The sequence below is a fragment of the Caballeronia mineralivorans PML1(12) genome (genome assembly GCF_001028175.1).
GTDB classification, from domain to species: domain Bacteria; phylum Pseudomonadota; class Gammaproteobacteria; order Burkholderiales; family Burkholderiaceae; genus Caballeronia; species Caballeronia mineralivorans.
Window position 1 is genome coordinate 57,672 of record NZ_AEJF01000085.1, and the last position, 57,138, is coordinate 114,809.

A 57,138-nucleotide genomic window follows, 5' to 3' on the forward strand; every position below is an offset into this window, starting at 1 on the left:
TGACGAAATAAATGCGCAACCGTATAAAACCAACAACGACGCGCTCCTTACCCAGTCTTTCTGTCTATATCCCAGGCCGCGTTTTCGTTGTTTAGCCCAAATGCGCCCGATCGATCCAACCCTTCAGCCCACGGTGAGAACATGATGCGACAGACGAAGATCTCCATTTGCCTGCCAACGTGCAACAGACCCGAGCTGCTCATGGAATCGCTTGCATCGTGCCTGGCCCAAACGCACACGAACATTGAAATAGTCATTGGCGACGATTCCAGCGATACCCGCACGCGCAACCTGATCGATACAACGTATCTCCACGAAACGCGGATTTCCTACGTCAAGAATGAACCGCCGCTCGGGCAGGCAGACAATGTCGCCAGCCTCTTCAAGCGTGCCACCGGCGATAAAATTCTCCTGATTCACGACGACGATGCGCTCAAGACCGATTGCATCGAACGCCTGCTGTCCGCGTGGAATCTGCACCCGGACCTCGACATTGCATTCGGCGACCAGTATCAAATGGATAACGCCGGACGCGTCGACATTGAAGGCAGCTGCCAGCTCAATTCAGCTTACTACCGCACGGAAGCCGCAGCCGGCCTGCAACCCAATCCGGGACGCACTGGCCTGATCCAGATGATGCCGAACAACGGCTGGCTCGCCAACGCGGATCTGGTCAAGAAAATCGGCTATAAAAAACAATACGGCATCGGTTGCGACTTCGTGTTTGGCGCGCAAATCTGTCTTGCCGCCAGGAAGGTTTATTACCTCAAGGAATACGTGTCGTTTTGCCGGAAGACGGACGTATCGATCACCCTGACTAGCGCGCGCTCGACCACGGCCGCGGCGGTACTGGCCTACGACTTTCTCAAGTCGCTCAAGCTCGACAGCAGCCTTGAGTCAGCGCGCGAACTGGCGCTCAAGCGGATCGTGCCGATTGTTGTGTCGGTGTACGCCCGCAATCATCAACCCATGCAGGGTCTCAGCATCGCACTCGCCCATCTGTATGCGTACAACTACGGGCTCAGCAAACGTCTCTACTTCCATTTGATGCTGATCCTCAAGGGATTCGCCGGCGGCGGAAGCTACAAGAGCAGCACGCAGAACGGCTGAAACACGACGAGCGGTTTTGCAAGGTTCAAGCTCCGGCTCTCGCAGCAAGCCGGGGCTTGAACGACCACTACGCACCGTGAAGCCCTGAAAGCGTGTCGCGTTTGATCTTCTTCGCGATCGACCACTTGTGTACTTCAGTCGGGCCATCGTAGATACGGAACGCACGAATCTCGCGGAACACTTGCTCAACGACCGTATCGCGCGATACGCCCGTGCCGCCCATGACCTGCACGCAGCGGTCGGCTACCCGAAACAGCGCGTCGGCCACCGCGACCTTCGCCATCGAGCTTTCAGAGGTGCCAAGCGAACCGCCATCGAGTACGGCTGCGCACCAGTCGATCATCAATTCCGCCTGCTGCAAATCAATCGCGTTCTCCGCGAGCATGAACCCCACCCCTTCATGATCGATCAGCAACTTGCCGAATGCGCGGCGCGTGCAGGCGTATTGCGTGGCGATCTCATGCGCGCGCGTGGTCGCACCATGCCAGCGCATGCAATGCGACAGTCGCGCGGGCGACAGCCTGATCTGCGCGTATTTGAAGCCTTCGTGCGCGGCTCCCAACACTTGGTCGTCCAGCACACGCAAGCCTTCGATGCGCACCACCGCGTGACCACCGGGCATGGAACTGTCTATGGTGTCGAGAATTCGTTCAAGGCGGATGGAGGGATGCGGCAAGTCGACGAGGAACATGGTGGCGCTGACCTTCTCGTCCCCGTCCTCGCCCGTGTTGCTGCGTGCCATCACAATGCCGACCGACGCCCCTTCAGCACCCGTGATAAAGGCCTTCGTGCCATCGATAACCCAATGATCGCCATCGCGTCTGGCCGTGGTCTGAAGCATGGAAGGATCGGAGCCCGCGCCGCCATCGGCGGCGGGTTCGGTCATGAAGAACGCAGAGCGTGCATCGCCCGCTATGAGCGGCGCGAGGAAACGTTTCTTCTGCGCCGCGGTGCCTATCTTGCCGATCAGAAGCATGTTGCCTTCGTCCGGTGCGGCGGTATTCACGGCAACCGGGCCAAGCGGCGATAAGCCCGATCGTTTCAGGACGGTTGCGGTTTCAAGCTGCGTGAGATGGTCGCCTCCGGGAAGAATATGCGGCGTAAGCACGCCCGCAGCCCGCGCCTTGCTTCGCAGTTCGCGCACCAGTTCTTCACTCGGGCCATGACTGCCGCAACGCGGATCGCGCTCGTAAGGGACCACGACCGTGCGCACGAATTCCTCAACGCGCTTTGCGATTTCGCTCGCGCGCTCTGTCTGTACAACGTCCATGCTACCCATGAAGGGTCTCCTTTTTTAGCGCCAGCGAACGCGTGGCTCGGTCCTGGGTTGATCGATCAAACGGCGGCGTCGCCAAGACGTTGCCTGTCGCCGTAATGATAGCGATACGCCAGCGCGGCTAGTAGCGCGGCCTGAATCGTCTGAAGAACGATTGTAGGATCATTTCAATGCTTGTTGACCAGGCGCCGCGATCGCGTTGAAAGCCGCCAAACTAAAGTCGCAGTCCGCCAATTGCGCCGTGCAAGCGCTCCAGGTAATTGATTCCGCGCACGCGGTGATACCCTGCGAAAACGGTGAAACGGGAGGAAACAGTGCATGCGCCAATAAATCAATCTGGCGGGTCGCTACCTGCGTTGACCAGCATCCGCTTCCTCGCGGCGATCACCGTCGTTGTTTCGCATTACTCAGAACTTGGCTTACTCAAGCTGCCCTCTCAGATCTTTGATTTCGTCGATGGCGGCCGTCCCGCGGTTTCGTTGTTCTTCGTGTTGTCCGGCTTTATCCTCACCTTCACTTACCGCGATCAACTGGCCGCCAAGGGCGCAAGATCGTTTTACCAGGCGCGGTTTGCACGCATCTATCCAGTCGTATTGCTCGGCCTCGCGCTGTGTGTGCCAACCACACTGTACTTGTTGAACTCCGATGACCGGTCGTTGTTAATGCAGTGGTACGCGCTTAAGAATCCGGCGTATTTATCGCTCGCCGCCAGTCTGGTCTGCCAATTGCTGTTGCTGAATGCATGGTTCCCGTTTGCCGCCGTGAACCAGCCGTGGAACGGCCCGTCAGACAGCGTTTCGTGCGAAGCTTTTTTCTACACGATGTTCCCGCTCATGCTGCGCAAGATGATGTCCATGCAATTGGCATGGCTGAGCTTCGCTTGCATCGGCTTCTTCCTGATGCAGGGACTATGGATTGTGTTCCTGCAAACTTTCCTGCCGCTATCGCGCAGCGGATTTCTCGTCGTCGGCCTTCCACTCACGCGCCTGTTCGAATTCGTCGTTGGTGTCTATGCCGCGATCCTGTTTCATCGATTGCGCGAACAAGGCGTGAACCGACACGCTCTGGGTATCAAGCTCGTCGGCAGTTCGTTGATCGCCTTGACGGTTCTCGCGCTCTGGCGTCCGGTTTCTCCCGCGTTCTATCTCGACTCGCCGTGGTTCGCTGCATTGATTCTGGGGCTGGCGCTGCTCGACCGCCCTGTGATCAACTTCCTGAATCAGCGGTCACTTGTGAGGCTGGGCGAAGCAAGTTATTCGCTTTACCTCATTCACGTGCCCATTGCCTATCTCGCGTATATCGCGGGATTCAGACAATCGAATGGCTGGATCGCGATGCTGTTCGCCGTCGTCGCAAGCCTGCTGATCTTCAGGTTCTACGAAGAACCCATGCGCAAGCGCATCCGCACGCGATTCTCGGCCGTTTCAATACCCGCCGATAACAAGCTGACCGCATAAGCGCTGCGTTAGCCGCTCGCCGCTCGCCCCCGGATCATGGCGGCAAGCCATCCCTCATTAATGACGCACTAGCGTGCTCGCCTGAGCGCGGCGTATAGTTTGCTGCTCGTGCAGTCAAGCAAGCTGGCGCGTCCATCCCTGCAGTCCACGCGGCCAGATTCAACCTTCTCAGGAGAGTCGCGATGACGTCGGTGTTGTTTCGCAACGGCGCGCTGCTGGACCCGTTGCAGCCCGAACTACTGCCCGGTCACGAGGTGCTGGTCGAGGATGGGCGAATCAAGGAAGTCTCAGATCGGCCGATCAAGACCGCCAGCGCTCGTGTGATCGATTTGAAAGGCAAGACGCTGATGCCCGGCCTGATCGATCTCCACGTACATGTGATCGCGGTCGAGTTCAACCTGCCGCGCGTGGCGACCTTGCCCAACGTACTGGTCACGCTGCGCGCCGTACCCTTGATGCGCGCCATGCTGCGGCGAGGGTTCACCAGCATCCGCGATGCCGGCGGCGCGGGTTATCCGTTCAAGCAAGCGGTGGAGGCCGGGCTGGCAGAAGGCCCACGCATGTTCGTCTCAGGCCGCGCGCTGAGCCAGACGGGCGGTCACGGCGACATGCGCACCCGCGGCGACTTCATGCCACCCGACGCACCTTGCGGCTGCTGCGTACGCGTCGGTGCGCTGACGCGGGTAGCGGACGGTGTGGACGAAGTGCGCCGCGCCGTTCGTGAGGAACTACAGATGGGCGCCGACCAGATCAAGATCATGGCGTCAGGAGGGGTTGCCTCGCCGACCGATCCCGTCGGCGCGTGGGGATATTCCGAGGACGAGATCCGCGCGATCGTCGCCGAGGCCCGCGGCCGTCAGACCTACGTGCTGGCCCACGCTTATACGCCCGATGCCATCGCACGCGCGGTGCGCTGCGGCGTGCGCACGATCGAGCATGGCAATCTCATCGACGACGCCACTGCGCGCCTGATCGCGGAACACAATGCCTTCGTGGTCCCCACGCTCATCACTTATGAGGCGCTCGCCAGCGAAGGCGGGAAATACGGCCTGCCCGAAGCAAGCCTGGCGAAGGTGGCCGACGTGCATGAAGCCGGCCTCCGGTCCCTGGAGATCATGAAACGCGCGGGCGTGCGCATGGGCTTCGGCACCGATCTGCTCGGCGAATCGCAGCGTCTGCAGAGCGATGAATTCCGGCTGCGGGCCGAGGTGTTGTCACCCGCGGAAGCAATAGCAAGCGCGACGCTGATCGGCGCCGAAGTGCTCGGCATGACCGACAAACTCGGCCGCATCATGCCGGGCGCCTTCGCCGATGTGCTCGTAGTGGACGGCAATCCGCTGCGCTCCATCGACTGCCTGCTCGGTCAGGGCGAGCACATTCCGTTCGTGATGAAAGGTGGCCACATCCACTTCGACGAACTCGAGCACGCTTAAACCCAGAGCCTCGGCCGTTCAACATTCACCGTCCCTTTCTGCCAGCGAGGTGCGTTACCCATGTCGACGATTTCCGCCCGTATAGAACGCATGCCGTTCTCGTCATTTCATCGACGCTTGCTGCTGATGGGCGGTCTCGGCTACACCTTCGACGCCATGGACGCCGCCGTGCTCGCGTTCCTGCTGCCGGTGCTGCGCACGCAGTGGTCGCTCAGCAGCGTGCAGACGGGCGTGCTTGGCAGCGGCACGTTCATCGGCTATTTCCTCGGTGCGATGCTCGCCGGAATTCTCGGCGACCTGATCGGGCGGCGGCGCGTGATGATGCTCGCGCTGGTGATCTACTGCGTCGCGTCGCTCGCCAGCGCAACGGCCCACGACTGGCCGTTTTTTCTGGCGACACGGATTGTCGCCGGACTCGGTACGGGCGCGGAGAGCGCGATCGTTGCGCCGTTCTTGTCTGAGTTCGTCGCGCGGCGGTATCGCGGTGCATTCACGGGCAGTCTCGCCGGCTTCTTCTCATTCGGCTTCGTCGCGGCTGCGCTGCTCGGTTATTTCGTGATCCCGCTTGCACCGAATGCGTGGCGTGTGGTCATGGTGATCACCGCGCTGCCGATCGTAATGTTGCTGTGGTGGCGGCGTGCGTTGCCCGAATCGCCGCGCTGGCTCGTGGCGCGCGGGCGGCACGCCGAAGCCGAGGCAATCGTCGCAAAGGCGGAGGCCGAGTTGATGGCGGCTGGCGTGAAACTGGAACCCCTGCCGGAAACCGATGCCGCCGCCGCAGCAGAGGTTCCCGTTGCTGCTGAGCGTGCTTCGGCGTTCGCGAACGTGAAGGCGTTGTGGTCGCGCAAGCTTGCGCGCATCACCACCATGACGTGGCTCATGTGGCTGTCGATCACGTTCAGTTATTACGCGTTCTTCACCTGGATTCCCAGTCTGCTCGTGCAGAACGGCATGACGATCACGCGCAGCTTTTCGTATTCGCTCGTGATCTATATCGCGCAGATACCGGGCTATTTCTCGGGCGCATGGCTCAACGAAAAGATCGGCCGGCAGGCGACCATTGCGTCGTACATGGTGCTGGGAGGAATCTCCGCGCTTGGCCTTGCGCTCACCCGCAGCGACGGCGGCATCATGGCGTCCGGCGTGCTGCTGTCGTTCTTCATGAACGGTACGTATGCGGGCGTTTATGCCTACACGCCCGAAGTTTTTCCTACCGATGTCCGCACGACCGGCGTGGGCCTGGCTTCATCAGTAGGCAGGCTCGGCGCAATCGCCGCCCCTATCCTCGTCGGGTATGTGTATCCGCTGCTGGGCTTTCCCGGTGTGTTCGGGGCGACCACGTTCGTGCTGTTGATCGGTGCGGCGGCGGTCGTGCTGATGGGCGTGCAGACGCGCGGGAGATCGCTCGAGGACATCGCGGCGCAACAGTTGCGCGGCTAGCCGGGTTGCCTCTGTCCTCACGCGCGGCGGACCGTGCGGGACTTAATAAACGTCCCGCACATAACGCTTGTCCCTGACCAGCGCACTGACGTATTCCTGGGCTTCTTCGTCGCTCATGCCACCCTGTCGGGCAACGACAGACTTGAGCGCGGCGTCGACATCTCTCGCCATGCGGCTCGCGTCGCCGCAAACATAGAAATGCGCACCCGCTTCCAGCCACGACCATAGCTCAGCGCCATGCTCACGCATGCGATCCTGCACATAGATCTTGTCGGTCTGGTCGCGTGAGAAGGCAAGATCGAGACGGCTTAGCAAACCCTTGCGACGCATCTCGTCAAGTTCATCGCCATAGTAATAGTCCGTGGCGGCATGCTGTTCGCCAAAGAACAACCAGTTGCGGCCGGTGTCGCCTCGCGCAAGACGTTCATGCAGGAAACCGCGAAACGGGGCGACGCCGGTGCCGGGGCCAACCATGATCATCGGTGCATCGCCATGATGGGGAAGACGGAAATGCGCGGACTTCTGGACGAACACCGGCACGCTGACATCGTCCGCACGATCCGCGAGAAAGGTCGAGGACACGCCCTTGCGCTGACGCCGTCCATTGTTATACCGGACCGCCGAAACGGTCAGATGTATCTCGTCGGGATGCGCTCTCGGGCTCGATGCGATCGAGTACAACCGCGGCTGCATGCGCTTTAGCATGCCGACGAGTTCCGTGGCTGACAGCGCAACCGGGAATTCATGCAGCACGTCGGCCAGTTGCTGACCCCACAGCCACTTCTTCAGGTCCGCTTTGCGATCCTCGCTGAGCAGTTTGCTCAACGCGCTGTTGCGCGTCCGGGCCGCGATGAATGCCAGCGTATCGTGATTCGGCCGCGCAATTTCATAGTGCTTGCCGAGCGCATCGGCTAGACGCATCTCGCCGGCGCCGGTCACGTTCACAGCCGTGTCGGCGGATAGGCCGCTCAGGCCGATGAGTTCATCGACCAGTTCGGGACAGTTGCTCGGCCATACGCCGAGCGCATCGCCAACCTCGTATTCAAGACCCGAGTCCGCCGTTGCCAGCGAGAAATAACGCGTGTCCTTCGTCGCACCATGCTTGTTGAGCCGCAGATTTTTCACCAGCCGCGACGCCGCCGGATGAGTCTTCGAGGGTGAGATGGCCGGAATCATTCCGTCTGCCGGGACCGCATGCAGCGCCGCATCTTCTTCCTTGATCCGCGCGACGATCCGCTCGAGCCACGCGTCTGCAGCGGGCTGGAACTCGGCATCGCAATCGACACGCTCCAGCAAACGTATCGCTCCGCGCTCGAGCAAACGCGCATCGAGTTTGCGGCCATGACCGCAGAACGCATCATAGTTGCGATCGCCAAAAGCCAGCACGGCATAGCGCACGCCATCCAGACGCGGTGCATTATCGGCGCTGATTCCCGTCCAGAAACTCTGGCCATTGTCGGGAGCATCGCCGTCGCCGAATGTGCTTGTCATCAGCAGCACGTATTGCGCTTTCTCCAGACCCGATACCGCATAGTCGGCCATGCACGAGGTCCGTATTTCAAAGCCGGACTCCATCAACTGGGTCGCGTAACGCTCGGTCAACGATTCGATGTTCCCCGTCTGCGATGCCCATAACAAAACGACTTTCGGCCGCGCCCGCGCGATCCGTACGGAGGACTCCGCGGTAGTCGCTACGGCTGGCGTCGGCACAGCCGTTTCCGCACGGCTGAAGAGACCAGCGAGGACGCCATCAAGCCAGAGCCTTGTCGTCGGGACCACGGGCGCACTGAGCGGCAACGTCGGCACACCACCAGCTGCGCGGCCCTCGGTCGAGCGCAGGCCACTTATAAAACCTGCGACGTAGGTACGTTCCGTCTCGCTGAGTTCGGGCGCCGGCGTTTCCGCAATACCGAGCAGCGTGGCAAGGGCATCAAGACGGGACATGTCCAGTTCCTGTGTCGGACGGGCGTGAACAGCGGTAATGGGTTCGGATCGTTCCGGATCAGCGGCGTCATCACGCGTTTCAGGATTCTCTGCGCCTATTTTTGGCGCCACGCGACTGAGCGCAACGGCGCAGAACTTGAATTCGGGCTGCTGCGAAATCGGATCGATTGCGTCATTCGTGACGCTGTTGATGCAAAGCTCTTCGCCGAAGACATCGTTCCAATGCATCGGGGCAAAGCAGTTGCCGGCGCGAACCCGGTCCGTCACGACCGCGGGCAGCACGGCACGGCCGCGGCGCGAGCGAATCTCGACCGCGTCCTTAGTCTCAATGCCAAGCGCCGTCGCATCTTCGGGATGAATCTCCACGAACGGAGCAGGATTCAGCTTGTTCAGCATCGGCACCTTGCCGGTCTTGGTCATGGTGTGCCACTGGTGCTGCAAGCGCCCCGTGTTCAGCACGATGGGCCGTTCCATGTCCGGCATTTCGGCCGGCGCCACATGCGGGCGACCGAAGAAAACAGCCTTGCCGCCGGGCGTGGGAAATGCGAGGCGCGGGCGGCTGCCGTCGGGCATTTGCGTGAGCGTCTGGCTCACACCGTCGTTGATATAACGAACCGGATTGCGATCAGCCGCAACGTCCGGTGCGCAAGGCCATTGCAACGGCGTTTCTCGCAGGCGCTCATGGCTCGCACCGCGCAAGTCGTAGCCCGTCTTGAGATTCGACGCCCGGGTGATCTCGGCGAAAACCTCATCCGCCGATGCATAGCTGAACGCATCGGTGAAACCCATTTCACAGGCCACGCGCGCGATGATCTGCCAGTCGGGCAACGCAGCGCCCGGCGGCTCGATGGCTTTCCGCATGAGCGTCATGTTGCGCTCGGAGTTGATCATCACGCCTTCGGCCTCGGCCCAAAGCGCGCCGGGCAGAAGGACATCGGCGTAACGATTGGTCTCTGTGTCGAGGAAAGCATCCTGTGTAATGACCAGCTCCGCGGCCTGCAAACCCGCAATCACGGTCTGCCGGTTCGCCACGCTCGCGACCGGATTGGTGCAGATGATCCAGCAGGCCTTGATCTCGCCCGTGGTCATCCGGGAGAACATGTCAACGGTGCCTTGCCCGAGCGAAGTCTTGAGCGTGCCCTTCGGAATGCCCCACAGGTCTTCGATAAAAGCCCGGTCCTCTTCCACCAGCACCGAACGCTGGCCGGGAAGCCCAGGTCCCATGTAACCCATCTCGCGCCCGCCCATCGCATTGGGCTGCCCGGTGAGCGAGAACGGCCCGCTACCGGGACGGCATATCTTGCCGGTGGCAAGATGCAGGTTGCAGATGGCGTTGGTATTCCAGGTGCCGTGTGTGCTCTGGTTGAGACCCATGGTCCAGCAGCTCATCCACTCGGGCGCCTCGCCCATCCATTGCGCCGCGCGACGAATATCGGCTTCGGGAATGCCGCTGATGTCAGCGACCTTGTCCGGTGAATAATCGTCGAGAAAGGCGGGCATCGTGTCCCAGCCTTCAGTCGATTCGGCGATGAAACCAGCGTCCGTATGTCCGTTCCGATGGAGCAGATACAGCAGGCCGTTGAGCAACGCGAGATCGGTCCCCGGCTTGATCTGCATGAAGAGGCTGGCTTTATCGGCGGTCGCGTTGCGGCGCGGGTCCACCACGATCAGCTTCGCGCCGGCCTTCACGCGGTCCATCATGCGAAGGAACAGGATCGGATGGCAGTCGGCCATGTTCGCGCCGATCACGAAAAACAGGTTAGCTTTATCGATGTCCTCGTACGAGCCCGGCGGTCCGTCGGCGCCCAGCGAAAGTTTGTAGCCGCTACCGGCACTCGCCATGCAGAGTCGCGAATTGGACTCGATATTGTTGGTGCCCACAAACCCTTTCGCGAGCTTGTTGACAAGGTATTGCGCCTCGATCGACATCTGGCCCGACACATAGAACGAGAGCGCGTCCGGGCCGTGTTTGTCCAGCAGATCGCGCAGGCGCCGGGCTGTGTCCGTGAGCGCTTGCCCCATGGACAGCGGGACCGGGTCCTGGTCGCGTTCATGCCGAATGAAGGCATGCTCCAGACGGCCGGATTTGCGCAGGACCACATGCGCCGACGACCCTTTGGTGCACAGGCGCCCGAAGTTGGCCGGATGCTCCTTGTCGCCGGACACCTTGACCACCTGTCCTTTCTCGACGTGCAAGACCATGCCGCAACCAACGCCGCAGTACGGACACACGGTTTTTACGTCGCCGGAAATCATGCCGAAATCATGCCCAATACGGCAGATGCGCTTACCGTGCTCATACCGCGACCCATACCTGACCGTCCTCCACGCGCGCGGCAAAGGCGTTGACCGAATTCCCCGGTATCTCGAGGCATTCGCCGGTGCGCAGATCGTAGTGATGCTTGTAGATCGGCGATGCCACCACAATACGATCGCCCAGATTGCCGATCAATCCACGCGACAGTACCGACGCCTTCGAGCCCGGATCGAAGTTGTCGATGGCGAACACGCTGGGGTTGCCGTCGGCGAGATGAAACACGGCGACCTGCTCGCCCTTGATGAGTGCGCAGACGCCGGTGTTCGGCACGATATCGTCGAGTGGGCACACGGACACCCAGGATATCGGGGTTCGATCGTAGTTCATGATGATGTCCTTGGTATGAGTCGCGTGCGCTTCAAACCGTCTCGACAACGACGGGAATATCGATCAGCTTGAATTTCCGTTCCGCCGGCGTCGCGGGGCGAATCTGGCCACGCTCTTCGAAAAAACTCACGTTTGTATCGGCTTCATCGCTGTTGACGAAATGCCGGAAGCGCTTGCGGGTGTCGGGATCGTTCACGGCCTTCTTCCACTCGCATTCGTAGCTGTCGACTACCTGCTGCATCTCCGTTTCGAGTTCTGCGGCAAGCTGAAGCTTGTCGTGCACCACGACATCGATCAGGTACTCGAGCCCGCCTTCGAGGTTGTCGCGCCACACGCTGGTGCGTTGCAGCCGGTCCGCGGTACGGATATAAAACATCAGGAAGCGGTCGATGTATTGAATCAGCGTTGCACTATCTAGATCCGATGCAAGCAGCTCGGCATGGCGCGGTTTCATCCCGCCGTTGCCGCATACATAGAGGTTCCAGCCCTTCTCCGTTGCGATCACGCCGATGTCCTTGCCCTGCGCTTCCGCGCATTCGCGCGTACATCCCGAGACACCGAACTTGATCTTGTGCGGCGTGCGCAAACCCTTGTAGCGGTTTTCTATATCGATTGCGAGACCGACCGAATCGCCCACGCCGTAGCGGCACCAGGTCGAGCCGACGCACGACTTCACGGTACGCACCGACTTACCGTACGCGTGACCGGATTCAAAGCCGGCCGCGATCAGATCTTCCCAGATCAGCGGCAACTGTTCAACACGCGCGCCAAACAAATCGACGCGTGCGCCGCCCGTAACCTTGGTGTACAAGCCGTACTTTTTTGCGACCTGACCGACCGCGATCAGACCATCGGGCGTGACCTCGCCGCCGGGCATCCGCGGGACGACAGAATAGGTGCCGTCGCGCTGAATGTTTGCGAGGAAGTAGTCGTTCGAGTCCTGCAAGCTCGCATGCTCTTTCTTCAGCACGAACTCGTTCCAGCACGATGCAAGAATCCCGGCGGCTGCCGGTTTGCATATATCGCAGCCGAGACCGCGACCGTGCTTCGCGAGCAACTCGCCAAACGTTTCGATGCGCTCAACACGCACCATGTGATAAAGCTCCTGCCGCGAGTACGGAAAGTGCTCGCACACATGGTTGTTGACCGCGAGGCCCAGCTTCTTCATCTCGGCCTTCATCACCTGCGTGACAAGCGCCACGCAACCACCGCACGAACTGCCGGCCTTGGTCGCGGACTTCAACGCGCCAATGCCGGTCGCACCCGCGCAGACCGCTTCGCAAATCTGCCCTTTCGACACGTTGTTGCACGAGCAGATCTGCGCGGCGTCCGGTAGTGCATCGACGCCAAGGCCAGGCTTTTGCTTGCCGTCGGAGGAAGGGAGAATCAGGAATTCCGGTGCTTCAGGCAGCTCGATGCGGTTCAGCATCATCTGCAACAGCGTGCCGTATTCGTCCGCGTCGCCGACCATCACACCGCCGAGCAGATACTTGCCGCACTCGGACACGACCAGCTTCTTGTAAACCTGCTTGCGTTCATCGCTGAACTGGTACGCGCGGCTGCCCGGCGTCTTGCCGTGTGCATCGCCGATACTCGCCACGTCCACACCCATCAGCTTCAGCTTGGTGCTCATGTCCGCGCCGGTGAACCCGGCCTGCTCGCCCAGCAACTGCTTCGCAACCACACGCGCCATGTCATAACCCGGCGCTACCAGCCCAAAGACCTGCCCGTTCCAGAGCGCGCATTCACCGATCGCGTAGATATCGGCGTCGCTGGTGCGGCAGTTGTCGTCGATCACAATGCCGCCGCGTGCACCGACCTCGAGGCCGCTGACGCGCGCGATCTCGTCGCGTGGACGGATGCCGGCGGAGAACACGATCATGTCGGTGTCGAGATGGGTGGCGTCGGCGAACTGCATCCGGTGCGTACCGTCCTCGCCGTCGACTATCGCAACAGTATTCTTCTGCGTATGAACCGTCACGCCCAGCTCTTCGATCTTGCTGCGCAGCACGCGCGCGCCACTGTCGTCGACCTGCACGGCCATCAGGCGCGGCGCGAACTCGACCACGTGCGTCTCCAGCCCCATGTCGCGCAACGCCTTCGCACATTCAAGCCCGAGCAATCCGCCGCCCACGACCGTACCGGTCTTCGAGCGCGTACCGCATTCCTTCATCGCTTCAAGGTCTTCGATGGTGCGGTACACGAAGCAGTCGCGGCGCTCGTTGCCCGCAACCGGCGGCACGAACGGATAAGAGCCGGTGGCGAGCACGAGTTTGTCGTAGGCCAGTACCTCGCCGGTCGACACCGTCACGGTATGCGCCAGGCGATCGATCGATACCGCCTTCGCATTAAGTTCGAGCCGCACGTTCTCGCGTTCGAAGAATCCCGGCTCGACGAGCGAGAGGTCCTGCGCCGATTTTCCGGAGAAGAATTCGGACAGATGCACGCGGTCGTAAGCCGGCCGCGGCTCTTCGCACAGCACCGTGATATCGAACCCGTGCGATGCATTTTCAGCGAGGCATTCGAGAAGTTTGTGGCCGACCATGCCATGGCCGATGACGATGATTTTCATGATCAGGACACTCTCAATTGGCAATGCTGTTGTTGACACCCAATGCATCTGCACGCAACGCGGCTTCGCGTGCCTTGTGCTCGGAGCTAAAGCGCACCGCGAGCGCGCACAGTGCGGACGCCGTGACCAGCACGCCGAGCATGGCCAGCGTCTGTTGAACGCTGCCGAAGCCCTTCATCAGGAAACCCGCGGCCACTGCACCCACATTGCCGCCGGCTCCGATGATCCCCGCCACGCCGCCAAGCGCCTTGCGGTCGATGAACGGCACCAGCGCGTAGGTCGCGCCACACGCCATGTGCGTGAACAGGCCGAAGCTCAGCATGGCGACCACGGCGAGCGCCACGCTGTCAGCGTGCGAAAACCATATCAAGCCAAGGCCCTCCCCTGCGATGAGCGCGAACAACAAAGTCGAACGAATCTCAAGGCCGCGACGTGCAGCGGCTTTATCCGATACCCAGCCGCCGAGTGCACGGGCAAACAACGCGAGCAATCCAAAGCTGCCGGCGGCGAGGCCAGCGGCTTTCAGCGACAGATGGAAGTGATCGACGTAATAGACGGCGGCGATGTTATGAATAAACACTTCGACGCCAAAACAAGCTGCATAGGTGATGAAGAGCATCCACACGCGGTAGTTCGCGCAGGCCGTGCGAAAGCTCGCCCAGCCGCCCTTCTTGCCGCCATCGATTGCGATGCCTTGCGTGCGCAGTTCCGTGAAGTTTCCTTGCGGGCAATCCTGCGTGAAGCGCCAGTAAAACAAGGCCATGACCGGCATGGCGAGCGCTGGAACCACGAGCGCAAGACGCCATCCAGACGACTCGCCTGCACCGAGCGCAAGCATGCCCGCGAGCAGCAGCGGCACGAACACTTGCGCGGCGCCTGCCCCGGCATTCCCCCAGCCGGCGCTGGTTGCGTTAGCCGTGCCGACCACGTTTGGCGCGAACATCACCGACGTGTGGTACTGCGTAATAACGAAGCTCGCACCCACCGCGCCGATACCCAGGCGGCACAACAGGAAGCTCGTGTAACCGCCGGAGAGCGCCGCGCCGAGCACGGGAAACGCGCCCAGGAGCAGCAGTCCCGTATAGACCTTGCGCGGACCGTAGCGGTCGCACATCGGGCCGATAACGAGCCTTACCAGGATCGTCGCGGCGACTGCGGCGATGTTGATATTGGCAACCTGGTCGATGGAGAGTCCGAACTCGCGCTTGATCAACGGCATCAATGGCGCGCACGCGAACCACGCGAAGAAGCAGACGAAGAACGCCATCCACGTGAGGTGGAAAGCACGCATCGGCACGGTGCGCAGGGTGAAGAGATCGATCCGGGTTGCTTTGTCTGCCATTGTCTTTCCAGAAAACAAAACGGCGCCCCGTGAACCCAGCCAATGACTGAGTTCAGGGGACGCCGTTGTCCAAAAAGCCCGTCACGGGCCGCTGCTGAAACCTTGCTATGAAACCGGACCGTCGTTGATCCAATGGATGTTCTAAAGGCAAGCGCCATGCCATGCGCGACAGGTCCATATCCGGCGGGGCTTTGCACCGACAAGCACCTTCACGGCGCATTTTCAGCCGGCTTGCCGCGATGCATTTTGATGCAACGAAGCACATTCACGGTGCGGTGCAGCACTGTTGGCGTGCGAGGGGATCGGCGCCGTGCTTGCTTAAAAGGACTCACGGAGAATGATGGCAAAGGCTGCGTTCAAACCACCTTGTATAAGGGGCACGGCTAGCGGCTCGTCATCCGCAACGTTCACCGGCGAGTGCGCTATAGCGACACTCGTCTGGCCTGGATATTGCCTATGTCTGGTTGTGCGCGGCAACGATGCCGGGCACATGAACCATAGTCTTATCGATTGAATGCCGGTAGACACCGGCAACCCAGGACAACGGCGTCCCCTCGTGCAAGAGCACGGGCGGATGCCGTTTTTGCGTTGGCGCGTCGCCAAAGGACATCACGATGACAACTGGCAAGGTCACCTTGCTTAGCGCCGGTCCCGGCGATCTGGACCTGCTCACCATCAAAGCCGCCAAAGCATTGGCAGCGGCGGATATCGTGTTGCTGGACGATCTCGCTAATCCCGGGATCGTGTCGCTCGCGCCGCAGGCTCGCGTGATTCGCGTCGGCAAGCGCGGCGGCTGCAAGTCGACACCGCAAGCGTTCATTCAGCGGCTGATGCAACGCTATGCGCTCAAGGGCCTGCATGTGGTCCGCGTAAAGGGCGGCGATGCCCTGCTGTTCGGACGCGCGGGAGAAGAACTCACGGCACTGCGGCGGGCGCAGATTCCAGTCGAGATCATCAACGGCATTTCGTCGGGCTTTGCTGCGGCCGCGAGTCTTGGCATATCGCTTACGCATCGCGAGCATTGCCAGGGCGTCACCTTCGTTACAGCGCACAAGCAGGATCATGGCGAGCCTAATTGGGCCGCGCTGGCCGCAACCGGCACAACGCTCGCAATCTATATGGGCATGACGCGCATCGAAAGCCTGTGCCAAGCGCTATTGTCGGCGCTGCCTGCTTTGACTCCTGCAGCGGTTGTTCAATGGGCAGGCACTGCAGCCGAGCGGTGCTGGCTTGGACGGCTGGATCATCTGGCTATCGACGCGGTGAAGGAAGGCTTGGGAAGCCCCGCCGTGATCCTCGTTGGCAATGCGGTCGGCGAAGCGGTAAATTGGGTGACTCACAAGGAGAGCAGCGCTTTTGCCGTGGCTGAGCAAACCTCCTTCAACGCGTGGCAAGACAATGCGGAAGCGGTAGCGCATGCAGCCTGACTGGTGCGATCCGCATCGTGCCGCGCGCGAGAAGACGTCGACAAGCGCCCCGACAACCCGCCGGTCACCGCCGGTCATCATTGCGGCCGGCCGAATCCACATGAAATCTCCCGGCGCTTAACCCATGCTTCGCGTGCTTCTCGTCACCGATACCGACAAACCGATTGGCGATCTTCGCCAGGCACTCGCACGCCTCGGCTACGACATGCTGGCCGAGGTAGCGACGCCCGCGGCATTGCCGAAGGTGGTGGAAGAGCAGCGCCCGGATGTAGTTATCATCGACACTGAATCGCCTTCACGCGATACGCTCGAACAACTCGCCGTGATGAACGAAACCGCGCCGCGGCCGGTCCTGATGTTCAGCAACGACGGCGACCAGCAACTGATTCACGCGGCGGTCAGTGCGGGCGTGAGCGCTTATCTGGTCGAAGGCCTGGAGGCGTCGCGACTTGCGCCGATCCTCGAAGTTGCTCTCGCGCGTTTCGCACGCGAGGTGCAACTGCGCCAGCGCCTCGCCGAAGCCGAGAACGAACTAGCGGACCGCAAGCTTATCGATCGGGCCAAACGCCTGTTGATGGACCGGCGCAAGATGTCCGAACCCGAGGCGTACGCCACCCTGCGCAAGCGCGCGATGGATCAGGGAGTGAAGCTTGCCGAGGTCGCGCGCCAGTTGGTATCGATGACCGATTTATTAGGGTAGCCCGTATAACATGAACACGCCCAAAGCCGCTTCACACAGCGCCGCCAACAAGCCCGAGAAGACCCACATCCGTCTTGGTTTCGTGGCGCTGAGCGATGCCGCCCCGCTGGCCGCTGCCAAGATCCTCGAGTTCGGGCATAGCCACGGACTGACGCTGGAACTGTGCCGGCAGCCTTCCTGGGCGGCCGTGCGCGACAAGCTTTTGTCCGGTGAAATCGACGCGGCGCACGCGCTTTATGGCCTCGTGTACGGCGTGCAACTGGGCATCGGCGGACCGCAGGGCGACATGGCCGTGCTGATGGTGCTGAACCGGAATGGCCAGGCGATCACGCTGTCGAACCAGCTTGCTGAAGCGTTTAACCAAAGCGGAAATCTGAAGCAGGCGCTTGCCTCGCTAGGCCGTCCTCCTGTCTTCGCACAGACCTTTCCGACCGGCACGCATGCGATGTGGTTGTATTACTGGCTCGCAGCTCTTGGCGTGCATCCCTTGCGCGACATTCGCAGCGTCGTGATTCCGCCGCCGCAAATGGTCGATGCGCTCGCCGAGGGCCAGCTCGACGGCCTGTGTGTCGGCGAGCCGTGGAACGCGGTTGCCGAAGCGCGTCAGGCGGGAAGAACCGTAGCGGTCACGAGCGAGATCTGGCCGAACCACCCGGAAAAAGTCCTTGCCAGCCGGCGCGATTTTGTCGCCCTTTATCCCAACACGGCACGCGCGCTGGTCCAGACCATGCTCGAAGCATGTCGTTGGCTCGACAGCCCCGCGCATCGTGCCGACATCTCCACTTGGCTAGCAGCGCCCGAGTTGATCGGCGTGCCGCGGGAGCTGATCGCGCCGCGACTGCTCGGCGACTATGACGTTGCGCAATTCCCGAAGCGGCCATTACCCGTCAGCTTCTTCGATGAAGGTGCCGTCAACTATCCACGCCCGTCCGATGGCCTGTGGTTCCTCACGCAATATCGCCGATGGGGTTTGCTGAGCGGCAATCACGACGACGCCGCGATTGCATCGGCGATCAGTCAGACGGCTTTGTATCGCGAGGCTGCCGCGTTAGCGGACGTTCGCGTGCCGGACGAGATCCGCGCCGACGTGTTGATCGACGGACGAATCTGGGACGGACAAGATCCGGCCGCTTATCTCGACGGGTTCGCCGTGCGCGCCTGACTGCGCCACGACCACGCTCACTCCGCCTGCTGCATGACACGCCGGCTTCCGCGTGCCGATTGAAAAACGAGGTGTACGCGACGTAGATCAAACTCGACGATTGGTAACGAAAATGCGTTCTTCTACAGGCATCCGAACGGCCTATGAGCCCGCTTTTGATTGCCAAGATGCGATGGGATGACGGATGCTTCATGGTCTTGGCACGCGATGGTTTCATCGGAAGTTTGCCGGCCGTGGAACGCATCGTGCTCGGACGGATTAAAAACCGTCAAGACCATTACCATCATCGAAGTTGAGGTTGCCATGAGCACGTTGTCCACCGAGAAAATTCAGGCTGCAGTGAAAAAGGACGCGTCCTGGGCGATGGGCGCACTCAGGAAATTCGGCGAGGACCGCTGTGCGGCAATGGCCGCGAGCATTGCGTTCTACTCAGCGTTTTCGCTCGCGCCAACGCTGGTCATGGTGATCGCGGTGGCAGGCTGGGTGTTCGGGGCCGACGCGGCGCGCGGCCAGTTGTTCCACCACGTCAACGGCCTCCTCGGCGATCAGGCTGCGGCGAGCGTGCAAAGCATTGTCGAGAATGCACACCGCAGCGGCGGCACCGGGGTGGCCGCCGTGATCTCGTTTGTGTTGCTGGCGGTGGGTGCATCGGCGACATTTTCATCGCTCAACACCGCGCTGAACCTCGTGTGGCCGCTTGCCGGCGAGCAGAAATCGAGCGTTTTCGCGTTGGTGCGGGTGCGGCTGATCTCGTTCGGCCTGGTGTTGGGCGTGGCGTTTCTACTGATCGTCTCGCTCGTCCTCGACACCGCCATCCAGGCCGTGGGCAAATGGCTTTGGGGCGATTCGTCGCTCGTGATCATCGGCGACGTCGCGCAACTGGTAGTTGGATTGGTGATTCTCTCGCTAGCGTTCGGCGCACTCCTGAAGTTCCTCCCCGACGCCCGGGTGCAATGGCGCGACGCGCTGGTGGGCGGGGTTGTCGCGGCGATCTTGTTTTCCGTCGGCAAAAAGCTGTTTGCGTTCTACCTGACACACGCCGGCACGGCGAATTCGTTCGGCGCGGCGGGTTCACTCGCGGTGTTGCTGATGTGGTTGTTCTTCTCGGCAGCGGTGCTGCTGCTTGGGGCGGAGTTTTCAGCAGCGCGGGCGCGCTTGCACGATCCACGCGGGGCGTGGGGCCAGCAAAGCGGCAGGGTCCCGCCGGGCAGCCGCGCCAAGATTGGATCGATGCTGGCAGGCTCGACGGTCGCCTCAGCCGCAGCCACAGCCGATGCAGCCAGTACAGGGGCGGCGAAAACCTTCACCGTGGTCCCGGGACGCGCGCGGGCGTCGATTGAACGACGCGCTGAGCACTCGCAGCACCTGACGACACAAGCACGCAAAAGGGTGTCGGCGTTAAGCACCGCATTGAATCTGAGCCGCAAGCTGGCCCGCGCGGAGACGGCCGCCACGCGGGTCACCGCGCGGGCCATGCTCGATTGCGGACGCAAGGCGGTGCGGGCAAATGATCTGGTGAAACGCCATCCGTGGCGCGCGGTGTTGCTGGCCGGAGGCGCGGGTTTGACGCTCGCGCTGTTATCGGGACGCGACCAGCCGCCGCCAAACGGTGAATAAGGCATGAACAGGCCGAATCCGACCAAGTTGTGCAGCACTGGTGCGGTGCGAAACACGGCAGCTTTTCGTGTCAGAAACTTGACTTTTGGAAAACCGCATTTAGCCGATCACGGCCGGAGCGCGTTGCAGGTTTGTTGCGCTGGTTGCAAGAATCAGGTCTATCCCGGAACAATCGCGTCGCTTAGGTACAACACAATCGCGTGGTCCACGACAGCCATTGCTCATCGGACCCGCTGATCCGCCTGTAGGCGCAAACCCTCGCCGCGTCACGCGTAGCGCTTCCCTCAGGCGGCAAAAGGCCTTCCTCATGGACGCTCGCGGTGTACCCGGCGTTATAACGCCGAATTAGTAAAAAACTAGTAAAAACCGGCCATTCCAGCAGAACTAAATTCATTAAAAGGAACTTTTAGCGAGTGCCTTTGTCCGCGCACTTTCACTAGATGAATCAAGAGCTAAACCCTTGATAGGCTTGCCTTACAAGACCGCATACCGCGTCGCAAAAAGTGTCTTTTTTTTGAGACATGTTTTAATTTTTCAGTTCTTAAGTTTTGTAACGCTGCGTTATTCTCTGCGCCGGCAACAACGAATTTAATCCTAGCGTGGAGAACCTGATGAAACGTTTCGCACTGACTTCCCTTTCGCTGGCACTGCTCGGCACAGCTGGCGCGGCTCACGCGCAAAACAGCGTGACCCTGTATGGCGTGATCGACGCTGGTCTCATTTATGTCCACAATGCGAGCGGCAACGAGAAGCAGGTCGGCACAAGCAGCGGCAACCTGTCCGGCGATCGCTGGGGCCTGAAAGGCCAGGAAGACCTGGGTGGCGGCTTGAAGGCAATTTTCCAATTGGAAAACGGCTTTGACGTCAACACGGGCAAGTTGAACCAAGGTGGTCGCGAATTTGGTCGCCAGGCATTCGTCGGTTTGACGGCTGACAAGTACGGTACGGTCACGCTCGGTCGCCAATACGATCCGCTCGTCGACATGGTGCAAGGCATCACGGGCGACAACTACTGGGCGTCGATCGTCGGTACGCCGGGCGACGTCGACAACTACGACAACAGCTCGCGTGTAAACAACGCCGTGAAGTACGTTTCGCCGAACTATGCCGGCCTGCAATTCGAAGGCATGTATGGTTTCAGCAACGGCGCTGGCACGACGGGTCAAGGCCAGACGTGGAGCGGTGCAGTTGCGTATAACAACGGCCCGTTGGGCTTGGCTGCCGGTTACTACTACACGAGCAACCCGAGCGCAGGCCGTACGGCTGCAGCAGGATCGAACTGGAATAGCCCGTCGTCAGATTCGATCTTCGACAGCCCGATCAACAATGGCTACTCGTCGGCTCACTCGATCGCCATCGCTCGTGCAGCAGCTCAGTACGCTATCGGCCCGGTAACGTTCGGCGCTTCGTACAGCAATGCGAAGTACCGCCCGGACGGTTTCTCGGCATTCACGTCGACGCAGACGTACAACGTCGGCAGCGCGTTCGTGAACTACCAGGTTACGCCGGCGTTCCTGGTCGGTACTGGCTACACGTACGAGAAAGCTAGTGGCGACACGGCTGCTCATTACAATCAGGTCGGCATCGGTGCGGACTACACGCTCTCCAAGCGCACGGATTTCTACGCACTCGGCGCTTACCAGAAAGCAAGCGGCACGCAAGCAACGTACGTCACGAATGGCGGCGTAACAACTCGCGTGACGCAAGACGCGCAAGCTTCGATCGGTTCGTTCGGCTTCGCCGGTACGAGCAGCCAGGAAATGGTGATCGTCGGTATCCGTCACAAGTTCTAAAGCCGGATCCGGCGCGCGGCATTTCACCGCTCAGCGCGCCGATTTCGACTACGGTTCAAAAACAGCCATCGGCTTCGTTGATGGCTGTTTTTTTATGTGCGCCGGGAAACGGTCACTGGGTTGCTGCGATGACCTTTTGAAAAGCAAAAACAGAAACGGCCCAATCGGCGTAAGCCGATTGGGCCGTTTCTGTTTTATTCAGGCCACCTATCTCATCGAGCCCACGGCATCCGGCAGCGGGCCTTCAAACGTCCACGCGGAACCCAATCAATGCTGCCCTCGCCCGCTTTCCGTCGGTTGCATCAGCGTCTGAAACGGTGGCGCCGACGTATCCGGTTCGGCGCGCAGATCGTTGTTGGTCAGGCGCGGCACGTTCGATACCGTTTCGCGCTCCCGCAGCGGCACGTTGGCGGGATCGGCCCAGGTCGGATTCGGAATCTCACCGAAAATCTGCCGCAGCCTTTCACCCCAGGTGCGATGAATCATCTGGAAATACTGGTTGTCGTTATCGATTGTGGAGAAGCGCGTGACCCGCAGCGCGTCCTTTTCATATACGAGCAGATCGAGCGGCAATCCGACTGACAAATTCGAACGCAGCGTGGAGTCCATGGACACCAGCGCGCATTTCGCGACTTCGTCCAGCGGCGTGGCAGGTGTGACAACACGATCGATGATCGGTTTGCCATATTTCGATTCGCCGATCTGGAAATACGGGCTCACCAGCGACGACTCCACGAAGTTGCCCGCGGAGTAAATCATGAACAAGCGCGTATTCGCCCCGCGGATCTGGCCGCCGAGGATAAAGCTGCAATTGAAGTCAACGCTGAATTCCGCGAGCGTAGCCGCATCTCGCCGATGTACTTCGCGCACCGCATCGCCCACCAGCCGCGCCGCTTCCGCCATGGTAGGCGCGTTGTACAGCGTGGTCTTGTCTTCGGGGGCCGGTTCCGACAGCAGTTGCATGACTGCCTGTGTCAGGGCGAGATTGCCCGCTGCGAGCAGCACGAGGACGCGGTCACCGGGCTGTTCGAAGACCGCCATCTTGCGGGCTGCGCTCACATGGTCGACCCCGGCATTCGTGCGTGTATCGGACAGGAACACCAGTCCCTCGTCAACGCGCATTGCCACGCAATAAGTCATGCGTCCAATTCCTGAAAGAAGCAAATCCGTATTGTAATCGCCTTGATCGTCATGATCTCGGCCAAGCGCCATAACCGCGCCGCATTCCGCTCGCCGTATTCCGCCATAAGGTGCTCCAACACGGCCGCCCCAGCTCACCTCCAATATATATCGGCAGATGGGGCGTGCGGCTTGAATGTCACCGCATCGGACGAGCGGGAACGACACGGGCGCGGCGGACCGCTACTGGTCGGCTGCTGCCTGCACCGAAACATCCACGCTCATGCGCTCTTCCTTGCCGCCCACGCGCGAACCGCGCACGGGCGCGGCCGCTTCATAGTCGCGCGCAACCGCGAGCCGGCAATACCGGCCGCTGGCGAACGCCGTGTGCGTGACGTCCACCGACACCCATCCGTCGTCGATCCACACATCCACCCACGCGTGGCTAGCGGCATGCGGAACATCGCCCGGATCGATGTATCCGCTCACATAACGTGCCGGCAGACCTCGCGCGCGACAGCACGCCAGCATGATATGCGCGTGATCCTGGCACACGCCGTTACCGAGCTCCAGCGCCTGGGCAGCAGTGCTCTTGACTTCGGTTACGCCCGTTTTGAATTGCACCCTGGCTTCGATATTCTCCGCCAGCGCAATCAGCGCCGACGGTGAATCGAGCTTGGGCACCGAGTTCGCGAGTTCGCGAATCATGGCGTCCGGTTCGGTCAGAGCGGTCGCACAGGTGTAATGCTGGAGCGGAATCCGGCCGGGACCGTCGTTCAGGCGGCCGTCGTCGAGCAACGTGGTTTCCACCTGGCCGGTCACGGAAAGGTGAATCTCCATGTGGGGTTTCGTCAGCACCAGCGTATGCAGCGTGTTGGCGTAGGCGTCGCGCGTGACGTCGAGCTTGCCCACGGTATCGATATTCCAGCGCCGCACCATCTGCGCCGACCCATTGGCGGGCGTCAAACGCAGTTGCTGGATGGAGTACTGCACGGGCACGGCGTAGCGGTAGCTCGTGTGATGACGAATGGTCAGAAGCATGATGGTTTCCAGGACGGATGCGTTCAGGCAAGAGGCAACATGAGGAAGGTGCGCATCACGCGAACACCTAGCTCATCGACCCGTTTCAGGAATTGCGTCAGATAGGCGTGCACACCGGTCTCCAGGATCTGGCGGATATCCATGTACAGCACGTCCGCGCGCAACTTGCCGGCGAACCGCTCACACTCGTTCGAGCCGCTGGTTCGCAGCTTGTCGAGCGTCTCGCAGACGCCATCCAGCGACGCCAGCAGCGAGCGCGGCATCTGCGAGTTGAGAATCAGCAACTCCACTACCCGCGACGGCGTCACGACATCGCGATAAACCTTCCGATAGATTTCCAGCGCCGACACCGAACTCAGGATCGAGGTCCAGTAGTAGAAGTCTTCCAGTTGACGCGCGGCTTCACGCGAGTTCGGTTCGGCATCGGCGAAACGCACGTCGAGAATGCGCGCCGTGTTGTCCGCGCGCTCCAGGTACATGCCGAGCTGGATGAACCAGAAGGCGTCGTCCTGAAGCGCCGTGCCGACCATCACGCCGCGACATAGATTCGAGCGGTACTTGACCCATTCGAACAGCATGTCCGGGCTCTTTTCGAGCTCTCCCGCGGCGAGTTTTTCGCCGAATTCGAGCCACGTGAAATTGATGGTCTCCCACGCCTCCGTGGTCAGGGTGCCACGCACGGCGCGCGCGTTTTCGCGGGCCGCATGCAGGCAGGAATTGATGCTCGACGGATTGCCGGTATCGGCGACCATGAAGTGCAGCATGTCCTCGCGCGAGTCCGAGCCCGGGAAACGCTCCTCAAACTTCGATTCGAGTTCCGAAATACGCAGTACCGAGCGTTGTGCACGCGCCTCCTGCTCGGGCGTCTGCGGCAGCAGCATGCCCTTCAGGTTGATATCGAGCATGCGTGCGGTATTTTCCGCACGCTCCATGTAGCGAGCCATCCAGAAAAGGTGATCGGCTGTGCGGCTTAGCATCATGATGGCGTTCCGTTGTAGTGTGGCGCGCGCGGGCGCAGCGCTTGGAACCGCGCCCGTGTGTACTGTCCTGATGTTGTCCCGGTGGCGGTTAGTCCACCATCCAGGTGTCTTTCGTGCCGCCGCCCTGCGACGAATTCACGACCAGCGAACCCTCCTTCAACGCCACGCGAGTCAGGCCGCCGGCGGCCATCGTCACTTCTTTGCCCGACAGCACGAACGGCCGCAAGTCGATATGGCGCGGCGCGATACCCGATTCCACGAAGGTTGGGCACGCGGAGAGCGCCAGCGTCGGCTGAGCGATATAACCGTCCGGTCGCGCGATCAGGCGTTCGCGGAACGCCTCGATTTCCGCTTTCGTCGATGCCGGCCCGACCAGCATGCCGTACCCGCCCGCGCCGTGAACCTCCTTCACGACCAGCTCGGGAAGATGCGCGAGCGTGTAGGCGAGATCGTCGGGCTTGCGGCACTGGAACGTGGGCACGTTGTTCAGGATCGGCGTTTCGCCGAGATAGAACTCGATCATGTCCGGAACGAACGGATAGATGGATTTGTCGTCGGCGATACCCGTGCCCATCGCGTTGGCCAGCGCCACGCGGCCGGCGCGATACGACGTCAGCAGCCCCGGCACGCCGAGCGCCGAGTCCGTGCGGAACGCGAGCGGGTCCATGAAGTCGTCGTCCAGCCGCCGGTAGATCACATCGACGCGCTTCGGCCCTTGCGTTGTGCGCATGAACACGTAGTTTTCATCGACGAAGAGATCCTTGCCCTCGACCAGCTCCACGCCCATTTGCTGCGCGAGGAACGAGTGCTCGAAGTACGCCGAGTTGTACATGCCGGGCGTGAGCACAACCACGTTGGGATCGTCCACGCCGGCCGGGGCGATCGAGCGCAGCGTTTCCAGCAGCAGGTCGGGATAATGCGCGACCGGCGCGATGCGGTTCTGCACGAACAACTCGGGGAAGAGCCGCATCATCATCTTGCGGTTTTCGAGCATGTACGACACGCCGGACGGCACCCGAAGGTTGTCTTCCAGCACGTAGAACTCGCCCGCGTCGCCGGCGCGCACTACGTCCACGCCTGCGACGTGCGCGTAGACATCGAGCGGAACATCTACGCCCTGCATTTCGGGCCGGTATTGCGCGTTCGTGTACACCTGTTCGGCGGGAATTTTGCCTGCCCGCACGATGTCGTGATCGTGATAGACGTCGCGGATGAACATGTTCAGCGCACGCACTCGCTGTCGGAGGCCCGCTTCGAGTTTGCGCCATTCGTCGCCAGGGATGATGCGCGGAATCATGTCGAAGGGGATCAGGCGTTCGGTGCCTGACAGATCGCCGTTCACGGCAAACGTGATGCCGACACGCCTGAACAGCAGATCGGCTTCCGCGCGCTTGCGCGCGATGGTTTCGGGGCTTTGAGTAGAAAGCCACCGGGAGAAACGTGCGTAGTGCGCCCGCACGGTTTCCTCGTGACGCATTTCGTCGTAGATCTGCATCTGTGCGTCCTTTTTTGATCGCGGCCTGAGGCCGCCTTTGCGTGGAAGTGCTGACTCGATACCGCTCATCAAGCCGGGCCACGCCTTGTCCGACGCTTAGGTAGTTTCAGTATCTACAATTAAGCAACAGACGTGCCATTTTTTTTACTACTTGTTTTTCCTCATTGTTTTGGCGGGCTTGATGGCATTTTGCTTCAAATGGGTGCGGGGTGGGGAGCGGTATTGCTGATAGGGCTGGGGGATGCTCTTTTTTGGTGCAGCGGGAGCGCTCGCGCCGGTGGACGGGGTTTTGGTTTTGGTTTGGGCTTGGCCGCGGATCGGGGCTTCTAGTCGCGGTTTTGTTGCTGCTTGCCGCAGCGGGCCACTCAGGTCCAAATCTGATTTTTAGTCTTCATTGGTCCCTGTTCGGGACGAGCCTTTCCGGTCCGTTGGTTTGGGTCGGTGCCGGGTTGCTGCTTTCGGCCTACGCGGTCTGCATGAGTTGGCTGTTCTCTTTATCACTATTGGCCACTGTGCGTGGCAGCCTCAGGTCAGTCAATGTGGTCATGGCCTGCTACGTGGTCTGACCCATGTCCATCAGCGTGTGGGTGAGGCGTTGTATCGAGTCGTAGTAGTTCGGGTTCGACGGCATCATGTGCTCGGACTTGTGCGCCATGTTCGCCTGCGTGCGCCCGACAATGGACGCTGTGGCCTGCGAGATTTCAATCGACCCCGCGACGTTGCGGAACATGGTGACGAACGCCGAAGTGTCTGTATTCCCCGATGCTTCAGCGTCAGGTAAGCCAGCGTGGTGATCGGCCGAACAGGAGCTCGATGGCGATGGCTTGCGAACTTCGCATGATCATCAAGCGCCTTGAAGTCGATGTTCGGCATCAGGTGATACGTATAAGCAACTTTCTGCTCAATCTTTTCGTCGGCATCCCCATCGATGAACTGCGAGCGCTCGCTCGCGCGAATTCCGCTCAACGCGATCAGCTTATCGCGCGCTTCGGCGCACGTTCTCCCCTCGCCTCCTTCGCGCCGTCCAGCGCTTCGATTCACGCATCGTCGACTATGAAGCGAGCTGCCAAAGCGAACCGGAACCATCGACGGTTATTCTCGAAGAGTCGGTCTGGTCAAGACCGCGCGCTACGCTTTGCATTCAGCCGCGCGAAACCCGATCCGAACCGCTGTTTACACGTCATCCAACCCGTTCGACCGCTGTTGATGTCCAGTCCCGCACACAAAAAAATGGCCGGTTTCCTCGCGGAAACCGGCCATTTTTTTCGACTACGGTTCGCCCCCACACCTGCGCTGCCATAGTCCTGCGATGCTTTTCCGTCAGCTTAGGCTGCGGCGTCCTTCAACTTCTTCAACGCACGTGCCTTGATGCGCACGCTCGCCGGCTTCGCTGCAAACCAACGGTCTTCACCCGAGAACGGATCCTTGCCAAAGCGCTTCTTCTTGGCCGGCACGACTTGCGCCGAAATCTTCAAGAGGCCCGACAGCGTGAACTCACCCGCGCCCTTCTTATGCACGGCGCCGAGGATGGTGTCCTCGAGTGCCGACAGAACAGCCTTGACCGCTTTCAGGTCGACAGTCGCACGGTCCGCCAGATGCGCGGCGAGCGATGCCTTCGTGAACGTGTCCTTGATCGGCGACAACGTTGCCGTCGTCTTCACCGCTGCTTTCTTCGCCACAGTAGCCGGCGTCGATGCAGCCTTCTTGGCAGCGACTTTCTTGACGGGTGCTGCTGCAGTCTTCGTTGCAGTTTTGGTCGCAGCTTTCTTGGCAGCGGTTTTTGCGGAAGTCGGCATGTTTCTCCTACCTGTTGAGGTCAGTGTTTTTAGAATACGGCTGCGTGAGTGCATCCGTATCAACGCCGGATTCTACAAGCGACATTGAACTTCGTGCGAGTCTTTTTGTGTTTCTAACCTGCTTTTCAAGGGGTTTTCGTTACGAGCGTCATTTTTATAGCGACACGGATAGCTCCGCGATCAACGGATAGTGATCCGATGCCACCCATGCAAGCGGACTTCGATGCACGTCGACACGCGTGGGAAAAGTCCATCGATCTCCGCGAGCATCGCCGCGATGCGTTCAGGCGCGAGCTTGCCGTCGAGACCGACCGCACCATGCACGTTGTACGTCGCGATCCGGATGCCTCGCGAAGGTGTCGACTTCGCACCGCGCATGTCTTCCATACGAACCTCGTGCATCGATGTCATAGGCTCACCTCGCATAAAAGCGGCCCCAGCCCCGGCCAACTGCAAGACGGTAGGTCGCGATCATGAGCGTGATGCTCGGCGGCATCAGGCAATACTGGTCGTGTATCGGCATCCTTGAGCAATCGATGCAGCCGTACGCTTCGGCATAACCATCGTCGGCGCCTTCACGCGTGAGTCTCAGTGGCTGTCGATATCCCAGCCGAGGATAAGCATCGTTCGCGGCGCTCGCGCGATCGCTTCACGCACCACACGAAAATGATCGGAGCCATCGATCAGCAGACTAAAACGATCAGCATGCCGAACGCTGTCGCAATTGCGGTCCGGTTGAAAAAACGCTTCGGGTTTGAACGGATTCGCCGCGCGCGAACAGAACGCGATGTTGGATGGATCGTGCCGATGAAGCCAGGGTTCATAAAACGACTTTTGCAAACGTCCTACCAACTAAACGCTGCGCAAAACCCCGCCCCCACCGTACAGGAAATGATCCACTTATCTGTACCGGTACTGTACAGATCGCATCTCATACACTGACGCTACCGAATCTATCGGTCCGCTCTTGTTCTTGGCTCTTGGGAAACACCATGCATCTCGACACTGCCGCCTTACTGACCGCACTCCCGGCCGCGGTGCTGTTCGCACTCGTCACCACGATCACGCCCGGTCCGAACAACACCATGCTGCTCGCGTCGGGTGTGAACTTCGGTTTGCGCCGCACGGTGCCGCACATACTCGGCATCAGCGTGGGCGTAGCCATCCTGATGATGCTCGTCGGTCTCGGCGTGGCGCAGGCGTTTGCGCGTTTCACGTGGGCTTACACGGTGCTTGAAACCGCAAGCGTTGCCTACCTGCTGTATCTCGCGTGGAAGATCGCAACGTCGTCGACCATGCAAGTTCGCGACGGCGAACGCCGGCCCATGCGTTTCATTGAAGCTGCCGCGTTTCAGTGGATCAATCCGAAGGCATGGATGATGGTGCTCACGGCCGCTACCACCATCCATCTACACACGAGTTTTTCGCTGAACGCCGTCTTGATGGCGATGGTGTTCATCGTAATCGGATTGCCGTGCATCACAATCTGGGCCGCGTTCGGCACATCGATGCGCCGGTTGCTCACGCAACCGCGCTGGCTGCGTGTTTTCAACTGGACAATGGCCACGCTGCTGGTGCTGTCTTTGTATCCGATCGTAGAGCGCGCAATCGCGTGATGCACGTACCTGCGTAATTGCGTAATCAGCGGCGCGAGCGTTGCATTGCCGGCGGTGTGATTTAACAATCCGTGCGTTCAGATCCAGCCTATTTTTTTGTGAGCGGCGCATACTGGTTGTTGCCTGCCGTCGCGCAAAATATGCAGCCTGATTGCAACTTTGGCCTTAAAAAAAGCGGCAAGAAATGCGCACACTCGGTTATCCGGGGGATCGACAGGCATGTATGAAGCTTGCTGCCCGATCAACTCGCGCCATGTTGGCGCGGCTTTGAAATCTCCCAAGGAGTACGCCATGTCTGGAGCAAACCGGCCGTCCGGTCCCGCAACACGCAAGTCCCTTGATCTCGCGGATCAAATCGAACGCGATGAACTCGAGAACAACCTGCCGGACGCGCTAAATCACGCCGACGAAGACGACCTCGACGACGAACCCGACACCGGCAAGCCCCGCCGATAACATTTTTCTCCCTTCTTCCCGCGCCTCCGGGCGCGTCATTCAAGGCCGCACTCGCGCAACGCAGTGCGGCTTTTTTGCAGGTGGATGTTTTGAGCCCTATTTACTGATATCGAGCGCCTTGGGCACGGCGGTTGCTCTAAATTCGGTCGCCATAGAACACGTTTTGCATAGCGGCCCAGTTCAGGCAGACAAGGCGGCGGGGCGTCAAGCCAGCACGCAAACCAAACCGATAATCGACCCCTTTGGAGGGCTTCATGCTTCGATACGCTGTCATCTTTTTCATCATCGCGATCATCGCCGCGTTTTTTGGCTTCGGCGGTATCGCGAGTGGTGCAACCGAAATCGCGAAGATCCTGTTCTTCATCTTTATCGTGATCTTCCTGGCAACGTTGCTGCTCGGCGTATTCCGGCGATGAAGCACGTGCTCCGGGGATTGAGACGATCCGCGGGCACCGCTGGATCGACTAGCGTCCCATCCACTTTTCGACAAACCCCCACAACGCGTCGTCGATGGAATACGGCACATTGAAGCGAAACCAGTCGCTCGCTGCGTCCCCGGGGCGGAAATACGAACCAGGCGCCAGCCAGATGCCGTCTTCCAGCGCCTGCGTCGCCAGTTCGTTCGCCTGCTCCGGTTCGACCGGCAGCCGCGCCCATAGAAACAACCCCGCGCGCGGCCGATGAAACACCTCCAGCCCGAGTGCATTCATGCGGTCTTCCACTTGCACGTGCGCGTCCCTGAGCTTCTCGGTCACGGCTTCCACGTGGCGCGCATACCGCCCTTCGGTCAGCACCTTTTCAACAATGCGCTCCGTCGCCGCCGATGAAGTCAGCCCCACCGCCATCTTCGTACGCGCCAGTTCGCGCAGCACGTCGCGCTCGGCGACCACATAACCGCTGCGCAACCCCGGCGTGATCGTCTTCGAAAAGCCGCCGACATACAGCACGCGGTTCAGCCCTTCCATCGCGGCCAGCAGCGGCGCGCCGGCGGGCGCGAGTTCGCGGCTCACATCGTCTTCCACGACCCACAGGCCGGAGCGTTCGGCAATCTGCAGCAGGCGAAACGCCGCCGCCATGCCGAAGGTCGCACCGGTCGGGTTTTGCAGCGTCGTGTTGAGGAAGATGGCCTTGGGCTTGTGCTCGGTAACCAGCCGCTCGAGCACGTCGTTGTCGATACCCGCCGGCGTGCGCGGCACGCCCAGCACGACCAGGCCGCCGAGTTTAAGGATCTGCAGCAAGTTGCAATAACCCGGATCTTCGACAATGACCGTATCGCCGGGACGCAGCAGCGTGCGCACGATCAGGTCGAGCGCCTGTGTGGCCCCGGCGGTCAGCAACACATTCGTGACGGGATCGGCGGGCAGTCCGTGGCGGTCCAGTTGCTCGGCAATCCGCTCGCGCAACGGCGCAAAACCGTACGGGTGCCCGTAGTCGGCCATGCGTGCCGCCGGCACGCGGCTGATCGCGCGCAACGCATGATGCAAACCGCTTTCGTTGACCCATTCGTTGGGCAGCCAGCCGCAGCCGGCCTTGATCGGCACGGACTGATCGGCGAATACGTCGGACAGGAGCCAGGTGGCGGTGAGGCTCGGCGGTTGCCACGCCACGGCGCGCTTGTGGGCTACCTGGGCTCGCGCCGCCACGCGATACCCCGAGCCGCGCCGGGCGACCACGAGCCCCATCGACACAAGACGTCCATATGCTTCCGTTACCGTGAAAGTGCTGAGCCGCTCGGCCTGCGCGAGCTGGCGCACCGAGGGCAGCAACGCGCCTGCACGTAGCGCCTGCTGCTCGATGGCGCCCGAAAACGCCCGCACGAGTTGTTCGACGAGCGTGGCTTGCGCGCGGTCACGGTCCAATTGAAGTTCGATCATGAGTCGCCGGAAGGAGGATCATCAGGTTAGTTGGCCAAGCATAAGACCAATACAGTTTGCACCATTTTGCCAGCACGGTTCTCTGCGTGACAGGACAACTGTCTATGCCGCGGGTTTTTATCGAGGACTACATTGCGTGTTCTAACAGGAGATTTCCCCATGACTTCGCGCCCCGTCATCGACGACCTCTCGTCGTTCTGGATGCCCTTCACCGCCAACCGGCAGTTCAAAGCTGCGCCGCGCCTGATCGAGGGCGCCAAGGGCATGTATTACCGCGCGACCGATGGCCGCGAGATTCTGGACGCCTGCGCCGGCCTCTGGTGTGTGAACGCAGGCCATTGCCGCGATGAAATCGTTGCCGCGATCCAGCAGCAAGCCGCCACGCTCGACTTCGCGCCGACCTTCCAGATGGGCCACCCGCTGGCGTTCGAAGCGGCGTCGAAGGTGGCCGCGATCATGCCGGACGGCCTCGATCGCATCTTCTTCACCAACTCGGGTTCCGAATCCGTCGATACAGCGCTGAAAATCGCCCTCGCCTACCACCGGGCACGCGGCGAAGGCCAGCGTACGCGGCTGATCGGGCGCGAACGCGGGTACCACGGCGTGGGTTTTGGCGGCATTTCAGTCGGCGGCATTGCGCCGAACCGCAAGACGTTCTCGGGCGCGTTGCTGCCAAGCGTCGATCATCTGCCGCACACGCACGCACCTGAACACAACGCGTTTACAAAAGGCCAGCCGGCATGGGGCGCGCATCTCGCCGACGAACTCGAACGCATCGTCGCGCTGCACGATCCGTCAACGATCGCTGCGGTGATCGTGGAGCCGCTGGCGGGGTCTACAGGTGTGCTCGTGCCGCCGCAGGGTTATCTGCAAAAGCTGCGCGAGATCTGCACGAAGCACGGCATCCTGCTGATCTTCGATGAAGTCATTACAGGCTTCGGGCGGCTGGGCAAAGCGACGGCGGCCGAATATTTCGGCGTGACGCCGGACCTGATGACGCTGGCAAAGGCCATCAACAACGCCGCCATTCCGATGGGCGCGGTGGCCGCGCATCGCAACGTGCATGACACGATCGTCAATGCGGGAGCGGCGAACGGTATCGAGTTATTCCACGGCTACACGTATTCGGCGCATCCGATGGCGGCCGCTGCCGCCATCGCCACGCTCGACCTGTATGCACGCGAGCAACTGTTTGAACGGGCGGCGTCGAAGGCATCGAAGTTCGAAGCCGCTGCCCACGCGTTGCGCGATGCGCCTTACGTGAAGGACGTGCGCAATCTCGGCATGGTGGCCGGCATCGAGCTGGAATCGCGCGATGGCGCGCCGGGCGCGCGGGCGTACGAAGCGTTCGTGAAGTGCTTCGAGGCGGGCGTTCTGGTGCGCTATACAAGCGATATTCTTGCGTTCTCGCCGCCGCTGATCATTGAAGACGACCAGATCGAGCAGATTTTCAGCACGGTCCGCAAGGTGCTCGAAACGGTTAAATAACGGGGTTTCGAAAGCAGCGTAAGGCGATTGTCGTATTAGCAAGAAGGCCGTTCTGGAATCATCTGGAACGGCCTTCTTTCGTTGAAGCTGCAAGCAAACGCACTTGCACCGACCGTTCATCGACATCAAGCTCTTCCTTCAGCCCGGCCCATCCCTTCGGCGTCACCTGCACGGCCCGTGAATTCTTCACACGCCGCACCCATCCCTTCGCGCAAAGTTGCGTCATGAACGCGACACCCAGCGGCCCCGCCAGATGATGCCGCCTCTCGGTCCAGTCGAGACATTGCCGCGCGAGGCCGCGCCGTGTGGGCTTCAGGGCGGCCATATCGAGCCCCATGCGGCTAAACCATTCGATGCCATCTGCGGTCACTTTGAACTGCTTATCCTCTGCGGCGACGATCAACGCGCGGTCCTCCAGCGCCTTGGTCACGGCTACGCCGAGGCCCCCGGCGAGATGGTCATAGCAGCATCGAGCGAATTGCAGATCGCGGGCTTCCCTGTTGCGCGGCATTCGACGCACCGTTCCACCCGGTGCAATCGATGCAAGATTTTCAAGCGCCAGCGCAACGTGCGATCCGGCAAGCCGGTAGTACCGATGCCGTCCCTCCGTTTCCACCGATAACAGCCCTCCGGCCAGAAGCTTCGCAAGATGTGAACTTGCTGTCTGCGCCGTCACGCCGGCCGCGTAGGCGAGTTCACCGGCTGGCTGCGCGCGGCCATCGGCCAAAACCATGAGCATGGTCGCGCGAGTGGGATCAGCGATCAAAAAAGCGGCCGACGAGACCGCAGGATGACGAGACATACGAACTCTCCGTTCATGACCTCGCCATGATAATCCGCCCGCCCGTCCGCATGCTTCGATACGCGTCGAAGCTTGCGGCATGAGGACGCCCCTACACTGAATTTCCTGCCTCACTGCAAACACTTCCCTGTGCCCGATACCCGAACGCTTCAGCGCCGCGTCCTCGCTGCGACCAGCATCAGCTATATCGTCGTGATCCTCGATACGTCCGTCGTCAATGTCGCGCTGGGCAGCATCGCCGATGCGCTCGCGACCGATACAGCAGGCCTGCAGTGGGTCGTCAACGCCTACACGCTCAGCTTCGCGAGCCTGCTGTTGACGGGCGGCGCACTAGGCGACCGGCTGGGCGCGAAGAACGTCTATTTCGCCGGCCTCGCTGTGTTCACGCTGGCCTCCGGGCTCTGCGGTCTCGTACCCAATCTGGCAGCGCTGACGGTCGCTCGCGTGTTGCAAGGGATCGGTGCGTCGATGCTGGTGCCGTGTTCGCTGATGCTCATCAACCGCGCCTACACCGATCGCGCTGAGCGCAGCCGCGCTATCGGCCTATGGGCGGGTTGTGGCGGCGTGGCGATGGCCGGGGGGCCCTTGGTCGGCGGTTTCCTGATCCATATGTTCGGCTGGCGCAGCATCTTCCTGGCGAATCTGCCGATCGGGTGGATCGGCTTGTGGCTGACATCGCGGGTTGCACGCGATGAACGGGCGCTGGTGACACGGCACCTCGATCTTGCCGGTCAGGCGATGGCAATCCTGGCTTTGGGCACGTTGATCGCGGTGCTGATAGAAGGGCATTCGTTTGGATGGCGGTCGCCGTGGATCTTGAGTGGGATCGCTGTGAGCGTGCTTGCCGGCGGAAGCTTTATTGCGATCGAATCGAAGCGATCGCAGCCCATGCTGCCCATGTCCCTGTTCGCGAACCGGGTTTTTTCCAGTGCCGCGTTCGTCTCCATGGTGTCGGCGCTGACCTTCTATGGCTTGATCTTCACGCTCAGCCTTTATTTCCAGCAAGTGCGGGCTTACTCGCCATTGATGACCGGTCTCGCTTTCTTGCCACTGACCGCGCTGGTGACGGCGGGCAGCATGTCGGCGGCGCGTGTCGTCAGGGTTTGGGGTCCGCGTTGGCCGATTTGCATTGCACTGAGTTTCTATACGACGGGCTTTCTCGCGATGCTGATGTCGACGGACACTTCGCCGTACTGGCTCATCGCGCTGCCCATGCCGGCGATCGGATTTTTCGCTGGCCTCATTACGCCGATGGCGACAAGCTCGCTAATGGATACCGTCGATAAAAACCGCGCGGGCATTGCGGCCGGTGTGCTGAACTCGGCGCGGCAGACGGGCGCGGCGCTGGGTGTCGCGGTTTTCGGCGCAATGATCGCGGCCTTGCATCGGTTTGAAAGCGGCATGCACACCGCGATGGCAATGGCCGCCGCCGTATCGCTGACGGCGGCGATGGTGTGGTGGTTTGCATCGAAGGGGATGACACGGGAGCGAATTCGTCGGGCAATTTAGTTCGATCGCGGCAGGGTGGGATTGCTGGCGCATGTGGGCTTCCCGCGGCCAAGACTGATTCCCGCGCGCCCGTGGACGCGCGGTCTGTGGGGCGGCAAAATCCAGCCTTGAACTTCCGGTGCGGACAAAAAAACCTGGCCGCCGGCAAAACCCGCCGAACAACCCGCTAGCGCGAACTCCCCCTTCAATGACGTTCAATCCATCCCGCACTGCAGCACCCATCGATTTCGCGGCCCCGTCCGAACACGTCGCGCGTCGCCTGATCGGCGCGATCCTCACCGTCGATGGCGTCGGCGGCAGGATAGTCGAAACTGAAGCCTACGATCCCGAAGATCCGGCGTCGCATAGCTTTTCCGGACCCACCCCTCGCAACGCAGTCATGTTCGGGCCACCCGCACACGCGTACGTGTATCGCTCATACGGAATTCACTGGTGCCTTAACTTCGTTTGCCGCGAAGAAGGCCACGGCGCCGGAGTGCTGATCCGCGCGATCGAACCGCTGACCGGTCTTGATGCAATGCGTCAACGACGCGGCCTCGAACCAGCGAAGCTGCTGTGCTCGGGGCCGGGACGCGTCGCGCAGGCATTGGGCATCACGCATGCGAACAATGGCATGTCGCTGCTTGAAGCGCCGTTTTACATCGAAGGGCCGGAGGAGGAATATGCGCTGGTGAGCGGACCGCGCATCGGCATCTCGAAGGCGATGGACGTGCCCTGGCGCTTCGGGCTCGCCGGATCGAAGTTTCTCAGCAAGCCATTTCCAAAGGGAACGTAACCGGACGTTATTTCCTGAATAGCGCTTTCATTTGCGCTCTCCCTGCTTTTTACGCAAAGCGTTGGCTTCTCCCGATGCTGCGGCATCCTTATTGCTCCACCGGAACATACTCGCCATCCCGTACCTGACCGCCGGCCCCACATGCTTTAGAAAGGGGAATGCACATGAAACACCCGCCTCTTCCAGATCGCTTCTTTGTGGTGCTGTTCGTGGTTGTACTCGCCGGATGCAGCGGCGGCGGCGATTCGGCCACCAGCGCTGCTGCTACATCAGGTGGCGCCGGTCCAGCTAGCGCATCCACTCCTGCGTCCGGCACTACGGCAGCCTCGGCTACGACCACCACGCCTTCCGGAACGACGACTCCTTCCAGCACCACCACGCCCAGTGGTACGACTACACCTGCCGGCACGAGCACAGGCTCGACGCCAGGCACAGGCACACCGGTCGTCAACGTGGTCGACGTCACGACCTATCACAACGACATCCGGCGCACGGGCCAGCATCTCAACGAGACCGCCCTGAGCCCGGCCACGGTGAACTCCACTACGTTCGGCAAGCTCGGGTTCTACTCGGTCGACGGCCCGGTCGACGCCGAGCCGCTGTATCTCGCGAGCATGACTATTGCGGGTGGCACGCACAACGTGCTCTACGTCGCGACTGAGAACGCGAGCGTTTATGCATTCGACGCCGATGCGGGCACTGTATTGTGGAAAACGACCACGCTCGCCACGGGCGAAACGCCCAGCGACAGCCTTGGTTGTTTCCAGATTTCTCCGACTATCGGCGTAACGGCGACGCCCGTCATCGACCGTTCGCATGGCCCGAATGGTGTGATGTACGTAGTCGGCATGTCAAAGGACGCAGGGGGCGCGTATCACCAGAGGATTCATGCGCTGGACGTGACGACCGGTGCGGAATTGCTCGGAGGTCCTACAGAGATTACGGCGTCGTATCCGGGCACCGGCGCGAACAGCTCGAATGGGCGCGTTATCTTCGATCCCAAACAATATGCCGAGCGGCAGTCGCTGCTATTGCTGAACGGCGTGATCTACACGGGCTGGACATCGCATTGCGACATCCAGCCTTACACAGGCTGGGTCATCGCGTACAGCGCCGACACGCTCAAACAAACCAGCGTGCTGAATCTCACGCCGAACGGGTCTGGCGGGGCGATCTGGATGAGCGGTGCGGGCATGGCCTCGGACGGGAGCTCGATCTATCTGCTCGATGCAAACGGCAGCTTCGACGCCACGGTCAACGCCGCGGGCGTGCAGATATCGGGCGACTACGGCAATGCGTTCCTGAGACTGGGCACGACGACGGGTTTGACGGTGGCCGATTATTTCGAAGCGTCGAATACGATTCAGGAATCGAGTGCCGACGAGGACCTGGGTTCAGGCGGAGCGCTCGTGCTACCCGATCTCACCGATGCCGGCGGTACCGTTCATCATCTCGCTCTTGGTGCGGGCAAGGACTCAATCATCTACATGGTCAACCGCGATTCGCTGGGCAAGTACAACCCGGTGGCGGACGCCATTTACCAGGAGCTGGCTGGACAAATCAGCGGTCCGGTATTCAGCATGCCGGCGTACTTCAACAACACCGTTTACTTCGGCGCGTGGGGCGACAAGATCAAGGCGTTTGCGATCAGCGGGGCTCGCTTGTCGACGGCGCCGGTCAACCAGACATCGAACAGTTTCGGCACGCCCGGCGCGACGCCGAGCATCTCGGCCAACGGGGCGTCGAACGGCATTGTGTGGGCAGCGGAGAATGGCAATATTGCCGTGCTGCACGCGTACGATGCGACCAACCTGGCGAAGGAGTTGTACAACAGCAGTCAGGCGGGTTCGCGGGACCAGTTCGGTCCGGGCAACAAGTTCATCACGCCGATGATCGCGAACGGGAAAGTGTATGTGGGGACGTCGACCGGCGTGGCGGTGTTCGGATTACTCGGCGCGCATTGAACACCTTGTTCGCGTTCACATGGGCACCGGGCATTCGTTGGCATTAGCCCTGCATCAATTGTGCGAGCGCTGTGAGTTGCAGGCCATCGGGTTTGGCTAGGTCATAGAGCACGGAAAAATGGTCCGCAGCCGGCAACGGCACGTAGACCATGCGCTCGCCGGCTTCAACGCATGCCTGTGCGTAGTCGTGCGAATGGCGGATGAGTTCGGGCCGTTCGGCATCGCCGACGCTGACGACCATCGGCGCACCGTGGGTGATGTGGCGTATTGGACTGAAGCGCGCGGTTTCCCCCTCCGACAACTGCAGCTTGATGTTCAACCTGCCCGCGCCGATGGGCTCGAGATCGAAGAGACCGCTGACGGGCAGCGCGTGCCTGACTGCCGGATGAGCGCGATGCATGGCTGTGAGATGACCGCCGGCGGAGTGGCCGCCAAGCACGAGCGGCGAGTGGCCGCGTTCGGCGAGAAAGTCGAGCAGCAGTCCGATCTCACCGACAATCTGCGTCATCGATGCGTCCGGTGCCAGCGTGTATTCCGCGATGACTACGTTCATGCCGAGCCCGAGCGGCCCTTCTGCCACGAACGCGCACAGTTCTTTATCGCAGCTTTGCCAGTAACCGCCATGGACGAAGACGAAGGTTGGTGTGTGTGTCCGATCGCCATTGTTTGTCCGGTCGCCCTTGCTTGCCGGGAAAAAATCGTAGCGCTGGCGCGGGGCGGGTCCGTATTTCACATCGAGTTCGCCGTGATGCGCTGCGTAGAATGTGGCGCTGCGCGTCTTGAAGTCCGTCGGCGGATCGCCGTTGTTGTAAGCCGTGTCGAGGGTCGTGCGGTCCATGTTGCGCCACGAAGGGTTCATGTATTTATCTCCGGTTTTTTTCGTTCGCACTCGGGGTTCTGTTTGGTGGGGTCTTGGGGCGTAGTGGTCGGGGGTGATGCCGGGTTGCTGCTTTCGGCGTCCGTGGCCGGTCTATGCTGACTGTTCTCTTTATCACTATTAGCCACTGCGCGTGGCGGCACTTCATTTCTGATTTGCAAACGCGCAAAGAAACGAAGCAAAGAAACGCGTTTCCAACAATCGGCAAGTTAGTGTCCCTAGCGTGCAGGCTAGAAGTTTCTGGCACCTGATAGCACGGTGCTCGCCAGACTCAAGAATGTTTGAAGCCCGACCTCTCCGAACACAGATACCCACACGCTTCGCCACCAGTGACTGAACCTGCCTAAGGGACACCCCGCGCTATCCGCGTACAACCACCTCAAGAAATAACCTAGCAGACTACACAGTCAGCCAACCAGCCGTCAACAGAGCAACAAAAACGCGTGAGGCCGCACTGGTCCGTGGGGCGCGGTGCTTGCCCGAGAGCGTTGGGGGCGAAGCGTGTTCGTGTCAGGATTCGCGAGAAGGAGGGGTTCAAACATCCGTCAGTCTGGCAAGCACCGTGCTATCAGGTGCCAAAAGCTGAGGCCTGCACGCTAGGGACACTAACCAGCCGATGGTTTGAAAGCGCTTTCTTTGCTTCGTTTCTTTGTCGCTTTGGAAATGACGTGCCGCCACGCACAGTGGCTAATAGTGATAAAGAAATCAGCTAACTCAAGCAGACCGCTAAGGCCGAAAGCAGCAACCCAGCATCACCCTCGACCGTTAACTCCACCCCCCTAAAACCAGAACCCCGAGTGCGAACGAAAAACCCCTAGCGATCCCACGGTGCCACCCCACCCATGACATCAACCAGATAATCGATCATCACGCGCACACGTGAACTCAAATGCCGGCGGCTAGGGTACATCGCGAGCACATCGATATCGGCCATATGAAACGCCGGCATCAGCGCCACCAGCCTCCCCGCGCGCAAGTCATCCCCAATGATGAAAGTCGGCTGCCAGATCACCCCCAGCCCGCTAAGCGCCGCAGCGCGCGCCGTATCGCCGTTGTTCGTATGCATGTGGCAATTCACGCGCACGTTGTGCGGCTTTTCATCGGCATCCAAAAACTGCCATTCGTCACCACTGGCGGCATACGTATAACCGATACAACGGTGCTCGCCCAAATCCGCCGGCCTCTCCGGCAACCGGCGCCCCGCCAGATAGGCAGGCGCGGCGCACAGCACGTTGCGCGACGCAGCGAGCTTGCGCGCCGCATTGCCCATCGACCCCGCGCGCGAAATGCGAATCGCAAGGTCGTACCCTTCATCGACAATATCCACCACCCGGTCCACCAACGATACATCCAGCTCCACGTCGGGATAACGCCGCATGAACTCCGGCCATAACGGCGCAAGCTGCAACACGCCGAAGCTCAACGGCGCATTGATCCGCAGCCGTCCACGCGGCTCAGCCGTCGACGACGACACCAGCCCTTCGGTCTCAGCAAGGTCATCGAGTATGGCAACGCAGCGCTCGTAAAGCGCCTCGCCACCCGACGTCAGCGACAAGCGCCGCGACGTCCGGTTCAGCAACCGCGTCCCCAGATGCGCCTCCAGTTCAACGATATAACGCGTTACGTTCGCGGGCGACGTGTCGAGTGCATCGGCGGCGCGCGTGAAGCTACCGCGCTTCACCACCGCCACGAAAACCTCATAAGCGCGTAAGCGGTCCATCCGACGTCTCCGGTGCAGGATCGGCCGATCCTGGAATCAAGATTCACAAAAGCTGAACGATAAGACCATCTTCCGTGCCTGTTCGCAAGCTCCCGCTGCGCCTACATTGCGTCACATGGACCGGGGCATCGGGCGCCGGACAAGCCGAACAAAACGGAGAAACATCATGAATCGACTCACAGGAAAGGTTGCGATCGTCACGGGCGCAAGCGCCGGCATCGGCCGCGCCACGGCAAAATTGTTCGCAGCGGAAGGCGCAAAAGTGGTCGTGGCAGCACGCCGCGCAGCCGAACTGGAAACGCTGGTGGCCGAGATCAAAGCCGACGGCGGCGAAGCCGTGTATCTCGCGGGCGACGTGCAATCGGAGGAATACGCAAAGGCTGTCGTGGCGCTGGCCATCGAAAAATTCGGCTGCCTCGACGTCGCTTATAACAACGCCGGCACGCTCGGCGAAATGGGACCGTCCACCTCCGTTTCGGTGGAAGGGTTCAACAACGCCCTTGCCATCAACCTGACGAGCGCGTTCCTTGGCGCGAAACACCAGATCCCCGCGATGCTCGCAAACGGCGGCGGTTCGATCATCTTCACGTCGACCTTCGTCGGTTATTCGTTTGCATTCCCCGGCACGGCGTCGTATGCGGCGAGCAAGGCCGGCCTGATCGGCCTCACGCAAGCGCTGGCCGCCGAGTACGGCGCACAAGACATCCGCGTGAACGCAGTGCTGCCCGGCGCCGTCGACACGCCCATGTATCGGGACATGAACGACACCGCCGAATCGCAGGCCTTCATCACCAACCTGCACGCGTTGAAGCGCGTTGCGACGCCGGAAGAACTCGCGCGCTCGGTGCTGTATCTGGCCTCCGACGACTCCTCGTTCGTCACCGGCACGGCATCGCTCGTGGACGGTGGCGCTTCCATCACGCGCACGTAAATTGTCTTCTATCGATTACTGGAAAAACATCATGACCCGACTCAACGGTAAACGTACTTTGATCACCGGCGGCACCAGCGGTATCGGCCTGGAAACAGCCAAACAATTCGTAGCGGAAGGCGCTCGTGTCATCGTGACGGGCACGAACCCCGCGACTATCGCAGCGGCGCAAGCGGAACTCGGCCCGGACGTGATCGTGCTGCGCGCAGATGCCGGTAATGTCGACGATCAAAAGCGGCTCGCCGCTCAAGTCGCCGAAACCTTCGGCCAACTCGACGTGCTTTTCGTCAATGCAGGCGTAGTCGGCTTGCGTCCGGTCGACCAATGGACCGAAGCGGACTTCGACCGGTCCTTCGCGGTCAACCTGAAAGGGCCGTATTTCCTCATCCAGGCGCTGCTGCCTGTGTTCGCAAAACCCGCGTCCATCGTCTTCAACGGCTCGATCAATGCGCGTATCGGCATGCCGAATTCAAGTGTCTATGCCGCCACCAAAGCGGGACTGATTTCGTTGGCGCGGACCTTGTCGGGCGAGTTGATATCGCGTGGAATTCGCGTGAATGTGGTGAGCCCGGGACCGGTCGCCACACCCATCTACGGCAAGCTTGGGATGACGAAGGAGCAACTCGACAGCGTCGCCGAAAGCATCCGCAGCCAGATTCCGGTTGGCCGCTTCGGCGAACCGGTCGAGATTGCGAAAGCGATAGTGTTCCTCGCCTCCGATGAATCGAGCTTCACCGTCGGCAGCGAATTGGTCATCGATGGCGGGATGAGCAATCTGTAAAACGCAGCAGATTGGATGTTATGCAGGACCGGCCGGGCGGATCGCGTTGCTATACGTTTCTTCGATCCGCCGGTCCTGCTCGGCCGGCGAAAACTGCTCCCACTCGGTCATCTGGCACATGGCGGCGGTAAAACCCGACATACCCGACACAGCACCGGGGTCTTCCAAACGGTAAAACGTGGAACAATGACGGCTTCATGACTTCGCTACATGCATCTGGAGCCTTCGATGAGCGCCACGCGCAACTCCCCCAACGCGTCTTCGGACATCCAGGATCACGCTGATCATGGCGATCGTCCGAGCCGCGAAGAAGCCGAAGCCGCCGTTCGCGTTCTGATCCGCTGGGCCGGGGACGACCCTGCCCGCGAGGGTCTTGTCGATACCCCTTCGCGCGTGATCCGGTCCTACGAAGAGTTTTTCGCGGGTTATACGCAGAATCCGCACGACATCCTGGCGCGTACGTTTTCCGAAGTGCAGGGTTACGACGAGATGATCGTGCTCAAGGACATTCGCTTCGAAAGTTATTGCGAACATCACATGGTGCCGATCATCGGCCGCGCGCATGTGGCGTATCTGCCGCGTGAACGGGTAGTGGGCATCTCGAAGCTGGCGCGTCTGGTGGATGCGTTCGCCAAGCGTCTGCAGATCCAGGAGAAGATGACCGCGCAGATCGCCGATACGCTCGAAGAAGTCCTGCAACCGCTAGGCGTTGGCGTGATCCTGGAAGCCACGCATCAATGCATGTCCACGCGCGGCGTGCATAAAGCGGGCGCGTCGATGGTGACATCGCGGATGCTGGGCACGTTCCGCGACGACCCCTCCACGCGCCGCGAATTCCTCTCGATCGTCGGGCATTCGAGCGGCTTCAGCGTATCGAATAGCTGAGCGGGATCAGAAGCTCACGCGCCGCGGCCTTCATCCGTCGCGTCGCCTTCGTCGCCTTCGCCGCCTTCGCGGATCTTGCCCTGCGAGACATTGCTGCCCGGCGGCACGCTATGCGTGAGCCACACGTTGCCGCCAATCACCGAGCCACGCCCGATTGTCACGCGCCCAAGAATGGTCGCACCGGCATAGATCACCACATGATCTTCCACCACCGGATGCCGCGCGTTGCCCTTCACCAGCACGCCGTCGTTGCCCGCCGGGAAACTCTTCGCACCCAGTGTCACCGCCTGATACACACGCACGTGTTGACCGATCACCGCGGTCTCGCCGATCACCACGCCCGTCCCGTGATCGATGAAAAAGCTTGGCCCGATCGTCGCGCCTGGATGGATGTCTATACCCGTAGCCGAGTGCGCGATCTCATTGATGAAACGCCCCAGCAAGGGCACGCCGAGCTTGTGCAACGCATGCGCCAGACGATGATGCGTCATGGCCCAGATGCCCGGGTAACACAGCAGGATCTCCGTGATGTGCTGCGCAGCGGGATCGCCCGCGAACGCGGCCTGGATGTCGCTCACAAGCAGCGCGCGAATGGCGGGCAACTGCGTGCCGAATTCACGCGCGAGCTCGAACGCATGCGTGCCGAGTTCGGCGTCGCTCAGGTCATGGTTCTCCGGCAGGAAACGCAAGGCTCGCCGGATCTGTTCGGAGAGCAGGCGCAAGGTGCTCTCGAGCGTGTGGCCGACGTAATAATCCACGCTTTCGGCGGTCAGGTCGGCGGCGCCGTAATGCGTGGGAAACAGCGCCGAGCGCAGCCCGTTAACGATCTTCACGATCACTTCGCGCGACGGCAGTTCGCGGATTCCAAGCGGATGGCGCGTGCGATGCAATTGCTCGCGCGACGCCCGCAAGTCGGCCACGATCTTGTCGAGACCAAATTCGTGGGAGGGAGATTGAGCTTCTGTGGAATCAGTCTTGGGCATATCGGGGGCTTGGGCGGATGACGCCGCGTTGAGCGGCACGATCTAAACGATGCCCCGAGATTAACCGTTTTTCTGCAAGACCGCCGCCTGTACTGGAAACGCGCTCAGACGCGCTCAGGACTTGGGATCGACCTTTACGTGGCTGGCATCGATCCATCGGACCGCCCAGTCGCGAGCATGCGCGATGGCTTCGTCGGCGTTGCCGAAGCGCAGGTCGGCAGGAAAGAACCGATTGGCCACCAGCTCACCGTCGCTCGATCGCGAGATAACCACGTAGGGCTGAAAACAGCCGTCGCCCTGGCGTGCCGGCGCACAATTGAGTAAATAGCCGCGATGTGAAAATGCAGCGTCTAATTGCATGAGTCACCCTGATTTTAAGTGCCTCGCTTGATTCGCGATGGTCGTCTCCCGTTCGCTTTGAAACGCGCGAATCCGGCAAGCGGCACGAGGCCGTCCGGTGGCGCACGCTGCCCTCGCGAACAACAAATCATACTCTTGAGAAAACCCTCGTTGGGCCGAAAAAAATCAATTCGGCTTAGAACATTTACTGATGTTTTATCCCGCGGTTTATTCCAACCTGGTTTTATGCGCCGGAATGTTTCTTGCGTGATGTTTCTTTGTTGAACCGAAATGAGGCGGAGCAAAATGGACAACGCACCGAACAACGAATCGCAGGAGAAACAAACGGAGCGCGCGGCCGACAGTCCGCTGAAGAAGCCTGAAACCGAAACCGTTAAAGCCAGGCCCAGCGATGTGGCGGCGACAGCGGCGGGACGCGAGGCCGGGCTCGGACAAGCGGGCGGCGGAGCGCCGGATTCATCGCTGCAGCATGCCGGGCCGCTCGGCAAAACCGATGTCACTCCTCGGGCAATGGACGTTCTTAACGACGACACGCTGGATGATACCGTCGACGCCGACGGGAAAAATAGAGACGCCACGCGCGACGAAGCACTGATCACGCGTCATCCCGACGCGTTTGTCGGCGTGAATGCATCGCTTGTGAACGCACGCTATGAACAAGGCGATGGCTTGGGCGGTTTCGATAGCCGCCCAGCGCGTAACGGCCTGGCGCTGGCATTAGAGGAAGGCTTCAGTGTTGTTGATAAGGGCATGGTCGCGCCGGACGTGGAGGAAGTGGAGCGGCAGTATGAATTCGTCGAGCGCGATCCCCGCGGTTACAGCTTGCGAGGACGCAGGCACTTCGCCATCAATCATGTCAGGCCGTCGCGCCTGATCGAAATCCAGCGCCGCGAGAAATGACAGGACGTAACGAGAAGAACGCGGCGTCAGCCAGTTGAAAGACAGAAAGCCGCACGAACTTCCGTGCGGCTTTCTTCGTTCAGGTTCGCTCCTGGTCGGTAGACTGTGTAAAGCCTGCCATCGCGTGCAGTATCGTTGTAATGTCATGGCGTCGTGTGCAGGCGTTTCACCTTGAAGCCAGGAAAGGCGAGTTGGCCTTTCTTCAGGCAAATCGCCGTCGCCATGGGGCTCGAAGGGATTGAAAGCAAGCGATGTTCCCAGCGTCGAAGCAACCTGGCATAAGCCATGCATAAAGCTCCCGCATACCACACAAATGCAAGACGAATGCAGCGCGATGCATCGCAGAAGTTAAGCGACCGGGGACCAGCATGAACTCAACCAACACGTATCCGAACGACGCCGCACGGCCCACGCGCGGCGTGCGCGGACCATGGCGCGAGAAAGCGCTGTCCGCTGCACTGGTCTGTCTTGGCGTTGCGTACGCCTTATCGTGGGCCGAGATGGGATTGGCGCTGATCGCGGGTCCCAGCGAACCTGTCGCTGCACTGGTTGTATCGCGTGCATTGATGGGCGGCTTGTATGTCTGCGTAGCGTTCCGCCTGCAATGGGCGCGCTGGATCACCGTCGTGCTCGGATTCGCGTCGGTCGTGCTGGTCGCGCCGATGCTCGGCGCCGAATGGCGGGCCTTCCCCGCCGCGGCGCTGGTGACCGGCGCGGTGCTCGTGTGCAAGCTGGCGGCATCGATCTTCCTGCTCTCGCCGGATGCGGCTCACCGGACCCGTTGAGATGACCCCTCGGGCCGCTTGTTCAAGCGGCCCGTAAAACGCACAATGAGAGCCCATTTCTTCTTCGATGAGCCTCTCATGAAAATTGCCGTCATTGGTGCAACCGGCACAGTCGGCCGCGCCGTCTTCTCCGAATTCCAGCCGCGTCACGACGTTATCGAAATCGGTGCTACCCGTGGCGCGCATCGCGTCGATCTGACGAAGGTCGACAGCATCCATGCGCTGTTCAAATCGATTGGTCAGGTCGATGCCATCGTGGCCGCCGCTGGGCATGTGCACTTCGGCGAACTTTCACAGATGACCCCCGAGCAATTCCGCATCGGCCTTGACGACAAGCTCATGGGCCAAGTCAATCTCGTGCTGGTTGCTCAACAATATCTGAACGACGGCGGCTCGTTCACGCTGACAAGCGGGATCGTGGGCGACGAGCCGATCAAATACGGCGCAAGTGCCGCAGCGGTGAACGGCGCGATTGAAGGTTTCGTGCGAGGTGCCGCGATCGAATTGCCGCGCGGCCTGCGTATCAACGTCGTGAACGCGACCATGCTGGAAGAAGCACGTGAAGCGTTCGGTCCTTACTTCCGCGGCTTCGAAGCAGCATCCGGTGCGCGCGTTGCGCTGGCGTATAGCCGCAGTGTGGAAGGCCTTGAAACCGGCCGTATCTACAAGGTGCGTTGATGGTGACAGAATGGTCCAGAGAGGATTATCGCGTCACGACTGACATCGGCACCTTCGACTTCAATGTCGTGCATCGCTACTTGAGCGAGGTCGCGTACTGGTCGCCCGGCATCTCGCGCGAGAAGGTCGAGCGCGCCGCAAGACATTCGCTGGCGTTCGGCCTGTTCCATCACAACACGCAGATCGGTTATGCACGCGCGATCACGGATACCGTGAGCTTCGCGTATCTCGCCGATGTATTTGTGCTTCCAGGCCGTCAACGCGACGGCCTGGGCACATGGCTGGTGGAATGCGTGCTGGCGCATCCGGATTTGCAGGGCTTGCGCAAGATGATGCTGACGACCACGAGCGCTCACACGCTATACGCTCGTTTCGGTTTTGTCGTGCCTGCTCAGCCGGAAAAGCTGATGGAAAAACGCGCGCCGCAATGAGGTCTTAACCGCCGCTCACGCCTTGGGTGTTGACGTAAAGCGAGTACAGGCCGTGACTCGCTGCCATGAACAAGCGGTTGCGATAACGGCCGCCAAAACACACATTGGCGCAACGCTCGGGCAGCGCGATATGTCCCATGGCTTCACCCTGCGGCGTGAAGATCCTGACGCCGTCCAGCTCGTCGCTGCCCATGCCCCAGCCGCACCACAGGTTGCCGTGCACATCCACGCGAAAACCGTCAGGCGTGCCCTGCTCCGCATCGATCAGCTCGCGCTGGTTCGTCAGCGTATGGCCATCGCTTGCGACATCGAAGGCGAGGATCTTGCGCGGCGTCGCGCGCGAATCGACGATATAAAGCACCGACTCGTCCGGTGAAAACGCCAGTCCGTTCGGGCCAATAAGCGTGTCGACCATCATCGTGATCTCGCCGCTCTTGCCATCCACGCGATACACCGCCGGCTTCAGCAACGACTCCTTGTGCTCGCCTTCATAGAAGCCGTCGATACCGAAGGTCGGGTCACTGAACCAGATGGAGCCATCGGATTTAACGATCACGTCGTTCGGTGAATTGAGCGGCTTGCCGTTGTACTGATCGGCAAGCACGGTGATCGAACCGTCGTATTCGGTGCGCGTCACGCGACGCGTGAGATGCTCACAGGTGACGAGCCGTCCTTCGCGGTCGCGCGTGTTGCCATTGGCATTGTTCGAGGGCTTGCGGAACGTGCGGACCTCGCCCGTTTCTTCGTCCCAGCGCAGCATGCGGTTGTTCGGGATGTCGCTCCATACCAGCGTGCGGCTATCGCCAAACCAGACCGGGCCCTCCGACCAGCGAGCCCCCTGGTACAAACATTCAACCGATGCCATGCCGACACGCAACGCGTTAAAACGCGGATCGAGTACACGGACAGCGGGATCGGGATAACGGCGCTCCATCTGTTTTCATCTCCTTGTTGGATTCAACTTTAGTTGGGTCCGAGCTCACCATCGCGCAGACGCCACAGGCTTAGCGGATTGTCGTCCTGAAGGGCCAGCGGCAACAATGCCGACGGTAGGTCCTGATAACACACCGGACGCAGGAATCGTTCGATCGCCATCGCACCGACCGATGTCGCGCGGCTATCGGAGGTGGCGGGATACGGACCGCCATGCACCATGGCATACGATACTTCAACGCCCGTCGGAAAGCCGTTTGCCAGAATCCGCCCGGCCTTGCGTTCGAGGATGGGCAAGAGGCGGCGTGCCAGCGAAACGTCGTCGCTTTCCATTTGCAGCGTCGCCGTCAACTGGCCTTCAATGCGCTTCGAGAGGTCAAGCATCTCATCTTCGCTCCGGCAAATCACGATCAGTGACGTAGGTCCAAAAATCTCGTCTTCGAGTTGCGGCGTGTCGAGGAATTTCTCGGCGCTGACGGTATAAAGCGCGGGCAACGCGGAACATGACGCATCGGATTCGGCCCCGGTCGCGACCCGCTCGACGCCCGACTGAACGCGCCGCGCGATGCCCTCCTCATAGGCCGTAGCGATACCCGGGGTCAGCATCGTCTGAGCGCCTTTCTTTTCGAATGCGCTCACCGCGTAGTCAATAAACGCTTGCAGATGCGGCCCTTCCAGCGCCAGCACGAGACCTGGATTCGTACAGAACTGGCCGACCCCGAGCGTCACCGAATCGACGAAACCATTTGCCAGCGATTCAGCCCGCGCCGCCAACGCGCCCGGCAGCACGAAGAGCGGGTTGATGCTGCTCATCTCGGCGAACACGGGAATCGGCTCGCGCCTTTTAGCCGCGATCTCTATCAACGCAAGACCGCCCCGCCGAGAGCCCGTGAAGCCCACCGACTTGATCGCGGGATGCGCCACCAGCGCTTCGCCTATGGCGTTGCCCGCGCCGACTACCAGCGAAAACACGCCTTCAGGCAAACCTGAATCGGCCACTGCTTTTTGAATGGCGCGCCCAACCAGCTCCGAGGTGCCAAGATGCGCGGGATGCGACTTCACGACCACCGGGCAGCCAGCGGCGAGCGCCGCAGCCGTGTCGCCACCGGCGACCGAAAACGCCAGCGGAAAATTGCTGGCGCCAAACACGGCAACCGGTCCAACGGGAATCTTCTGCAAGCGCAAGTCGGGACGCGGCAAGGGCTTGCGTTCGGGCTGCGCTGAATCGAGCGTGGCGGCAAGCCAGCGGCCCTCACGCACGAGCGACGCGAACAGTTTCAGTTGCCCAACCGTACGGGCACGCTCGCCTTCGAGCCGCGCTTTCGGCAACGCGGATTCGGCTTGTGCGCGTTCGATCAGCGTACCGCCGAGTCCAACGATGTTCTCCGCAATCGCTTCCAGAAACTGCGCCCGCGTTTCGAGCGGTGCAAGCCGATAAGTATCGAACGCCTGCTCGGCCAGATCGGCCGCACGGGCAACTTCCTTCGCGCCGCCACCGCCGAAAGCGGGCCGCAGGTCGACGCCGCGCGCCGGATCGAAGGCATGCAGCGTGGCATCTTTCCCGCGCACCGCCGTGGCACCGATCAACATTTCTCCGGTGATCTGCATGTGAACTCTCCTGAAAGCAGCGCGTCTCGCAGGCAGCGATCTACGCGGTGAGTGACAAAAACAAACCGGGCTACACGAGGCGCAAAAGACCCCGCTTTTTGCCGTGGACTGCCGTTTCGCATGGAAAGTTTCAGGCTGGGAGCCCTCATGATGCGCGACCGGTATGACGATACGGCGCGATCCATCCCAGGCCGTCGGAGGTGCCCGCGCGCGGCCGGTACTCGCAGCCGATCCAGCCGCTATAACCCAGAGAATCGATGAGATCGAACAGGTACGGATAATTCACTTCGCCCGTATCGGGCTCGTTCCGGTACGGCACGCCCGCAATCTGGATATGGCCGATACCCGCATTGCGCCGTTTCATGTCGCGGCGAAGCTTGACGGCGAGATCGCCTTCCACGATCTGGCAGTGGTAACAATCGAACTGGACTTGCAGGTTTGGCGCGCCGATCTCTTCGCAGATAGCTTGCGCCTCATCCTGCCGGTTTAGAAAGAAACCGGGCATATCGCGCGTATTGATCGGTTCGATCACAATGGTGACGCGCGCCGCCCGCGCCATGCTCGCGGCCAGCGCGAGATTCTTCATATACACGTCGCGATGCAGTTCACGCGATTGCTGCGGTCCGATCAATCCCGCCATCACATGCAACCGGTCGTTGCCCAGCGCCGCGGCATAGTCGAGCGCAATCTCGATACTGCGCCTGAACTCTTCCTCGCGTCCCGGCAGCGAAGCGAGACCGCGTTCGCCACCGGTCCAGTCGCCCGGCGGCGCGTTGAAGAGCACCTGCTTCAAGCCGTTATCCACTAGCTGGGCCTTGATCTCGGGCGGCGGAAATTCATAGGGAAACAGGAATTCGACCGCCCTAAAACCGTCACGCGCCGCCGCGCCGAAACGATCGAGGAACGCGTGCTCGTTGTACATCATCGTGAGGTTGGCGGCGAAGCGGGGCATGGTGAACCTCCTGCTGGTCAGGGCAATGCCCAGACGCTGTCACTCAGGCGGATGAGGTCGCGGGTGGACATCGCCGGAGCGGTGCGCAAGACCGGGTGCGCAACTCTCGCGCCCGGTTGTCGCGCTGCCCGTTGCCCCCTTTCAAAACGATGATATTCGCGGACCCAGCGCCCGGGAATGATCGGTAAAAACCCTCGTCACGGCGAGACGGGATGGTCGATCAGCGCGAAGGCATTGCGAATTTCCGATATATTTTTCGGGCGCACGACCCGCGCGAGTTCGACGCCGTTGTCCAGGAAGATCAGCGTGGGCCAGAGTTTGATCCGGAAAGACCGGCCTAGCGGCCGGCCGCTGCCGTCCTCGATCTTCAGATGCCTGACGTCCGCGTGATCCTGGAAAACCTCCGCAATCAGCGGCTGTGCAGCGCGGCAATAGCCGCACCAGGAGGTGCCGAACTCGATCACGGTCGGTCCCTGCAATGCATCGATATCCGCACGCGGCGGCGCCGTCCGTGCGAATTCCGTGGTCATCGGCATTAGCTTTTTCTCCTCGAAGCGGAATTCCAGCCATTCTATTCAGCAACGGCCTGACGCGCTTGACGTGACCTTTGCACGATCGTGGCGAACCGGCAAGCGTCTTGCGTGCAGAAGACTCAGCGTTGCCTAGAACTGCCCGAACCCTGTCAGCCCGATCAGGCTGCCCGCGGCCAGCAACCATAGCGGATGCAGCTTCGTCTTGAACGACAGCCACGCAATAACCGCCGTGATGGCCGTGAGTACCCATTGGGTGTCCGACGCTTCGGCAATCAACGCCGCGCTCGCCGCGACCAGGCCTGCTGTCATCGGGACGAGGCCGAGTTGGACAAATCGTCGCCACGGATGCGCCTTGAAGCGCTCCCAGGCGTGCGTCGCGGCAACGGTCACAACCGACGACGGACCGAACTTTGCAATGGACGTCACGATCACGCCCGGCCAACCGGCCACGTGCCAGCCGACCAGCGTCACGATCATCATGTTCGGTCCGGGCGCCGCTTGCGCTAACGCGAACAACGCGGAGAAATCCGCCTTCGACATCCACTGATGGACCTCGACCACCTGCCGCTGCATCTCGGGCAGGATAGTATTGCCGCCACCGAATGCGAGCAGCGAAAGCTGGCTGAAAATGGCTGCAAGCGAAACGAGATCATGATTCATCGCACTCACCGCTGCACCTCCCGGTTCACCTTCGACGCGATGAAAATCGACACCGGCGTGAGCACGAGCATGACCGGCAACAAGGGCAGGCGCAGCAGCGCGATCGCGACGAACGCCAGCGCTGCGATGAGCGCCATCCACAGTTTGCGACGCAGGGGCCACGCCACTTTGATCGCCATCGACACCAGCAAACCTGCCGCAGCAGCAGCCAGTCCCGCGAATAAATGACGGATGTGCGGGTCCTGGTGAGTGCGCTGATACAGCACCCCGAGTCCGATCACGATCAGCGAAGGCCCGCCGATCAGCCCGAGCAAACCAGCCAGCGCGCCCGCTAGGCCGCGAAATTTCATGCCGACCGCAACCGAGAGGTTGATCACGTTGCCGCCCGGCAGAAACTGGCACAGGCCGAGCAGATCGGTGAATTCGTCGGGGCTGAGCCACTTGCGCCGCTCGACGAGCTCGCGCCGTGCGAGCGGCAGCGCGCCGCCGAACGCAGTCAGTCCGAGCGTCAGGAAACCGATGAAAATTTCCGCGACAGTGGGCGGAGCGAGCGGCTCTTGCAAGACATGTTCATGCATGGTTCGGCGAACGTTGCTTTTGGAAAGCGCAAAGCGTAACGCTTTATGGCTGCTGCTTCAAAGCATTGAACCTGGCATGGGGATTCTTTTAAGCGACGAGATGCTATGCCGGCATCCATCCCGTCGTCATCATCGCCGGTTTCGTCTTACGAAGCCTTCACGCCGCCACGTTCGCGACGCGATTCGTAAGCTTTCAAATGCGTGTAGGCCGTCGAGAGGATCGGCGTTTCTACCGCGCCTTGTGCGCCTTTGGCACGCGCGATCAGATCGCCCACGACATGGTCCGCTTCGATCCGCGCGCCGTTTTCCAGATCGCGCAGCATAGACGCGGTGATCGTGGAGCCGGTCTCGGTGAACATCGCGCGGGCGCGCGCGACGGCCGCTTCTCCCGGCGTAAAACCGTTTGCCGCTGCGATTGCGCGGGTTTCATCGAAGAGATCGAGAATCAGTCTCTGTCCGCCCGGTGCCGCGATGATGTCGCCGACCGGCGCACGCATCAGGCACGTGCCGGCCGCGAGCGTCGCGAGGAACACCCACTTTTCCCACATCGACTGGATGATGTCGGGACTGGCGACGGCATCGAAATTCGCGCCCGACAACTGCGCCGAGATGGCTTCGATGCGCGCCGGGATGCCGCCGGCACGCTCGCCGAACGCCATGGAATGCACGTTGTTCAAGTGAACGACCGTGCCGTCCGCGTCCAGCGTCACGGCTGCGATGCACTGCCCGCCGAGCACGCGGTCCGCGCCGAATTGCGCTTCGAGCACGTCCAGGTGATGCATGCCGTTGAGCATCGGCAGGATGGCGGTGTTGGGTCCGACCGACGTTTTTATCGACTCGATTGCGCCGTCAAGATCGTAAGCCTTGCAACTGAGCAGGATCAGGTCAAACGGCTCGCGCACGTCTTTCGCCAGTACGACGGGCGATTTTGCTATCGACAGATCGCCGTTCGGGCTGCGTATGTTGAGGCCCGTTTGCGCCAGTTGCGCGGCACGCCGTTCACGCACGAGAAACGTCACGTCGCGGCCGGCGTCGAGTAACCGCCCGCCGAAGTAGCCGCCTATCGCACCTGCACCCACCACCAGAATCCGCATGTCCTGCTCCTTGCATTTAGTCTGATAAGAACACCCGGCGCGAGTAGCGCCGGCGCCGCCTTGTTTAAGCCTGCCTTGATTTACGCTTGCCAGACGCCGTACCCGGCTTCTCGCAAGCCGATTGCCAATTCCACTTCCATCTCCCGCGCGCCTTCGTACGGCATCGGGTTATACAGTTCGTAGAGCCGCGGCAACAGGCGCAGCCCGAATTCCCGCGCATACCGGTTCGACTGGATGCCGGCCTTGTGTTTGTCGAAACGAACGTCCGGATCGATGCCCGTCATGCCCACGTACACGAACGGCATGCCCAGCACGTAATCCGGATTCGCGCGCCGGAAACGCGCTTCGTTCCAGACCGTATCGGCGAGTTCGATCACGTAGACGTGGTAATGGTGGGACTTTGGGTGAGTCTTCTTCCGAAGCGCCATGCGGTTGCCCTGTTTTTTCTCCTGGTCGAAGCGAGTCGCGCCACGCCTGAAACGGGCTGCGGACGCTCATTCTAGACCGGCGCCGAATGTGCTGCCCGCGCGCTGCCCGGTCGTGCGCAAGCGCGCGATGTCTGCCAGCCCCGTGTCAAAGTGGTAATCTCGCTCCGTCTGCGCGTTCCGCGCGGCGTTCACGCGAGGAAGCCAGCCGGGCCGCGGAAACGCGTGTTTTCCGTGCGGCTTTTGCCAGCGTTTCCTCGCGCGAAAGCCTGTCTGGAACGCCGTCGCGGGCACCGCCCCAATTGACAAATCGCATCCGTCGCGTGTGCTGCCACGAGCCCGCCCGCGCTTCGGTCATTCGGAGAGAAACATGAGCAAACAAGCAATCGGCGTTGTCGGCCTCGCCGTCATGGGACGCAACCTGGCGTTGAACATCGAGAGCCGCGGGCATGCGGTTTCCGTGTACAACCGCAGCCGCGAGAAAACCGACGACCTGATGGCCGAGCATCCCGACAAGAAGCTTGTGCCTTCGTACACGCTGGAAGAATTCGTCGAATCTCTCGAAAAACCGCGCCGCATCCTGCTGATGGTGAAGGCCGGCCAGGGCACCGACGCCACCATCGACTCGCTGCGTCCGCTGCTCGACAAGGGCGACATCCTGATCGACGGCGGCAACACCCATTTCACCGATACCATCCGCCGCAACACCGACCTCGCGAAGTCGGGGCTGCACTTCATCGGCACGGGTGTGTCGGGTGGTGAAGAAGGCGCGTTGAAAGGTCCGTCGATCATGCCGGGCGGCCAGAAGGAAGCGTACGACCTGGTAGCCCCGATCCTCACCGAGATCGCCGCGAAAGCGCCGGATGGCGAGCCGTGCGTGGCGTACATGGGCCCGGATGGCGCGGGACATTACGTGAAGATGGTGCACAACGGGATCGAGTACGGCGACATGCAGTTGATCGCCGAAAGCTACGACGTGCTGAAGCGCGTGGCAGGCTTGACGAATGAAGAGCTGGGAAAAGTTTATGTCGAGTGGAACAAGGGTGAACTGGATAGTTACCTGATCGAGATCACCTCGAAGATTTTCTCGAAGAAGGACGAGGAAACGGGCAAGTATCTCGTTGATGTGATTCTCGACCGCGCCGCGCAAAAAGGCACGGGCAAGTGGACGAGCCAGAACGCGCTTGATCTCGGCGCACCGCTGCCGCTGATTACGGAAGCCGTGTTTGCGCGCGTGCTGTCTTCGCTCAAGGATCAGCGCGTTGAGGCGAGCAAGCAGTTGACGGGACCTTCGCCGAAGTTCGATGGTGACCGCGATGCGTTCGTGGAAGCCGTGCGACGTGCGTTGTTCCTGAGCAAGATTGTTTCGTATGCACAAGGGTTTGCGCAGTTGCGCGCGGCGTCGGAGGAGTACAAGTGGGATCTGCAGTATGGGCAGATCGCGAAGATCTTCCGGGCGGGTTGCATCATTCGTGCGGGCTTTTTGCAGAAGATCACGGACGCGTATAAGACCAACGCCGACTTGCATAACTTGCTGCTCGATCCGTATTTCAGCGACATCGCGACGAAGTATCAGGGCGCGTTGCGGGATGTGGTCGTGGCGGCGGTGAAGGCAGGTGTGCCGGTGCCGGCGTTCTCGTCGGCGGTGGCTTATTACGATAGTTACCGGTCGGAAACGCTGCCGGCTAATCTGGTGCAGGCGCAGCGCGATTTCTTCGGTGCGCATACGTTCGAACGCGTGGACAAGAAGGGAAGTTTCCACGCGGATTGGTCGTAAGTCGCTGAGAGGCGAGCGGTGTTTTAGGTAGTTTGCGCCGACGCTTTAGCGTCGGCGTTTTCATTTTCCTTGAGTCGAATTATCAAATTTTGTCGCGGCGAATTTTTCCACAAGTCGAATAACCGTCTTTGCCACTATCCTTTCCTGTCGATGGACAACAGAATCGCGGGAAGACCATGGCAACAACGCTGTCAGCATTAAATCGGGAATCGGAGTTGAGCTACGCTTACCTCCATGCCATTGCATCCCATGCGGGCGTCAACTGCAAGACGAGCAACCGACACGACGACAATGCCGGGATCGATGCCGTGCTCACCGGTTGGGAGCCGTTTCCGAATGGCGGCTGCCTGACCGAAGTCGACGTCAAGGTCCAGTTGAAGGCAAGCGTCAAGACACCGTTCGACGACGGCGAATC

The 57,138-nt window shown here is 60.9% G+C and carries 53 protein-coding genes (1 of these 53 cut by a window edge); 26 read left to right on the forward strand and 27 right to left on the reverse strand.

The window, feature by feature from the left end:
• Positions 1–144 precede the first annotated feature (144 nt).
• Positions 145–1,110 (forward strand): glycosyltransferase family 2 protein, encoded by a 966-nt coding sequence (locus EOS_RS12880; protein ID WP_326972921.1) that lies wholly within the window; start codon positions 145–147, stop codon positions 1,108–1,110.
• 67 nt (positions 1,111–1,177) lie between these two features.
• Here the strand turns inward: EOS_RS12880 and EOS_RS12885 are convergent, their stop codons facing one another.
• Positions 1,178–2,380: an acyl-CoA dehydrogenase family protein gene (locus tag EOS_RS12885; RefSeq protein WP_047847112.1), complete on the reverse strand. Its 1,203-nt coding sequence runs from the start codon at positions 2,378–2,380 to the stop codon at positions 1,178–1,180.
• Positions 2,381–2,700: 320 nt separating this feature from the next.
• Between EOS_RS12885 and EOS_RS12890 the strand changes: the two genes are divergently transcribed.
• From EOS_RS12890 to EOS_RS12900, 3 genes are all read left to right on the forward strand, one after another.
• Positions 2,701–3,843: an acyltransferase family protein gene (locus EOS_RS12890; RefSeq protein WP_047847027.1), complete on the forward strand. Its 1,143-nt coding sequence runs from the start codon at positions 2,701–2,703 to the stop codon at positions 3,841–3,843.
• 182 nt (positions 3,844–4,025) lie between these two features.
• Positions 4,026–5,276, forward strand: a complete 1,251-nt coding sequence (locus EOS_RS12895; RefSeq protein ID WP_047847028.1) for a metal-dependent hydrolase family protein — start codon at positions 4,026–4,028, stop codon at positions 5,274–5,276.
• Positions 5,277–5,336: 60 nt separating this feature from the next.
• On the forward strand, positions 5,337–6,716 hold the full coding sequence (locus tag EOS_RS12900) for an MFS transporter (RefSeq protein WP_047847029.1): 1,380 nt from the start codon (positions 5,337–5,339) through the stop codon (positions 6,714–6,716).
• Positions 6,717–6,758: 42 nt separating this feature from the next.
• Here the strand turns inward: EOS_RS12900 and EOS_RS12905 are convergent, their stop codons facing one another.
• From EOS_RS12905 to EOS_RS12920, 4 genes are read right to left on the reverse strand one after another with little or no spacing between them, the layout of a single operon-like run.
• Positions 6,759–10,916, reverse strand: a complete 4,158-nt coding sequence (locus tag EOS_RS12905; RefSeq protein WP_047847030.1) for a sulfite reductase subunit alpha — start codon at positions 10,914–10,916, stop codon at positions 6,759–6,761.
• 40 nt (positions 10,917–10,956) lie between these two features.
• Positions 10,957–11,304 carry a nitrite reductase small subunit NirD gene (nirD, locus tag EOS_RS12910; RefSeq protein WP_047847031.1) on the reverse strand — a complete coding sequence of 116 codons (348 nt, stop codon included), beginning with the start codon at positions 11,302–11,304 and terminating at the stop codon, positions 10,957–10,959.
• A gap of 31 nt (positions 11,305–11,335) precedes the next feature.
• Positions 11,336–13,876 (reverse strand): nitrite reductase large subunit NirB, encoded by a 2,541-nt coding sequence (nirB, locus tag EOS_RS12915; protein ID WP_047847032.1) that lies wholly within the window; start codon positions 13,874–13,876, stop codon positions 11,336–11,338.
• 13 nt (positions 13,877–13,889) lie between these two features.
• Positions 13,890–15,218 (reverse strand): MFS transporter, encoded by a 1,329-nt coding sequence (locus EOS_RS12920; RefSeq protein ID WP_047847033.1) that lies wholly within the window; start codon positions 15,216–15,218, stop codon positions 13,890–13,892.
• A gap of 614 nt (positions 15,219–15,832) precedes the next feature.
• Here EOS_RS12920 and cobA point away from each other — a divergent pair.
• The 5 genes from cobA to EOS_RS12945 all read left to right on the forward strand — a co-directional run bounded on the left by cobA (position 15,833) and on the right by EOS_RS12945 (position 21,917).
• Positions 15,833–16,645: a uroporphyrinogen-III C-methyltransferase gene (gene cobA / locus EOS_RS12925; protein ID WP_047847034.1), complete on the forward strand. Its 813-nt coding sequence runs from the start codon at positions 15,833–15,835 to the stop codon at positions 16,643–16,645.
• A gap of 124 nt (positions 16,646–16,769) precedes the next feature.
• Positions 16,770–17,345, forward strand: a complete 576-nt coding sequence (locus tag EOS_RS12930; protein WP_047847035.1) for an ANTAR domain-containing response regulator — start codon at positions 16,770–16,772, stop codon at positions 17,343–17,345.
• Between the two features lie 10 nt (positions 17,346–17,355).
• Positions 17,356–18,507, forward strand: a complete 1,152-nt coding sequence (locus EOS_RS12935; protein WP_047847036.1) for a CmpA/NrtA family ABC transporter substrate-binding protein — start codon at positions 17,356–17,358, stop codon at positions 18,505–18,507.
• 303 nt (positions 18,508–18,810) lie between these two features.
• Positions 18,811–20,124, forward strand: coding sequence for a YihY/virulence factor BrkB family protein (locus EOS_RS12940; protein ID WP_047847037.1), 1,314 nt, complete (start codon positions 18,811–18,813; stop codon positions 20,122–20,124).
• Between the two features lie 611 nt (positions 20,125–20,735).
• Positions 20,736–21,917 carry a porin gene (locus EOS_RS12945; RefSeq protein WP_047847038.1) on the forward strand — a complete coding sequence of 394 codons (1,182 nt, stop codon included), beginning with the start codon at positions 20,736–20,738 and terminating at the stop codon, positions 21,915–21,917.
• A 267-nt stretch (positions 21,918–22,184) separates the two neighbouring features.
• On the opposite strand, the gene EOS_RS12950 is transcribed toward EOS_RS12945, so the two are convergent.
• From EOS_RS12950 to EOS_RS48035, 7 genes are all read right to left on the reverse strand, one after another.
• Positions 22,185–23,057, reverse strand: a complete 873-nt coding sequence (locus EOS_RS12950) for a proteasome-type protease (protein WP_047847039.1) — start codon at positions 23,055–23,057, stop codon at positions 22,185–22,187.
• A gap of 222 nt (positions 23,058–23,279) precedes the next feature.
• Positions 23,280–24,077: a transglutaminase family protein gene (locus EOS_RS12955; RefSeq protein ID WP_047847040.1), complete on the reverse strand. Its 798-nt coding sequence runs from the start codon at positions 24,075–24,077 to the stop codon at positions 23,280–23,282.
• A 23-nt stretch (positions 24,078–24,100) separates the two neighbouring features.
• Positions 24,101–25,054 carry an alpha-E domain-containing protein gene (locus EOS_RS12960; protein WP_047847113.1) on the reverse strand — a complete coding sequence of 318 codons (954 nt, stop codon included), beginning with the start codon at positions 25,052–25,054 and terminating at the stop codon, positions 24,101–24,103.
• A 91-nt stretch (positions 25,055–25,145) separates the two neighbouring features.
• Complete coding sequence (locus tag EOS_RS12965; protein WP_047847114.1) at positions 25,146–26,552, reverse strand: circularly permuted type 2 ATP-grasp protein; 1,407 nt, start codon at positions 26,550–26,552, stop codon at positions 25,146–25,148.
• 553 nt (positions 26,553–27,105) lie between these two features.
• The gene (locus EOS_RS47035) at positions 27,106–27,282 is read right to left on the reverse strand and encodes a hypothetical protein (RefSeq protein ID WP_160312491.1); all 177 of its coding nucleotides are present in this window, start codon (positions 27,280–27,282) and stop codon (positions 27,106–27,108) included.
• Positions 27,283–27,877: 595 nt separating this feature from the next.
• Complete coding sequence (locus tag EOS_RS12975) at positions 27,878–28,348, reverse strand: HU family DNA-binding protein (RefSeq protein ID WP_047847042.1); 471 nt, start codon at positions 28,346–28,348, stop codon at positions 27,878–27,880.
• A 180-nt stretch (positions 28,349–28,528) separates the two neighbouring features.
• On the reverse strand, positions 28,529–28,759 hold the full coding sequence (locus EOS_RS48035) for an endonuclease/exonuclease/phosphatase family protein (protein ID WP_235442799.1): 231 nt from the start codon (positions 28,757–28,759) through the stop codon (positions 28,529–28,531).
• A 180-nt stretch (positions 28,760–28,939) separates the two neighbouring features.
• Between EOS_RS48035 and EOS_RS47040 the strand changes: the two genes are divergently transcribed.
• The 4 genes from EOS_RS47040 (at position 28,940) to EOS_RS44390 (ending at position 30,836) form a co-directional block, all read left to right on the forward strand.
• On the forward strand, positions 28,940–29,290 hold the full coding sequence (locus EOS_RS47040; RefSeq protein ID WP_160312492.1) for a hypothetical protein: 351 nt from the start codon (positions 28,940–28,942) through the stop codon (positions 29,288–29,290).
• A 50-nt stretch (positions 29,291–29,340) separates the two neighbouring features.
• Positions 29,341–29,964 (forward strand): LysE family translocator, encoded by a 624-nt coding sequence (locus tag EOS_RS12990; protein WP_047847045.1) that lies wholly within the window; start codon positions 29,341–29,343, stop codon positions 29,962–29,964.
• Positions 29,965–30,255: 291 nt separating this feature from the next.
• Positions 30,256–30,420: a hypothetical protein gene (locus EOS_RS47045; protein ID WP_160312493.1), complete on the forward strand. Its 165-nt coding sequence runs from the start codon at positions 30,256–30,258 to the stop codon at positions 30,418–30,420.
• A gap of 254 nt (positions 30,421–30,674) precedes the next feature.
• The gene (locus EOS_RS44390) at positions 30,675–30,836 is read left to right on the forward strand and encodes a DUF1328 family protein (protein WP_031363615.1); all 162 of its coding nucleotides are present in this window, start codon (positions 30,675–30,677) and stop codon (positions 30,834–30,836) included.
• 48 nt (positions 30,837–30,884) lie between these two features.
• Here EOS_RS44390 and EOS_RS13000 read toward each other — a convergent pair whose 3' ends face one another.
• Positions 30,885–32,294, reverse strand: coding sequence for an aminotransferase-like domain-containing protein (locus tag EOS_RS13000; protein ID WP_047847046.1), 1,410 nt, complete (start codon positions 32,292–32,294; stop codon positions 30,885–30,887).
• A gap of 159 nt (positions 32,295–32,453) precedes the next feature.
• Between EOS_RS13000 and EOS_RS13005 the strand changes: the two genes are divergently transcribed.
• Positions 32,454–33,782 carry an aspartate aminotransferase family protein gene (locus tag EOS_RS13005; RefSeq protein WP_047847047.1) on the forward strand — a complete coding sequence of 443 codons (1,329 nt, stop codon included), beginning with the start codon at positions 32,454–32,456 and terminating at the stop codon, positions 33,780–33,782.
• A gap of 58 nt (positions 33,783–33,840) precedes the next feature.
• On the opposite strand, the gene EOS_RS13010 is transcribed toward EOS_RS13005, so the two are convergent.
• Complete coding sequence (locus tag EOS_RS13010) at positions 33,841–34,584, reverse strand: ArsR/SmtB family transcription factor (RefSeq protein ID WP_047847048.1); 744 nt, start codon at positions 34,582–34,584, stop codon at positions 33,841–33,843.
• A 129-nt stretch (positions 34,585–34,713) separates the two neighbouring features.
• Here EOS_RS13010 and EOS_RS13015 point away from each other — a divergent pair, with 129 nt between their 5' ends.
• The 3 genes from EOS_RS13015 (at position 34,714) to EOS_RS13025 (ending at position 38,832) form a co-directional block, all read left to right on the forward strand.
• A complete protein-coding gene (locus EOS_RS13015) occupies positions 34,714–36,093 on the forward strand; it encodes an MFS transporter (RefSeq protein ID WP_047847049.1) in 1,380 nt (459 codons plus the stop codon).
• Between the two features lie 187 nt (positions 36,094–36,280).
• Positions 36,281–36,868, forward strand: a complete 588-nt coding sequence (locus EOS_RS13020; protein ID WP_047847050.1) for a DNA-3-methyladenine glycosylase — start codon at positions 36,281–36,283, stop codon at positions 36,866–36,868.
• Positions 36,869–37,032: 164 nt separating this feature from the next.
• Entirely contained in the window at positions 37,033–38,832 is a 1,800-nt protein-coding gene (locus EOS_RS13025; RefSeq protein WP_075645324.1) for a PQQ-binding-like beta-propeller repeat protein, read from the forward strand.
• A gap of 43 nt (positions 38,833–38,875) precedes the next feature.
• On the opposite strand, the gene EOS_RS13030 is transcribed toward EOS_RS13025, so the two are convergent.
• Positions 38,876–39,691, reverse strand: a complete 816-nt coding sequence (locus EOS_RS13030) for an alpha/beta hydrolase (RefSeq protein ID WP_047847051.1) — start codon at positions 39,689–39,691, stop codon at positions 38,876–38,878.
• A gap of 832 nt (positions 39,692–40,523) precedes the next feature.
• Positions 40,524–41,429, reverse strand: a complete 906-nt coding sequence (locus EOS_RS13035; RefSeq protein ID WP_047847052.1) for a LysR family transcriptional regulator — start codon at positions 41,427–41,429, stop codon at positions 40,524–40,526.
• 166 nt (positions 41,430–41,595) lie between these two features.
• Here EOS_RS13035 and EOS_RS13040 point away from each other — a divergent pair, with 166 nt between their 5' ends.
• Both EOS_RS13040 and EOS_RS13045 read left to right on the forward strand, forming a co-directional pair.
• Positions 41,596–42,360, forward strand: coding sequence for an SDR family oxidoreductase (locus EOS_RS13040; protein WP_047847053.1), 765 nt, complete (start codon positions 41,596–41,598; stop codon positions 42,358–42,360).
• A gap of 31 nt (positions 42,361–42,391) precedes the next feature.
• The gene (locus EOS_RS13045) at positions 42,392–43,141 is read left to right on the forward strand and encodes an SDR family oxidoreductase (protein ID WP_047847054.1); all 750 of its coding nucleotides are present in this window, start codon (positions 42,392–42,394) and stop codon (positions 43,139–43,141) included.
• A gap of 18 nt (positions 43,142–43,159) precedes the next feature.
• Here the strand turns inward: EOS_RS13045 and EOS_RS47050 are convergent, their stop codons facing one another.
• On the reverse strand, positions 43,160–43,309 hold the full coding sequence (locus tag EOS_RS47050; protein WP_160312494.1) for a hypothetical protein: 150 nt from the start codon (positions 43,307–43,309) through the stop codon (positions 43,160–43,162).
• Positions 43,310–43,369: 60 nt separating this feature from the next.
• On the opposite strand from EOS_RS47050, the gene folE reads away from it, so the two are divergent.
• Positions 43,370–44,026, forward strand: a complete 657-nt coding sequence (gene folE, locus EOS_RS13050) for a GTP cyclohydrolase I FolE (protein WP_047847055.1) — start codon at positions 43,370–43,372, stop codon at positions 44,024–44,026.
• A gap of 14 nt (positions 44,027–44,040) precedes the next feature.
• Here folE and epsC read toward each other — a convergent pair whose 3' ends face one another.
• Both epsC and EOS_RS13060 read right to left on the reverse strand, forming a co-directional pair.
• A complete protein-coding gene (epsC, locus tag EOS_RS13055; protein WP_047847056.1) occupies positions 44,041–45,009 on the reverse strand; it encodes a serine O-acetyltransferase EpsC in 969 nt (322 codons plus the stop codon).
• Between the two features lie 114 nt (positions 45,010–45,123).
• Complete coding sequence (locus EOS_RS13060; RefSeq protein ID WP_047847057.1) at positions 45,124–45,369, reverse strand: hypothetical protein; 246 nt, start codon at positions 45,367–45,369, stop codon at positions 45,124–45,126.
• Positions 45,370–45,654: 285 nt separating this feature from the next.
• Here EOS_RS13060 and EOS_RS13065 point away from each other — a divergent pair, with 285 nt between their 5' ends.
• The 4 genes from EOS_RS13065 (at position 45,655) to EOS_RS13080 (ending at position 48,163) form a co-directional block, all read left to right on the forward strand.
• Entirely contained in the window at positions 45,655–46,269 is a 615-nt protein-coding gene (locus EOS_RS13065) for a DUF3005 domain-containing protein (RefSeq protein WP_053063864.1), read from the forward strand.
• A 368-nt stretch (positions 46,270–46,637) separates the two neighbouring features.
• The gene (locus EOS_RS13070; RefSeq protein ID WP_053063865.1) at positions 46,638–47,054 is read left to right on the forward strand and encodes a hypothetical protein; all 417 of its coding nucleotides are present in this window, start codon (positions 46,638–46,640) and stop codon (positions 47,052–47,054) included.
• Positions 47,055–47,132: 78 nt separating this feature from the next.
• A complete protein-coding gene (locus EOS_RS13075) occupies positions 47,133–47,732 on the forward strand; it encodes a short chain dehydrogenase (RefSeq protein WP_047847059.1) in 600 nt (199 codons plus the stop codon).
• Positions 47,732–48,163, forward strand: a complete 432-nt coding sequence (locus tag EOS_RS13080) for a GNAT family N-acetyltransferase (protein ID WP_047847060.1) — start codon at positions 47,732–47,734, stop codon at positions 48,161–48,163. The genes EOS_RS13075 and EOS_RS13080 overlap by 1 nt, the downstream gene beginning before the upstream one ends.
• 4 nt (positions 48,164–48,167) lie before the next feature.
• On the opposite strand, the gene EOS_RS13085 is transcribed toward EOS_RS13080, so the two are convergent.
• From EOS_RS13085 to EOS_RS13120, 8 genes are all read right to left on the reverse strand, one after another.
• Positions 48,168–49,097: an SMP-30/gluconolactonase/LRE family protein gene (locus EOS_RS13085; RefSeq protein ID WP_047847061.1), complete on the reverse strand. Its 930-nt coding sequence runs from the start codon at positions 49,095–49,097 to the stop codon at positions 48,168–48,170.
• A gap of 29 nt (positions 49,098–49,126) precedes the next feature.
• Entirely contained in the window at positions 49,127–50,704 is a 1,578-nt protein-coding gene (locus EOS_RS13090; protein WP_047847062.1) for an aldehyde dehydrogenase (NADP(+)), read from the reverse strand.
• 145 nt (positions 50,705–50,849) lie between these two features.
• Complete coding sequence (otnI, locus tag EOS_RS13095) at positions 50,850–51,656, reverse strand: 2-oxo-tetronate isomerase (RefSeq protein WP_047847063.1); 807 nt, start codon at positions 51,654–51,656, stop codon at positions 50,850–50,852.
• 197 nt (positions 51,657–51,853) lie between these two features.
• On the reverse strand, positions 51,854–52,192 hold the full coding sequence (locus EOS_RS13100; RefSeq protein ID WP_047847064.1) for a thioredoxin family protein: 339 nt from the start codon (positions 52,190–52,192) through the stop codon (positions 51,854–51,856).
• Between the two features lie 126 nt (positions 52,193–52,318).
• Positions 52,319–52,849, reverse strand: coding sequence for a chromate transporter (locus EOS_RS13105; RefSeq protein WP_047847065.1), 531 nt, complete (start codon positions 52,847–52,849; stop codon positions 52,319–52,321).
• 5 nt (positions 52,850–52,854) lie between these two features.
• Positions 52,855–53,427 (reverse strand): chromate transporter, encoded by a 573-nt coding sequence (locus EOS_RS13110; protein ID WP_047847066.1) that lies wholly within the window; start codon positions 53,425–53,427, stop codon positions 52,855–52,857.
• Positions 53,428–53,573: 146 nt separating this feature from the next.
• Positions 53,574–54,521: a 2-dehydropantoate 2-reductase gene (panE, locus tag EOS_RS13115; protein ID WP_047847067.1), complete on the reverse strand. Its 948-nt coding sequence runs from the start codon at positions 54,519–54,521 to the stop codon at positions 53,574–53,576.
• A gap of 80 nt (positions 54,522–54,601) precedes the next feature.
• Entirely contained in the window at positions 54,602–54,949 is a 348-nt protein-coding gene (locus EOS_RS13120; protein WP_047847068.1) for a hypothetical protein, read from the reverse strand.
• A gap of 367 nt (positions 54,950–55,316) precedes the next feature.
• Between EOS_RS13120 and gndA the strand changes: the two genes are divergently transcribed.
• Together gndA and EOS_RS13135 are read left to right on the forward strand one after the other, a co-directional pair.
• Positions 55,317–56,723, forward strand: a complete 1,407-nt coding sequence (gene gndA / locus EOS_RS13130) for an NADP-dependent phosphogluconate dehydrogenase (protein WP_047847070.1) — start codon at positions 55,317–55,319, stop codon at positions 56,721–56,723.
• Between the two features lie 215 nt (positions 56,724–56,938).
• Positions 56,939–57,138, forward strand: the 5' portion of a protein-coding gene (locus EOS_RS13135; RefSeq protein WP_160312495.1) for a DUF4365 domain-containing protein. It continues 331 nt past the right edge of the window; only the first 200 of its 531 coding nucleotides appear in the window; the start codon lies at positions 56,939–56,941; its stop codon lies off the right edge, out of view.

What these genes read in the sequence shown, in the direction of transcription:
- EOS_RS12880 (WP_326972921.1), top strand. Translation starts at nt 145, where the DNA reads ATGCGACAGACGAAGATCTCCATTTGCCTGCCAACGTGCAACAGACCC.
- EOS_RS12885 (WP_047847112.1), bottom strand. Translation starts at nt 2,380, where the DNA reads ATGGACGTTGTACAGACAGAGCGCGCGAGCGAAATCGCAAAGCGCGTT.
- EOS_RS12895 (WP_047847028.1), top strand. Translation starts at nt 4,026, where the DNA reads ATGACGTCGGTGTTGTTTCGCAACGGCGCGCTGCTGGACCCGTTGCAG.
- EOS_RS12900 (WP_047847029.1), top strand. Translation starts at nt 5,337, where the DNA reads ATGTCGACGATTTCCGCCCGTATAGAACGCATGCCGTTCTCGTCATTT.
- EOS_RS12905 (WP_047847030.1), bottom strand. Translation starts at nt 10,916, where the DNA reads ATGATTTCCGGCGACGTAAAAACCGTGTGTCCGTACTGCGGCGTTGGT.
- nirD (WP_047847031.1), bottom strand. Translation starts at nt 11,304, where the DNA reads ATGAACTACGATCGAACCCCGATATCCTGGGTGTCCGTGTGCCCACTC.
- nirB (WP_047847032.1), bottom strand. Translation starts at nt 13,876, where the DNA reads ATGAAAATCATCGTCATCGGCCATGGCATGGTCGGCCACAAACTTCTC.
- EOS_RS12920 (WP_047847033.1), bottom strand. Translation starts at nt 15,218, where the DNA reads ATGGCAGACAAAGCAACCCGGATCGATCTCTTCACCCTGCGCACCGTG.
- cobA (WP_047847034.1), top strand. Translation starts at nt 15,833, where the DNA reads ATGACAACTGGCAAGGTCACCTTGCTTAGCGCCGGTCCCGGCGATCTG.
- EOS_RS12930 (WP_047847035.1), top strand. Translation starts at nt 16,770, where the DNA reads ATGCTTCGCGTGCTTCTCGTCACCGATACCGACAAACCGATTGGCGAT.
- EOS_RS12935 (WP_047847036.1), top strand. Translation starts at nt 17,356, where the DNA reads ATGAACACGCCCAAAGCCGCTTCACACAGCGCCGCCAACAAGCCCGAG.
- EOS_RS12940 (WP_047847037.1), top strand. Translation starts at nt 18,811, where the DNA reads ATGAGCACGTTGTCCACCGAGAAAATTCAGGCTGCAGTGAAAAAGGAC.
- EOS_RS12945 (WP_047847038.1), top strand. Translation starts at nt 20,736, where the DNA reads ATGAAACGTTTCGCACTGACTTCCCTTTCGCTGGCACTGCTCGGCACA.
- EOS_RS12950 (WP_047847039.1), bottom strand. Translation starts at nt 23,057, where the DNA reads ATGACTTATTGCGTGGCAATGCGCGTTGACGAGGGACTGGTGTTCCTG.
- EOS_RS12955 (WP_047847040.1), bottom strand. Translation starts at nt 24,077, where the DNA reads ATGCTTCTGACCATTCGTCATCACACGAGCTACCGCTACGCCGTGCCC.
- EOS_RS12960 (WP_047847113.1), bottom strand. Translation starts at nt 25,054, where the DNA reads ATGCTAAGCCGCACAGCCGATCACCTTTTCTGGATGGCTCGCTACATG.
- EOS_RS12965 (WP_047847114.1), bottom strand. Translation starts at nt 26,552, where the DNA reads ATGCAGATCTACGACGAAATGCGTCACGAGGAAACCGTGCGGGCGCAC.
- EOS_RS47035 (WP_160312491.1), bottom strand. Translation starts at nt 27,282, where the DNA reads ATGTTCCGCAACGTCGCGGGGTCGATTGAAATCTCGCAGGCCACAGCG.
- EOS_RS12975 (WP_047847042.1), bottom strand. Translation starts at nt 28,348, where the DNA reads ATGCCGACTTCCGCAAAAACCGCTGCCAAGAAAGCTGCGACCAAAACT.
- EOS_RS48035 (WP_235442799.1), bottom strand. Translation starts at nt 28,759, where the DNA reads ATGACATCGATGCACGAGGTTCGTATGGAAGACATGCGCGGTGCGAAG.
- EOS_RS12990 (WP_047847045.1), top strand. Translation starts at nt 29,341, where the DNA reads ATGCATCTCGACACTGCCGCCTTACTGACCGCACTCCCGGCCGCGGTG.
- EOS_RS47045 (WP_160312493.1), top strand. Translation starts at nt 30,256, where the DNA reads ATGTCTGGAGCAAACCGGCCGTCCGGTCCCGCAACACGCAAGTCCCTT.
- EOS_RS44390 (WP_031363615.1), top strand. Translation starts at nt 30,675, where the DNA reads ATGCTTCGATACGCTGTCATCTTTTTCATCATCGCGATCATCGCCGCG.
- EOS_RS13000 (WP_047847046.1), bottom strand. Translation starts at nt 32,294, where the DNA reads ATGATCGAACTTCAATTGGACCGTGACCGCGCGCAAGCCACGCTCGTC.
- EOS_RS13005 (WP_047847047.1), top strand. Translation starts at nt 32,454, where the DNA reads ATGACTTCGCGCCCCGTCATCGACGACCTCTCGTCGTTCTGGATGCCC.
- EOS_RS13010 (WP_047847048.1), bottom strand. Translation starts at nt 34,584, where the DNA reads ATGTCTCGTCATCCTGCGGTCTCGTCGGCCGCTTTTTTGATCGCTGAT.
- EOS_RS13020 (WP_047847050.1), top strand. Translation starts at nt 36,281, where the DNA reads ATGACGTTCAATCCATCCCGCACTGCAGCACCCATCGATTTCGCGGCC.
- EOS_RS13025 (WP_075645324.1), top strand. Translation starts at nt 37,033, where the DNA reads ATGAAACACCCGCCTCTTCCAGATCGCTTCTTTGTGGTGCTGTTCGTG.
- EOS_RS13030 (WP_047847051.1), bottom strand. Translation starts at nt 39,691, where the DNA reads ATGAACCCTTCGTGGCGCAACATGGACCGCACGACCCTCGACACGGCT.
- EOS_RS13035 (WP_047847052.1), bottom strand. Translation starts at nt 41,429, where the DNA reads ATGGACCGCTTACGCGCTTATGAGGTTTTCGTGGCGGTGGTGAAGCGC.
- EOS_RS13040 (WP_047847053.1), top strand. Translation starts at nt 41,596, where the DNA reads ATGAATCGACTCACAGGAAAGGTTGCGATCGTCACGGGCGCAAGCGCC.
- EOS_RS13045 (WP_047847054.1), top strand. Translation starts at nt 42,392, where the DNA reads ATGACCCGACTCAACGGTAAACGTACTTTGATCACCGGCGGCACCAGC.
- folE (WP_047847055.1), top strand. Translation starts at nt 43,370, where the DNA reads ATGAGCGCCACGCGCAACTCCCCCAACGCGTCTTCGGACATCCAGGAT.
- epsC (WP_047847056.1), bottom strand. Translation starts at nt 45,009, where the DNA reads ATGCCCAAGACTGATTCCACAGAAGCTCAATCTCCCTCCCACGAATTT.
- EOS_RS13060 (WP_047847057.1), bottom strand. Translation starts at nt 45,369, where the DNA reads ATGCAATTAGACGCTGCATTTTCACATCGCGGCTATTTACTCAATTGT.
- EOS_RS13065 (WP_053063864.1), top strand. Translation starts at nt 45,655, where the DNA reads ATGGACAACGCACCGAACAACGAATCGCAGGAGAAACAAACGGAGCGC.
- EOS_RS13070 (WP_053063865.1), top strand. Translation starts at nt 46,638, where the DNA reads ATGAACTCAACCAACACGTATCCGAACGACGCCGCACGGCCCACGCGC.
- EOS_RS13075 (WP_047847059.1), top strand. Translation starts at nt 47,133, where the DNA reads ATGAAAATTGCCGTCATTGGTGCAACCGGCACAGTCGGCCGCGCCGTC.
- EOS_RS13080 (WP_047847060.1), top strand. Translation starts at nt 47,732, where the DNA reads ATGGTGACAGAATGGTCCAGAGAGGATTATCGCGTCACGACTGACATC.
- EOS_RS13085 (WP_047847061.1), bottom strand. Translation starts at nt 49,097, where the DNA reads ATGGAGCGCCGTTATCCCGATCCCGCTGTCCGTGTACTCGATCCGCGT.
- EOS_RS13090 (WP_047847062.1), bottom strand. Translation starts at nt 50,704, where the DNA reads ATGCAGATCACCGGAGAAATGTTGATCGGTGCCACGGCGGTGCGCGGG.
- otnI (WP_047847063.1), bottom strand. Translation starts at nt 51,656, where the DNA reads ATGCCCCGCTTCGCCGCCAACCTCACGATGATGTACAACGAGCACGCG.
- EOS_RS13100 (WP_047847064.1), bottom strand. Translation starts at nt 52,192, where the DNA reads ATGCCGATGACCACGGAATTCGCACGGACGGCGCCGCCGCGTGCGGAT.
- EOS_RS13105 (WP_047847065.1), bottom strand. Translation starts at nt 52,849, where the DNA reads ATGAATCATGATCTCGTTTCGCTTGCAGCCATTTTCAGCCAGCTTTCG.
- EOS_RS13110 (WP_047847066.1), bottom strand. Translation starts at nt 53,427, where the DNA reads ATGCATGAACATGTCTTGCAAGAGCCGCTCGCTCCGCCCACTGTCGCG.
- panE (WP_047847067.1), bottom strand. Translation starts at nt 54,521, where the DNA reads ATGCGGATTCTGGTGGTGGGTGCAGGTGCGATAGGCGGCTACTTCGGC.
- EOS_RS13120 (WP_047847068.1), bottom strand. Translation starts at nt 54,949, where the DNA reads ATGGCGCTTCGGAAGAAGACTCACCCAAAGTCCCACCATTACCACGTC.
- gndA (WP_047847070.1), top strand. Translation starts at nt 55,317, where the DNA reads ATGAGCAAACAAGCAATCGGCGTTGTCGGCCTCGCCGTCATGGGACGC.